43 protein-coding genes and 1 pseudogene are annotated in these 47593 nt (G+C 50.3%); 9 read left to right on the top strand and 35 right to left on the bottom strand.

What is annotated here, in order from left to right; translation table 11 throughout:
• Positions 1–186 precede the first annotated feature (186 nt).
• From H9L42_RS15350 to H9L42_RS15325, 6 genes are read right to left on the bottom strand one after another with little or no spacing between them, the layout of a single operon-like run.
• On the bottom strand, positions 187–888 hold the full coding sequence (locus H9L42_RS15350) for a zf-HC2 domain-containing protein (RefSeq protein WP_187304293.1): 702 nt from the start codon (positions 886–888) through the stop codon (positions 187–189).
• On the bottom strand, positions 881–1369 hold the full coding sequence (locus H9L42_RS15345; RefSeq protein ID WP_187304292.1) for a sigma-70 family RNA polymerase sigma factor: 489 nt from the start codon (positions 1367–1369) through the stop codon (positions 881–883). Before H9L42_RS15345 ends, H9L42_RS15350 begins: the two co-directional genes overlap by 8 nt.
• A gap of 56 nt (positions 1370–1425) precedes the next feature.
• Positions 1426–2886 (bottom strand): dipeptidase PepV, encoded by a 1461-nt coding sequence (gene pepV / locus H9L42_RS15340; RefSeq protein WP_187304291.1) that lies wholly within the window; start codon positions 2884–2886, stop codon positions 1426–1428.
• On the bottom strand, positions 2861–4087 hold the full coding sequence (locus H9L42_RS15335) for a CapA family protein (RefSeq protein ID WP_187304290.1): 1227 nt from the start codon (positions 4085–4087) through the stop codon (positions 2861–2863). Before H9L42_RS15335 ends, pepV begins: the two co-directional genes overlap by 26 nt.
• 25 nt (positions 4088–4112) lie before the next feature.
• Positions 4113–4337, bottom strand: coding sequence for a NifU family protein (locus tag H9L42_RS15330; RefSeq protein WP_187304289.1), 225 nt, complete (start codon positions 4335–4337; stop codon positions 4113–4115).
• A complete protein-coding gene (locus H9L42_RS15325; RefSeq protein WP_187304288.1) occupies positions 4321–5592 on the bottom strand; it encodes an ABC transporter substrate-binding protein in 1272 nt (423 codons plus the stop codon). The genes H9L42_RS15330 and H9L42_RS15325 overlap by 17 nt, the downstream gene beginning before the upstream one ends.
• Before the next feature lie 197 nt (positions 5593–5789).
• On the opposite strand from H9L42_RS15325, the gene H9L42_RS15320 reads away from it, so the two are divergent.
• The gene (locus tag H9L42_RS15320) at positions 5790–6335 is read left to right on the top strand and encodes a rubredoxin-like domain-containing protein (RefSeq protein WP_187304294.1); all 546 of its coding nucleotides are present in this window, start codon (positions 5790–5792) and stop codon (positions 6333–6335) included.
• 67 nt (positions 6336–6402) lie between these two features.
• Positions 6403–7566 carry an iron-containing alcohol dehydrogenase gene (locus H9L42_RS15315; protein WP_187304287.1) on the top strand — a complete coding sequence of 388 codons (1164 nt, stop codon included), beginning with the start codon at positions 6403–6405 and terminating at the stop codon, positions 7564–7566.
• A 251-nt stretch (positions 7567–7817) separates the two neighbouring features.
• Here H9L42_RS15315 and H9L42_RS15310 read toward each other — a convergent pair whose 3' ends face one another.
• From H9L42_RS15310 to tilS, 12 genes are all read right to left on the bottom strand, one after another.
• On the bottom strand, positions 7818–8678 hold the full coding sequence (locus tag H9L42_RS15310) for a DUF4097 family beta strand repeat-containing protein (RefSeq protein ID WP_187304286.1): 861 nt from the start codon (positions 8676–8678) through the stop codon (positions 7818–7820).
• Entirely contained in the window at positions 8671–9300 is a 630-nt protein-coding gene (locus H9L42_RS15305) for a DUF1700 domain-containing protein (protein ID WP_187304285.1), read from the bottom strand. The genes H9L42_RS15310 and H9L42_RS15305 overlap by 8 nt, the downstream gene beginning before the upstream one ends.
• A complete protein-coding gene (locus H9L42_RS15300; protein ID WP_187304284.1) occupies positions 9297–9614 on the bottom strand; it encodes a PadR family transcriptional regulator in 318 nt (105 codons plus the stop codon). The genes H9L42_RS15305 and H9L42_RS15300 overlap by 4 nt, the downstream gene beginning before the upstream one ends.
• Positions 9615–9952: 338 nt before the next feature.
• Positions 9953–10906, bottom strand: coding sequence for a tRNA dihydrouridine synthase DusB (gene dusB, locus H9L42_RS15295; RefSeq protein WP_417891428.1), 954 nt, complete (start codon positions 10904–10906; stop codon positions 9953–9955).
• A complete protein-coding gene (locus H9L42_RS15290; RefSeq protein WP_187304282.1) occupies positions 10906–11697 on the bottom strand; it encodes a type III pantothenate kinase in 792 nt (263 codons plus the stop codon). The genes dusB and H9L42_RS15290 overlap by 1 nt, the downstream gene beginning before the upstream one ends.
• Before the next feature lie 148 nt (positions 11698–11845).
• Positions 11846–12244 (bottom strand): biotin/lipoyl-containing protein, encoded by a 399-nt coding sequence (locus tag H9L42_RS15285; protein WP_187304281.1) that lies wholly within the window; start codon positions 12242–12244, stop codon positions 11846–11848.
• Between the two features lie 33 nt (positions 12245–12277).
• Positions 12278–12697: an OadG family protein gene (locus H9L42_RS15280; protein WP_187304280.1), complete on the bottom strand. Its 420-nt coding sequence runs from the start codon at positions 12695–12697 to the stop codon at positions 12278–12280.
• A 12-nt stretch (positions 12698–12709) separates the two neighbouring features.
• Complete coding sequence (locus H9L42_RS15275) at positions 12710–14251, bottom strand: acyl-CoA carboxylase subunit beta (RefSeq protein ID WP_187304279.1); 1542 nt, start codon at positions 14249–14251, stop codon at positions 12710–12712.
• A gap of 207 nt (positions 14252–14458) precedes the next feature.
• Positions 14459–15703, bottom strand: coding sequence for a serine hydroxymethyltransferase (locus H9L42_RS15270; protein WP_187304278.1), 1245 nt, complete (start codon positions 15701–15703; stop codon positions 14459–14461).
• A gap of 33 nt (positions 15704–15736) precedes the next feature.
• On the bottom strand, positions 15737–17302 hold the full coding sequence (locus H9L42_RS15265) for a PucR family transcriptional regulator (RefSeq protein WP_187304277.1): 1566 nt from the start codon (positions 17300–17302) through the stop codon (positions 15737–15739).
• Entirely contained in the window at positions 17303–19465 is a 2163-nt protein-coding gene (gene ftsH / locus H9L42_RS15260; protein WP_187304276.1) for an ATP-dependent zinc metalloprotease FtsH, read from the bottom strand.
• 74 nt (positions 19466–19539) lie between these two features.
• Positions 19540–20931 carry a tRNA lysidine(34) synthetase TilS gene (gene tilS / locus H9L42_RS15255; protein WP_187304275.1) on the bottom strand — a complete coding sequence of 464 codons (1392 nt, stop codon included), beginning with the start codon at positions 20929–20931 and terminating at the stop codon, positions 19540–19542.
• Between the two features lie 183 nt (positions 20932–21114).
• On the opposite strand from tilS, the gene H9L42_RS15250 reads away from it, so the two are divergent.
• Positions 21115–22212 carry a fibronectin type III domain-containing protein gene (locus tag H9L42_RS15250; protein WP_187304274.1) on the top strand — a complete coding sequence of 366 codons (1098 nt, stop codon included), beginning with the start codon at positions 21115–21117 and terminating at the stop codon, positions 22210–22212.
• Positions 22213–22620: 408 nt separating this feature from the next.
• On the opposite strand, the gene H9L42_RS15245 is transcribed toward H9L42_RS15250, so the two are convergent.
• The 6 genes from H9L42_RS15245 to H9L42_RS15220 all read right to left on the bottom strand — a co-directional run bounded on the left by H9L42_RS15245 (position 22621) and on the right by H9L42_RS15220 (position 28805).
• Positions 22621–24450, bottom strand: coding sequence for a SpoIIE family protein phosphatase (locus H9L42_RS15245; RefSeq protein ID WP_187304273.1), 1830 nt, complete (start codon positions 24448–24450; stop codon positions 22621–22623).
• A 145-nt stretch (positions 24451–24595) separates the two neighbouring features.
• Entirely contained in the window at positions 24596–25417 is an 822-nt protein-coding gene (locus tag H9L42_RS15240; protein WP_187304272.1) for a TatD family hydrolase, read from the bottom strand.
• A 45-nt stretch (positions 25418–25462) separates the two neighbouring features.
• Complete coding sequence (locus tag H9L42_RS15235; protein ID WP_187304271.1) at positions 25463–25618, bottom strand: hypothetical protein; 156 nt, start codon at positions 25616–25618, stop codon at positions 25463–25465.
• 659 nt (positions 25619–26277) lie between these two features.
• The gene (locus H9L42_RS15230; RefSeq protein WP_187304270.1) at positions 26278–28011 is read right to left on the bottom strand and encodes a helix-turn-helix domain-containing protein; all 1734 of its coding nucleotides are present in this window, start codon (positions 28009–28011) and stop codon (positions 26278–26280) included.
• Between the two features lie 63 nt (positions 28012–28074).
• Positions 28075–28593, bottom strand: a complete 519-nt coding sequence (locus tag H9L42_RS15225) for a hypothetical protein (RefSeq protein ID WP_187304269.1) — start codon at positions 28591–28593, stop codon at positions 28075–28077.
• A 17-nt stretch (positions 28594–28610) separates the two neighbouring features.
• The gene (locus H9L42_RS15220; protein ID WP_187304268.1) at positions 28611–28805 is read right to left on the bottom strand and encodes a hypothetical protein; all 195 of its coding nucleotides are present in this window, start codon (positions 28803–28805) and stop codon (positions 28611–28613) included.
• 170 nt (positions 28806–28975) lie between these two features.
• On the opposite strand from H9L42_RS15220, the gene H9L42_RS15215 reads away from it, so the two are divergent.
• The 5 genes from H9L42_RS15215 to H9L42_RS15195 all read left to right on the top strand — a co-directional run bounded on the left by H9L42_RS15215 (position 28976) and on the right by H9L42_RS15195 (position 37703).
• On the top strand, positions 28976–30679 hold the full coding sequence (locus H9L42_RS15215; protein ID WP_187304267.1) for a DUF6273 domain-containing protein: 1704 nt from the start codon (positions 28976–28978) through the stop codon (positions 30677–30679).
• Between the two features lie 102 nt (positions 30680–30781).
• The gene (locus H9L42_RS15210; protein WP_187304266.1) at positions 30782–31528 is read left to right on the top strand and encodes a fibronectin type III domain-containing protein; all 747 of its coding nucleotides are present in this window, start codon (positions 30782–30784) and stop codon (positions 31526–31528) included.
• Between the two features lie 34 nt (positions 31529–31562).
• Positions 31563–32315, top strand: a complete 753-nt coding sequence (locus H9L42_RS15205) for a hypothetical protein (protein ID WP_187304265.1) — start codon at positions 31563–31565, stop codon at positions 32313–32315.
• 90 nt (positions 32316–32405) lie between these two features.
• A complete protein-coding gene (locus tag H9L42_RS15200; protein ID WP_187304264.1) occupies positions 32406–35048 on the top strand; it encodes a leucine-rich repeat protein in 2643 nt (880 codons plus the stop codon).
• A gap of 624 nt (positions 35049–35672) precedes the next feature.
• A complete protein-coding gene (locus H9L42_RS15195) occupies positions 35673–37703 on the top strand; it encodes a GGDEF domain-containing phosphodiesterase (RefSeq protein WP_187304263.1) in 2031 nt (676 codons plus the stop codon).
• On the opposite strand, the gene H9L42_RS15190 is transcribed toward H9L42_RS15195, so the two are convergent.
• Both H9L42_RS15190 and H9L42_RS17095 read right to left on the bottom strand, forming a co-directional pair.
• Entirely contained in the window at positions 37664–38620 is a 957-nt protein-coding gene (locus H9L42_RS15190; RefSeq protein WP_415930460.1) for a transposase, read from the bottom strand. The two genes, H9L42_RS15195 and H9L42_RS15190, sit on opposite strands and share 40 nt — an antisense overlap.
• 74 nt (positions 38621–38694) lie before the next feature.
• Positions 38695–38874: a hypothetical protein gene (locus tag H9L42_RS17095; RefSeq protein WP_243235825.1), complete on the bottom strand. Its 180-nt coding sequence runs from the start codon at positions 38872–38874 to the stop codon at positions 38695–38697.
• Positions 38875–39031: 157 nt separating this feature from the next.
• On the opposite strand from H9L42_RS17095, the gene H9L42_RS15185 reads away from it, so the two are divergent.
• On the top strand, positions 39032–39241 hold the full coding sequence (locus H9L42_RS15185; protein WP_187304295.1) for a hypothetical protein: 210 nt from the start codon (positions 39032–39034) through the stop codon (positions 39239–39241).
• A 170-nt stretch (positions 39242–39411) separates the two neighbouring features.
• Here H9L42_RS15185 and H9L42_RS17385 read toward each other — a convergent pair.
• From H9L42_RS17385 to H9L42_RS15145, 9 genes and pseudogenes are all read right to left on the bottom strand, one after another.
• A pseudogene (locus H9L42_RS17385) lies at positions 39412–39489 on the bottom strand (hypothetical protein); the annotation flags it as partial.
• A complete protein-coding gene (locus tag H9L42_RS15180) occupies positions 39462–40103 on the bottom strand; it encodes a Spy0128 family protein (RefSeq protein ID WP_187304261.1) in 642 nt (213 codons plus the stop codon). The gene H9L42_RS15180 and the pseudogene H9L42_RS17385, both read right to left, overlap by 28 nt.
• A gap of 14 nt (positions 40104–40117) precedes the next feature.
• Positions 40118–40855, bottom strand: a complete 738-nt coding sequence (srtB, locus tag H9L42_RS15175) for a class B sortase (protein ID WP_187304260.1) — start codon at positions 40853–40855, stop codon at positions 40118–40120.
• Between the two features lie 106 nt (positions 40856–40961).
• Positions 40962–42011, bottom strand: a complete 1050-nt coding sequence (locus H9L42_RS15170; protein ID WP_187304259.1) for a DUF7601 domain-containing protein — start codon at positions 42009–42011, stop codon at positions 40962–40964.
• A gap of 74 nt (positions 42012–42085) precedes the next feature.
• A complete protein-coding gene (gene lepB / locus H9L42_RS15165) occupies positions 42086–42643 on the bottom strand; it encodes a signal peptidase I (protein WP_187304258.1) in 558 nt (185 codons plus the stop codon).
• Entirely contained in the window at positions 42636–42965 is a 330-nt protein-coding gene (locus tag H9L42_RS15160; protein WP_187304257.1) for a hypothetical protein, read from the bottom strand. Before H9L42_RS15160 ends, lepB begins: the two co-directional genes overlap by 8 nt.
• A gap of 18 nt (positions 42966–42983) precedes the next feature.
• Complete coding sequence (locus tag H9L42_RS15155) at positions 42984–43184, bottom strand: hypothetical protein (protein ID WP_187304256.1); 201 nt, start codon at positions 43182–43184, stop codon at positions 42984–42986.
• 51 nt (positions 43185–43235) lie between these two features.
• The gene (locus H9L42_RS15150; protein WP_187304255.1) at positions 43236–47279 is read right to left on the bottom strand and encodes a DUF7601 domain-containing protein; all 4044 of its coding nucleotides are present in this window, start codon (positions 47277–47279) and stop codon (positions 43236–43238) included.
• Between the two features lie 71 nt (positions 47280–47350).
• The coding region (locus tag H9L42_RS15145; RefSeq protein WP_187302588.1) for a hypothetical protein at positions 47351–47593 on the bottom strand (243 nt) is incomplete at its 5' end.

The raw sequence follows: 47593 nt of genomic DNA, 5'->3' as shown, positions 1-47593 counted from the left end.
CATCGATATCAGAAATCCCTCCGGAATATGCTTTCTCCAATATTTTGTTGATGAGTTTTTTTGCGATTTGTTGTATAATTGTTTCCATAAGAGACCAGTTCCTTTCGTGAGTTTTTGTGATGAAAACTATTTTATCATTTTGGAACTGTCTCTTTTTAGTTCTCTCTCAAAAATTCCACAATTATTTTACACTATCCCGCCGGATTTTCCATGAGCCTTTTTATACCAGTCTGCCTCCCATAGTAAATAGCGCGGGCTGCCCGGCGTAGCCTGATAGTATGCCGCCACCGTTTTAACTACCTTTTTGTTTCCCTTCTCATCTGCCACATAGCCGACTGTCGTGTCCGGATTCTCTGAAAAGCTCCACATTACGGCATTTTTCAGAGGCTTTCGCTCAAATAACTGTGTCCAAAAAGAGCGGTTGCAGTGGACAATTTCCGCTTCATAAATGCAATTTTTATCTTCTTTCAAAGTAATTGCTTCTGAATACAAACCCGCGTACGATTCTCCGTTAAACGTCAAATTATACAGCGTCGGATCTTTTTTATCCCTCACAACTGACATTTTTAAATCTTCATAGGCAATCGGTTCCTCTATGGTCTGTAAAATCCAGGACCCTGCCATACATCCCCCTGTCACTGCCGCTACAACCAGGGCTAAAATCACATATTTTTTTCGCAGAACCTTCCGTATTTTTTCAAGACCCCGCTTCGCGTCCGCGTGCTCCGCCGGAAACTTAAGGTTTTCCTTCATCTGCTCGAAGGCTTCCCTGCAGGCTTCACATTCTTTGAGATGGGCTTCCACCACTTCCCGGCTTTCCTCACTACAGGCTTCATCAATATACAGGGGCAGCAGATCCTGTACAATATTACAACTCTGTTTATCCATGATTTCCCTCCTTTAGTCGGCTCTGTATTCTCTGCTTTGCCCGATAGTAGGTCACTCGCGCCCAGTTTTCCGACTTGCCGAAAATCAGACCAATTTCTTTATACGGCAATTCTCCAAAAACCCGCATCGAGAAAACTTCCTTATATGGTTCGTCCAGATCATGCAGAGTCCGGTAAATCCGAAGAGTCTCTTCCTTTTTGATAAAGTCTTCTTCTGTATTTTGAGAAGAAGCGGAATCAGGCGGCGGTTCTTCCGTAAACCGCCTGCCCCTTTCCCTCATACGGAAATATTCGTTTTTCGCTATCTGACAAAGCCAGATCCGGATGTCACAGTCACCTCGGAAAGAATCAATCTTCTTAAGCGCTCGAAAAAAGGTTTCCTGGGTCACTTCTTCCGCCACAGACTGACTGCGGCTCAGCGAAAACACATAACAATACACATCTTTAAAATACTGATTGTAGACTTCATCAAAATACTTCACAATTCCACCTCTTCAGTTATATGACCTGCGAGATCGGAAATCATTACAAACAAATTTTAATTTTTTTCTTCAACCTCCTCATTACCGGTTTCCTGCTCCGCGCCCGCCAGACGGTAAATGGCTTCCGCGTAAATCCGCGTCATCTTCATGAGATTCTCAATGGAAACACATTCGTTTTTCTGATGCTCCAGCTCCGGTTGCCCCGGAAATCTCGCGCCAAAAGCGATGACATTTTTCATGGCCCGGGCATAAGTTCCGCCTCCGATCACCAGAGGTTTACTGTCCATATCACCGGTCTGCCGCTTATAAATGTCCATCAGCGTAACGATCATCGGATCATCTGCCGGAATATAAATGGGTTCTTCATGCTTTCCCTTTACAATACCCAGGTTATACTCGTCCGCGGCCGGACGAATCGCCTCATACACAGCTTCCGCGCTGGATGTTACCGGATAGCGCACATTGATTGTCAGTGAAACCGCTTCACTGTCCAGCCGGATCATCCCCACATTTAAAACCAGGCTGCCCGATGGTTCATCAGCAAATCCGCATCCCAGAGAACGACCGTCCAGCTCGAATCCGATCTTGGAATTATAAAAGGCAATGAAGTCATTCACATCATCGCCGGCAAAGTTCAGATGGCCTAGAAATTCCATCATAACCGAAATCGCGTTTACTCCCTGCTCTGGCTTTGCTCCATGGGCGGAAACTCCCTGCGCGGTAATTTCCAAGCTTTTCCCTACCCCTTTGCATTTTAGCCGCACCTGCTTTTCCGCGGAAAACCGCGCGGCTTTTTCCCGAATTTCCTCATAGCCCGCGCCAGAGGAGTCCCGTACAACCGCGCGAGCTGAATCCGCAACCATATTCGCCGCGTTTCCGCCGGTCAGGCTGCGAAGTTCCAGCCCCTTTTCCGAAGCCGGCGCGAATTTTTTCGCCAGATCAAAGACGAGAATTCCTTTTTCTCCGTGGATCGCCGGAAAATCCCCATCCGGCGTAAATCCGTAGTCCGGGGCGGACACTTTAGACAAGTAATGCTCCATGCCCTTCCAGTTGGTCTCTTCATCCAGACCCAGAATCAGCCGTACGCTGTCTTTCAGAGGAACTCCACTGTCTTTAACGGCTTTCATCGCGTAAAACGAAGCGACAACCGGGCCTTTATCATCCATCGTCCCCCTGCCGTAAATCACTCCGTCCTTAATAACTCCTCCATAAGGTTCTTCTTCCCATCCGCTGCCTTCCGGCACCACATCCAGATGGCCGACAATTCCCATAACCCGGTCGCTCTCACCTTTTAGCTCTATATGTCCGCCATAGTTATCCGTGTTTTTAACGGGAAACCCTTCCTTCTTTGCTGTCTCCAGCATATAAGAAAACGCCTTTTGAACGCCTTCCCCAAAAGGCATTTCCCCTTCTGTATCTTCTGCCACACTTTTTATGGCAATCAGCTCCTGCAAAGTCTGCAGGAGCTGCTCTTTATTTTCATCAATGCTCTTATTGATCAAATCCAAGTATTCCATTTGCGTCCTCCAATGCCTGTTCCGCTCTGGAAAGATGTCCGGAAACCTCCAGAGCCTCATTTTCCTCCAAGCCTTCGCTCAGAGGAATAATCTCATAAACCTGTTTCCCTTCCGAATAGTATTTGTCTACCCAGGTCGGAATTCCTCCCATCCGGATCTCTGTAATCCCATCTTTTTCCGACCAGGTAAGATCCACCTGCGCCATCAGGCCCTGCTCTGTATAACGATTCCCCAGAGTTTCCGTCCTCTGATTGGAAATGAAGTTCCCCATGCTGTAGAAAACCGGCACCTTCCTGTCGGATCCCTCAGGCTCCAGATATTCCGCCTGCTGCAGAACGTGGGGATGCGAAGCGAAAATAATATCCGCGCCCATTCCCGCCGTCTTTCGGGCAAGCTTTCTCTGATTTTTATTAGCTTCTTGCTGATATTCCTCGCCCCAGTGATAATATGCGATTACAATCTCCGCCCCTGCCGCTTTCGCCCCTTTGATGGCGTCCTCAATCTTGGGGAGATCCTCCTCCAGCGTATTGAAATTAAAGGAATTGATGTGATCCGCCACTTCATCAGAGACATAGCTGCCATTAATAGAAACGCCGCCCTGTCCGGATCCCGTCTCGTAAGTGAAGGCCACAATCCCGATTTTAACTCCATTAACCTCCTCAATCAGATAACGGGGATCCGATTCCTGCTGCACGCTGCCTACTGTGTCCAGGCCTTTTTTCTGAAGAACCCGCTGGGTCCGCAGAATTCCGGAAATCCCTTTGTCCGCCATATGATTGTTGGCCGTAATTCCCACATCAAAACCCGCCTTTGCCAGAGCCGAGGCCAGGGCGTCCGGCGCGCTAAAAAGAGGAAACCCCGTGTAAGGTTCCCCGGCAAAGGTCGTTTCTACATTACAGAGCGCCAGATCTGCCGCTTCGATGTATGGTTTGACATATTTAAAATTGTTGCTGTAGTTATACCGCCCTCTGGACGCATTGTACTGCGCCGTAGTCTGCGGACTATGAGACATGACGTCCCCCACACACAGAATAGACAGGTCTGTTTCTTTTGGCGCCCGCGGCGTCTCCAATTCCGAAGCGCCCGGTACATTCCTGCCTGCGGAAATCGTCCATGTTAAAAGAACTGCCAGCCCCAGAACAACCAGAGCCAGCAGAATCACAGTCACTGCCGCAGTTTTACTTATCTTATTCTTTCCCATAAATCTGCCGCTTATATTCTCTTGTCTACTGAACCGCTTCCACACCTTTGATTTCCGGATAGCTTTCTGTCAGGATCCGTTCAACAACACCTTTAATTGTCATCTGAGCCCCCGGACATCCCGCACAGTGCCCCTGCAGTCTTACTTTTACAATGTGATCGTCCGTATACTCGACAAACTCAATGTCTCCCCCGTCTCTCTGCAGGAAAGGACGAATCTGCTCTAAACCTTCTTTAATTTTCTGTTCCATTTTCTTTCTCCTCTTTCTTTTTTTCTTGTTTTTTGTTCTTATCTGATTTTTGCTCCGGTTCATCCGGCGCAATGGTACAGATTGATGTTATTTTTTGATTTTCAAATGTATTTATAACAACGGATTTCTTTGGATCTCCGATGTTGTCAAAGGTAATTTCTCCCGACGCCCCCTGGAAGTTCTCTGTCTGAGCCAGCGCTTCCCGGACATCCTCGCCGGTACAGTTTTCTCCGGCCCGCTCGATGGCCTGAATGGCAATCAGATAGGCGTCAAACCCCAGCGCTGTCGCCGCGTCAGCCGATTCTTTTCCGTATTTTTCCTCATAAGCGTCCAGGAACTCCTGAGAAGTTTCCGTTACTGTTTCCTCGTCTGTATACAAGGTAGAAAACACCACGTTATTTGTAATTCCATTCCCCGCAAGATCCCGAAACTCATCGCTTTCCCAAGTGCTGTCTCCCAGGAAAGTCACATTGTCAAGATTCATCTTTTTCGCCTGTTTTAATACATTGACCGCGTCGGTCACATCCCCCGCGAGAAATACCGTATTGACGCCGGAGTCTTTAATGGCCTGAAGCTGGGTGGAAAAGTCCTCCGCCCCGCTTTCAAAAGTCTGATATACCGCAATCGCCTGATCGTCTCCGGTCAATTCCACCATTTTATCTTTGAAGGTGCTGGCCATGGAGACTGCCTGATCATTATTCTCCGGAACCATAATTCCGGATGTTTTTTCATTCCGTTCTTCATAAACATAACGAGCCAGCGCTTCGCCCTGATAGGATTCCACAAAGCATACCCGGAAATAATACGGATGGTTGCTGGTAACCAGCGGATTGGTGTTGGTAATCGCGATCCCCGGAACTTTCGCCTCTTCCAGATAGTGGCTCGCGATCAGCGAATAAATATTTCCATAGCTTCCCAGTACCACCAGCGGCTGTTTTTTCATCAGATCCGCCATCGCGGTTTCCGCGGAATCCATATCGGACTTATTATCCGCGTAAACCAGCTCCACTTTTTTCCCCAGGACTTCCGGATAAAGTTCATTCGCCAGTTCGATCCCTTCCACCTCCAGACGTCCTCCTTCTTCGTCGGAACCGCTCATCGGCTCGTAAACGCCGATCCGGATCGTGTCATCCGCCTGCGAATCTTTATTGATAAACGCTTCTTTAAAATTGTCAAACGTGGTGCATCCCGACAGCGCCAGACAACATACCGCCGCAGTCAGAAGCCCCGCAATCCATCTTCTCGTCATTTTCATACCCTTATCTCTTACTCCTTAAACGCTTCCCCAATGATAATTTCCCCTGTTTATGCTTTTCTTACATAGGAATACAACAAATTATACCCTTTTTTTCAAAAAAGGTAAAGCCTGCAGTAAAAAAAGGTTGTTTTAACCTGGCAAAAGGTGGTATAACTAAAGAAGTGAAAGTAATTAAATTTATTGGGAGGTAGAAAATTATGAAATGGACATGTTCAGTATGCGGTTATACTTATGAAGGACCGGAACCACCAGAGAAATGCCCGCAGTGCGGCGTTCCTGCTGAAAAATTTGTAAAAGCGGAAGAAGGAAAGAAAGAATGGGCGGATCAGCATGTAGTCGGCGTTGCGAAAGGCGTTGATCCGGAAATCATTCAGGGGCTGAGAGACAACTTCACAGGCGAATGTACCGAAGTTGGTATGTATCTGGCTATGGCGAGAGTTGCTCACAGAGAAGGTTATCCGGAAATCGGCCTGTACTGGGAAAAAGCTGCTTGGGAAGAAGCAGAACATGCTGCTAAATTCGCGGAACTTCTGGGAGAAGTTGTTACAGACTCCACAAAGAAGAATCTGGAAATGCGCGTAGACGCTGAAAATGGCGCTTGCGCAGGTAAGAAAGCTCTCGCTAAAATGGCGAAAGATCAGAACCTGGACGCAATCCACGATACGGTTCACGAAATGGCAAAGGACGAAGCTCGTCACGGCTGTGCCTTCGAAGGCCTGCTGAAGAGATACTTTGGCTAAGCGATGAGAAAAGTCAGGATGCAGAGTTTTTCTGCATCCTCTTTTTTATTAAGGAGGAAATTGAATTATGAAAAAGTTTCAATACTATATCCCGACACGCGTATTGTTTGGGCAGGGCGCTCTGGGCGGTCTGCATAAAGCCGGGATCCCCGGAAAGAAAGGGCTGATTGTAATCAGCAGCGGGAAGTCCACAAAAGCCAACGGGTATCTGGCCCGTGTCGAAGAACAGCTGGAACTGGCCGGGTGTGAACATGTTCTTTTTGACAAAATCCTGCCGAATCCGGTGCTGCGTCATGTGGAGGAAGGGGCACAGCTCGCCAAGGAACAGGGATGTGATTTTGTTGTCGGGCTTGGCGGAGGAAGCAGCATGGACGCTGCCAAAGCCATCGCGGTCATGGCGACCAACCCCGGAAACTACTGGGATTACAGCGGAGGAAAAACAGGAAAAAACCTCCCTCTTGCGTGCGATCCCCTGCCGATTATTGAAATCACAACTACCGCCGGCACCGGTTCCGAGGTAGATCCTACAGCGGTGATCACGAAAGAAGATACCAACGAAAAATGCGGACTTGTAAATGAAAAGCTCTATCCCGCAATCTCCGTTGTAGATCCGGATCTGATGATGACGGTTCCGCCGATGCTGACGGCTTACCAGGGGTTTGACGCGCTGTTTCACGCTGTGGAAAGCGTCATCAACAAATACGAAAATCCGATGGGAGAAATGTTTGCCCTGAAAGCGATTGAATATGTTGCCCGCTATCTGCCTGCCGCCGTAAAGGACGGAAGCGACTCCGAAGCGCGCGGTTATGTGGCCCTTGCCAATTCCCTCGCCGCGTATTTTATGCTCTGCACTTCCGAGCATTCGATGGAACACGCCCTCAGCGCGTACCATCCGGATCTGCCCCACGGCGCCGGTCTCATCATGCTCAGTATGGCGTGGCACGGTCATTTTGTAAAAAATCACGCCTGTGATGATCTTTACATCCGAATGGCCAAAGCCATGGGAAAAGAGGATGCTTCCAGGGCCGAAGATTTCCTCGACCTCCTTCATCAGCTTCAGGTCGACTGCGGCGTAGAAAATCTGAAAATGAGCGATTACGGAGTAACAAAGGAAGAACTTCCTTCTCTCGTGGAAAATGCCCGTGAATCCATGGGAAAGCTCTTTTCCATGGACCCCGCGGCTCTTTCAGACGAGGATGTTCTGCGAATTTACGAGGAATCCTACCGCTAATTGTGAAAAAGGAAGCCCGGCGTATGTGCTGAGCTTCCTTTTTTATTTGACTTCATACCGGTTTTGTATCCATCTTTCTAAAATTTATCTAACTGGATACAAAACTTTCCCATTTTCACAGTCGTTTTTTGAAAAAATCGTTTTTTATTGGATTTTTAAGAGCTGAAGATCTTACAAACCCATAACTTTTGTATTCACATGCGGGATTTGAGCGCTTCTGGCTACAAAGCCCCTATGGGTTCCATCTTTCCTTACTGGAAATGAAGCTCTAAGTCTCCCGCGTTGGTCCTTGCGACGAGATGGTTCTTTGCCCCTGGATTTTCAACACGATAGGAACCGTTTGCCTCAAGTCCGTCCACCTCGCAGTCGCCCGCATCCGCATCCGCTTCAATGGTGTAAGTCTCTTTCGAGAGTTGTGTCGAGAACGTACAGTCCCCCATGTCGCAGCTGATATTTGTCGTTCCGGAAAAAGTTCCTGACAGTTCGAGATCCCCGGCGTTCGTCTGGATATCCGCCGCTTTCGTATTCAGCGCGGTTCCGTCCACATCTCCCATATCCGACACAAGCCGGAAGGTGTCTGCCGTAATTTCACTGAGTTCCACGTCTCCCGCGCTAGTCTCAATCTGGACACTCTTCGCCGCCACATTGCCCAGCGTGATGTCCCCCATATCGCTGTCTGCCTTTATCTGGTCAAACTTTGTACCCTGCGGATAATAAATGGTAATATGCTCGTCTTCGCCGCTTCCGTTATAAAAGCTCAGATAGACCTGTTTGCCGTTTTCCGCGGAAGGCTTTATGATCAGCGTCTGATTCTTTACTTCCACGGAAGGCGCACCTCTCCTCTGGGCATAAAGGACTTCCACACGCCAGGAGTTGCTTTCAGCGAATCTGACATCACCTGCGCCTGAGGAAAGATCCACCGAAGAAAAAGGCTGACATTCATAGCTTTGGGACTGCATTTTCTCTGGGCCAAAGGAAATCCACGGCACTTTTTCCTGAATCCGCGCCAGCCCCTGGATCCCCCCTGCCGCCAGTCCCGCGACAGAGAAAATCACTCCGATTCCAACCACAATACCGCAAATCAGCAGAAATACTTTCATTTTCTTACACATCGCTTCCCGCCTCCTTTTCCTTCTTCGTATATCCGGCGCGCAGCTTATAATTCCTGGATTTTCTCATCTGCCTGGCCGCCGCGCGTACCAGAGCCTTTGTTCCAACCGCCGCGCCTACACACAAAAGCGCCATAATTCCGGAAGCCACCAATCCGATACCAATTAAAAAAAGGCTTCCGCTCAAGCTCGCGCCCAGTCCGGCAATTCCTGCCGCGACAAAAGCGATTCCTCCCAGGCAGCAGGCTCCCAGGCTGACAATCAGAGCCACCAGCACAACCAGCGCGCAGAAGAACACAGCAAACGCGCAGATTCCCAGCGCAATGGCTACCGGAAGCGCCACCGGAGCGGCAAAGACTCCCAGCACAACCCATAGAAGGGCGGTAAGTCCTTTTTTTGCGGAACGGGACTTTCCCGGTTCATCCAGCTGCCGTACCGCATAGTCGGCTTTGATCTGTGTGGCGATTTTCGACGGGCTTCTCAGATCTTTGATTGCCTGCTGTTCCCTTTCCGGTCCCGCTTCGTCAAAATATTCGCTGTAGTATTCCATAGCCGCCTGCACTTCCTCTTTGGGAAGCTTTGACAGTTCGGCAGCCAGCTGATTCATAAAGTCCTGTCTGTTCATTCCGTTTCACCCCCGCTTAATAAGGAGTCAATCTGCTCCTTATATTCCTTCCATTCCTTCTTGTAAATTTCAAATTGTTCTTTTCCCTTGTCTGTCACGCTGTAGTACCTTCGGTTCCTCCCCTGATAGGGCTGGTCGTAGGTCCGCAGATATTCATTTTTCTGCAGACGCCGCAGTACCGGATACAAGGTTGATTCCGATATATCCAGCACCTGTTTCATGGACTGGGTAAGCACATATCCGTAGGTATCCCCTTTTGACAGTACCGAAAGTACACACGCTTCCAGCAGGGCCGATTCAATTTTAAAGCCCATAACCACTCCTTCTTTCTTGTATTATATTATTGAACGATTAATGCTATACTCCATATAATATTATTTGTCAAGCTTTATAAGTATCGATTTTTTTCTTGTATTGCCGAATCAAAAGGAGACTGACAGGACTACGCGTAACAAATTAAAATTTTTCGCATTTGTTACTAAATTTCCAAGGCTTTCAGACCGTGAATTCGCTAAATATACCCAGAAATAGGGTAACCACAGGAATAGGGCTCCTGGAATTCCGCATTTTTTATAAACAAATAAAAATTATCGCAAAGTGTTGATAAAAAAAAGAGCCGTGCGCATCGGAATTGCTCAGATACGCCGGCTCCTTAAAGAATCTCTTCAATTGTTCGTTTTAATTCCTCCGCGCTGGTAATCGTATTAATGTTCCTGCGAATCGCCGCGGCGCCATGAACTCCTTTCAGATACCATCCGGCGTGCTTCCGCATTTCCCGGACTGCGGCATACTCGCCCTTTTCCGCGAGCATTCGCTCCAGATGAATCCGCATCATACGGACTTTTTCCTCCAGTGTCGGCGCGGGCGGGACTTCCTCTCCCCGCCAGATGGCCAGCGCGTCCCGAAAAATCCAGGGGTTTCCCAACGCGCCTCTCGCAATCATTACTAAGTCGCACCCGGTCTCCGCCAGCATACGGTTGGCGTCCTCACCGGAAAACACATCTCCGTTTCCGATAACCGGAATGGAAACCGCCTCTTTTACCTTGCGGATCATGTTCCAGTCCGCCTGCCCGGTATAATACTGCTCCCTCGTCCTTCCGTGAACGGCAATCGCCGACGCTCCGGCAGCTTCAATGGCTTTCGCGGTTTCCACCGCGTTGATACTGTCTGCGTCCCATCCGATACGGATTTTCGCTGTCACCGGCTTTTCCGCCGCCTGGACCACAGCATATACCAGATCATAAATAAGCTGGGGATTCTTTAAAAGGGCGGAACCCTCTCCGTTTTTTACAACTTTTGGTACCGGACATCCCATATTAAGATCAATTCCCGCATTGCGGCGCGGTCGCAGTTCTCTCGCCGCGTGAGCCAGAATTTCCGGATCACTGCCGAACAGCTGATAAAAGATCGGCTCTTCTCCCTCCGCGATGTTCAAAAGCCTCTCCGTATTTTTGTCTTTATACCAGAGTCCCTTTCCGCTGATCATTTCCGAATAAACCAGTGCCGCTCCCTGCTCTTTGGCGAGGCTCCTTGTGGACGCGTCTGTGATGCCTGCCAATGGAGCCAGGACAAAAGGATTTTCAAGTTCTATCGTTCCGATCCGGATCATTTTTTCCGCCGATTCTTCCTGTAGATCATTTCCAGGCCTTCCAGGGTAAGCATCTTGTCCACATGATCAATGCAGTCAACCCCATTGTCGATCAGGGTAGCCAGCCCGCCTGTGGCAATTACCTTTACCGGCTCGTCTGTCTCGCTGTACTCCTGGAGTTCCTTCTTCATCTTCCTTACGATGTAGTCTACCATTCCCATATGTCCGTATACCAGTCCTGACTGCATACTCTGAATGGTATTCCTGCAGATCACGCTTCCCGGCTCTTCCAGCTCTACCTTCGGAAGTTTCGCCGTTTTCTCAAACAGGGCTTCGGAAGAAATTTTCAGGCCCGGTCCGATTGTTCCTCCCAGATATTCCGCTTTTTCCGAAACCGCGCAGAAAGTAGTCGCTGTTCCAAAATCAATGATAATCAGCGGGCCCCCATACTTGGCATGAGCGGCCACTGCGTTTACAATCCGATCCGCGCCTACCTGTTTGGGGTTATCATATTTTACAATCAACCCGGTCTTGATCCCCGGACCGATTACGATTGCTCTTTTATTAAAATATTTCATGGACAGGTGCTGAAGGGTGAACAGTACGGAAGGGACTACCGTTGAAATGATAATATCCTCCACATCCTCCATCTTCAGACCTACATACTGGAAAAGCTGGTTGACGACCATGCCGTATTCGTCCGCGCTTTTATTGTTGTCCGTCTCCAGTCTCCAATTCTGTATCAGTGCTCCGTCTTTGAACACTCCCAGTACGATATTCGTATTTCCTACGTCAAATGCCAGTAGCATGGCTGTGTATCTCCTTTGCTCTGCTTTTTTTAGACTCCGCAAGCTATTATACTACACCCTGCGCAATTAATAAAGAAAAATTGTCCTCTAATGGAAAACTGGCGGACATGCTCTGCCCGCCAGTTTTGAGTTTCCGTTTGGCGATTTCCTATTTTAAGGTAACCAGCGCGTCGCCCATATTTACGGACGCGCCCTTCGTTACCAGCACCGCGTCAACCGTGCCTGCTTCCGGAGCCATGATTTCATTTTCCATCTTCATCGCTTCGAGAATGATCAGGACGTCACCTGCATTGACTGCCTGGCCCGGGGTTACTTTGATATCGAAAATAGTTCCCGGCATCGGTGCGCTGATTGTCTGCCCGCCTGCCGCCGCTGCAGGAGCCGGTGCCGGGGCTGCCGGCGCTGGCGCAGGTGCCGCTGGTGTCGGTGCAGGAGCCGCGGCCGCCGGCGCTGCCGGGGCTGGCGCAGGTGCTGAAGGCGCAGCGCCCGCTTCTTCCACTTCTACCGCATATACCGTCCCATTTACCGTTATATTATACTTTTTCATTTCAATTTCCTTCCCTTTCCTGGTAAATTCTTTCTAAAACTTTCTGCTTTCTATACAGTCCGCGCGTCCGGCATCTCCCCATGCCGTCGTTTCACCTGAAATCCTGCGGATTTTGCGCACCACCAGATTATTCGGCGATCCGCCTTCATACGCCGCGATCGCCGCGGCGATCACCGCAATCACATTTTCATCGATAGCGGAATGATCCGTTATATCCGCCGCTGCTGCTGAGGGGGGCGCGGCGGCATCCGTCGTCGTCTGCGGCGCCTTATCTCCTTTTTTCGGACGATAGGTAATCTTTGTCATAAACGCGATACATCCCCATAGCAGGATCAGTACCACAAATGTAATGCCCATGCCCATAACGGTTGTAATTCCCGCTCCCGCCAGTTTGTCTCCAATAGACAGACTTTGCATGGTTTCCGGATTCGCGAATTGTTCCATCAAACTCATCTGCGCCACCTCCTACAGTGGAATATTTCCGTGTTTCTTCGCCGGCAGAGATTCTCTCTTAGTGCTGAGCATATCCAGCCCGCTGATAATCCGCTGTCTTGCCGTAGCCGGCTCAATTACATCATCTACATAACCCATCTCGGCCGCCCGGTACGGGTTATTGAACTGCTCCTCGTATTCAGCTATTTTTTCCTGTTTCTTCGCGGCCGGATCATCTGCCGCTTTGATTTCTTTTTTAAACACAATATTAGCGGCTCCTTCGGCGCCCATTACCGCAATCTGCGCACTCGGCCACGCCATAACCAGATCCGCGCCCAGCTCTTTGTTGCACATTCCGATGTAGGCTCCGCCGTATGCCTTTCTCAAAATCATTGTAATTTTCGGAACTGTGGCCTCGCAGTACGCGTACAGCATTTTAGCTCCGTGGCGGATAATGCCGCCGTATTCCTGATCCGCCCCCGGAAGGAATCCGGGAACATCCTCAATGGTAAGTAGCGGGATATTGAAAGCGTCACACCTTCGGATGAATCTTGCCGCCTTGTCAGAAGCATTGATATCCAGACATCCCGCCCCGAATTTCGGCTGATTGGCGATCACGCCTACCGTCGCTCCGTCCATCCGGATGAAGCAGGTTATCATATTCTTCGCGTAATGAGGCATCACATCGAACAGCTTGCCATCATCCGCCAGTTTTTTGATAATTTCATACATATCGTACGCTTTATTTGGATTTTCCGGAATAATTTCGTTAAATTCCGGAATCATCCGGTTCGGATCATCGTCCGTCGCGTAAACCGGAGCTGTCTCCAGGTTGTTAGAAGGCATGTAGCTGAGAAGCTCCCTCACCTGCATCAGCGTCTCCGTATCATCCTTTCCGATAAAGTGGGCAACTCCGCTGACCGTATTATGTGTCATCGCGCCGCCCAGCTGCTCCGCGGAAATATCTTCACCCGTAACCGTTTTAATTACTTCCGGTCCGGTTATAAACATCTGGCTGGTTTTGTCTACCATAAAGATAAAATCTGTGATAGCAGGTGAGTATACCGCTCCGCCCGCGCAAGGACCCATAATCACAGAAATCTGTGGAATTACGCCCGAAGAAATGGTATTGTTATGAAAAATCTTTCCAAATCCGGAAAGGGCATTTACGCCTTCCTGAATTCTCGCGCCGCCCGAGTCGTTCAACCCTACAATCGGAGCGCCCATCTTCAGCGCCATCCCCTGAACTTTGACGATCTTTTCCGCGTGATATTCGCCCAGCGATCCACCCAGTACGGTGAAATCCTGCGCGTACGCGAATACCAGTCTTCCATCCACGGTTCCGTATCCGGTCACAACGCCGTCTCCGGGAGCCTTCGTGTCCGCCATGTCAAAGTTCGTGCACCTGTGAGATACAAAGACATCCATTTCAACGAAGCTTCCTTCGTCGAAGAGGACATTCAGTCGTTCTCTCGCGGTCATCTTTCCCTTTTTATGCTGCGCGTCAATTCGTTTCTGCCCTCCGCCTAAATTGATTTTTTCTTTCAACTGGCGAAGTTCTTCGAGCTTGTTCATATCTATTTCCTCCTTAACCACTCTGGATGTTTTGCGAAAGGTTTATCCGTGCATTCCGCACCAACCTCACTATATCGTAAATCCATCGGTTTTGCAACCGAATTTCCATTGTATACATTATTCTTACAATTTTGTAACCCTTGTAAAATCAATGGTTTTCGCAAAAGGAGGCTGCCGTCTGAAAACGGAGCCTCCTATCTTTTTCTCTTATTTCTGATATAGTGGATATTTGTCGCAAAGCTCTTTTACAATGGTCTTTGCCTGTTCCATGGACGTGCTGTCATCCGGATTATCCAGAACCAGCGCCATCGCCTCTACCGTTTTTCTCACATCGTCTTCTTTAAATCCTCTGCTGGTCATCGCCGGTGTTCCCAGACGCAGTCCGCTGGTAACAAACGGGCTCTGCGGATCGTTGGGAACTGTATTTTTATTAGTGGTGATATTGGCTTCATCCAACAGATTTTCCGCTTTCTTTCCGGTCAGGTTCTTATTCACCAGATTTACCAGCACCAGATGATTATCGGTTCCGCCGGAAACCAGTTTAAATCCCTTCTCAATCAGGGATTCTGCCAGAACCTGCGCGTTGCGTATTACCTGTTCCTGGTAATCTTTAAATTCCGGCTGGGCCGCTTCTTTAAAGCATACCGCCTTTGCCGCGATCACATGCTCCAGAGGTCCACCCTGCGTACCCGGAAAGATTGCCTTGTCGATGGCTTTGGCGTATTTCTCCTTGCAGAGAATCAAGCCGCCTCTCGGTCCTCTCAGAGTTTTATGGGTAGTGCTGGTCACAATATCCGCGTATTCTACCGGATTCGGATGATGTCCGGTAGCGACAAGCCCCGCGATGTGGGCCATGTCCACCATCAGGATCGCGCCGACCTCATCCGCGATCTCTCTGAATTTATCCGTTTCAATGGTTCTCGGATACGCGGACGCCCCCGCTACAATCAACTTTGGCTTATGCTTTAAAGCCAGTTCCCGTACGTTGTCAAAATCTATTTTTTCTGTCTCCGGGTTGAGCCCGTAAGAGATGAATTTGTAGGACTTTCCGGAAATGTTCACCGGAGATCCATGGGACAGATGGCCGCCGTTAGACAAGTCCATGCCTAAAACCGGATCGCCGTATTCAAGAACTGCCTGATAAACGGCAGTATTGGCGTTCGCTCCGCAGTGGGGCTGCACGTTGGCGTGTTCCGCTCCAAAGAGGGATTTTGCCCGCTCAATGGCCAGCGTTTCCACTTCATCTACAAACTCGCATCCTCCGTAATACCGTTTTCCCGGATATCCTTCGGCGTATTTATTCGTCAGAGCGCTTCCCATAGCCTCCATGATTTCAAAGTTTACGAAGTTTTCCGATGCGATCATTTCAATTTTTGTTTCCTGTCTGCCCATTTCACGCTTAATTGCCGCGCTGATTTCAGGGTCAGCCTTGTCCAGATAATTAAAATACATGTACGTCTCCTTTTCTTTTACAACATAAGCCGCTTAGCTGACAACCCTCTCCAGGCGCTTTAACGCCAACGCGATTGTCAGGCCCGGGATTACGCGATTTCCCGTTATCTCTACACCCAGCACATCGTTGATTCGTTTCAGTCTGTACTGGACCGTATTCGTATGGATTCCCATGAATTCCGCCGTTTTTCCGCTGTTCATGCCGGCGTCCAGCACAAAGGTCTCCAGCGTATCCAACAGCTGTTTTCCTTTGTTTTCTCCCGCGCCTTTAAACGATTCCAGCAGTTCCATGTAGTTCTTTTTTACATAGCCGCCCTGAAGCTGAATATTGATGCAGTTGCTCACGAGGGCCAGCTCATATTTGGTAAATACCCGTTTGTACGGGAATACATTCTGCACAAAGGACCAGCTTTCACTGATCAGGCGGTAGGCGTCGCCCGCGCCTTCGATTCCATCCAATCCCGTCACATGGAAAATGCGGACGGTCTTGTCCGCTTTCAGTTCGTTAAAAAGTTTCACACAGCTTTTTTTGCCGTCAATCTCCACATCGGGTTCATCCTGATCCTTTAAAATCATGCCGTAGGTCTCATCACCTTCGCTGATTTTCATAATCTGCAGCCCTTCCTGCTTTTCAAATTCCGCCAGAACACTCTGATTAATCCCCTTCGCAAAAAACACGCTGAGAATATCCTCACCATCGATCCCCGCTTCGTCTTTCAACGTATAGGCAAGGCTCTTGTTGCCACGCATGAGAGCTTTAATAAATTCCGCTTTGGCGTCCCGCTCCGGCGTATATTTCCACATCCCCATAGCCAGCTCGATAATCTCCGCCAGCTTTGTAATCTCGCCCGCGGAATAGGAATCCTCATTGTCCACAATGAACATAAAATATTTATCATTGTTGATGGTAACCGGCCCCCAATAGGTCAGAACTCCGTTTACATCGATCATCGTGTAGACTTCCGACTGTTTTTCCACCTGGTGCTCTTTACCCATTCGAATCGCCTCGGCGATGGTCGTTTTATGGCGTGTTTCCACCGAAAGGATGGGATTAAAATCCTCACTTAAAAGGATAAGCTGAAAATCGTTGTTAATGGCGGCTTCTCTTACCGCGGACTGGAAGTTGCTGTGTTTTTCAAAGTTTAAAAGATGAAAAATCGTGTTGCTAATCAGCCGATTGCTAAAGTTATCGCTGTAAAGCACCTTCTCCATAATCTGTGTAATCACATGGGAAAAATGCACTTTGCTGTCCGACGGCATGACAATCAACGGAAGACCATACGCATCGGCAGCCTCGATCACAGCCGGATCCAGAGAGCGGACTACCGCGCCCACATAAAAGACTACCAGAGCCGCGTGACCGTCAGACGCTACCTGTTTTACAATCTGACACTGCTTGGAAACATCGTCCCGCACAGAAAAGAACCCGGTCAGAAGCAACTCGCCCCCGTCATCGGCGTATGCCTGTATCTCATTAGGCACCGTCGCTTCCAGGACAGATACGGATTTTACATCATTTTCCATTCCCGCTTCTCCCGCGACAACACGCGCCCCTTTAAACGTGCTTAGCTCCAGACAATCTTTTACTGTAACTTTCATCTATTTTTCCTCTTTATCTTCGTCCTTCTTTTCAGATGGCGCTTTCCCCTTTTCGTCAGGCTTTGCCGCGTCGGAATCCGGTTCTTCTTCCTCCTCATCGGCGAAATAGTCGCCATCGTACTTGGCCAGTTCTTCTTCGCTCGGCATATCGTCATCTTCGTCGTCTTCGGTCATCCCGTTTTCTTCCTGCTTTTCCAGAACCATATTGTTCAGCGCCGCTTCCGCCTCTCTGGCCTCCCGTTCTTCCGCTTCTCTTAAAAGTCTCGCGGATTCCTCAGCCTCAGCCGCGTTCTTTTCCCGGCGCTCGTCTTCTTTCATCTGCACATCCGCAACCAGTTCCTGCGCTGTCATCTTCCCGCTGTAAAGCAGTTCAAACTGCTCGCCGGAAAGGGTTTCAATCTCAAGAAGCGCTTCGGCTACGGTCTGCAGCTTATCCATGTGTTCACTCAGGATAGCCTTTGCTTCTTCAAAGCAGGCTTCCACGATATTCTTCACTTCCTCATCAATTTCGGAAGCGGTTTCTTCCGAGTAGTTCTGCCTGGTAGAAAAATCCTTGCCCAGGAACACCTCATCGGAAGAACTGTAATTTACAGGTCCCAGCTTGTCGCTAAATCCGTATTTTGTCACCATATCCTTGGCGATCTCTGTCGCCCGCATAATATCGTTGCTGGCGCCGGTGCTGATATCGTCCAGGGTCAGCATTTCCGCCACACGACCGCCCAACAGATGGATGATCTGTTCCCGCATAGACGTCTTTGTGCCGTAATATTTATCTTCCTTCGGCAGGATCATGGTAAATCCACCCGCGCGGCCTCTCGGCACAATGGTAATCTGGTGAACCGGATCGGTTTTCGGCAGAGAATGCGCTACAACCGCGTGCCCCGCTTCATGGAACGCGGTCAATCTGCGTTCTTCCTCGCTGATTACCCGGCTCTTCTTTTCCGGTCCTGCAATTACCTTTGTAATCGCTTCTTCAATTTCGTCCATGCGGATCTTCATGCCGTTTCTTCTGGCAGTCAAAAGAGCCGCTTCATTGAGCATATTTTCGATATCCGCCGGGGTAAATCCCGGTGTTCTCCTTGCCAGAACCTTCGGATCCACCTCGTCGGCAAGGGGTTTGTTCCTGGAATGTACCCGGAAAATCTCTTCTCTTCCCTTGATATCCGGAGCGCCGATTACGATCTGGCGGTCAAACCGTCCCGGTCTTAAGAGAGCCGGGTCCAGAATATCCGGCCGATTTGTCGCGGCCAGAATAATAATTCCTGTATTTTCGCCGAACCCGTCCATCTCAACCAGCAGCTGATTCAGAGTCTGTTCTCTTTCATCATGTCCGCCGCCCAGGCCTGCGCCTCTCTTGCGGCCTACCGCGTCGATCTCGTCGATAAAAATAATACACGGCGCGTTCTTCTTCGCCTGTTCAAACAGATCTCTTACACGGGACGCTCCGACGCCGACAAACATTTCCACAAAGTCGGAACCGCTGATTGTAAAGAACGGAACTCCCGCTTCTCCCGCGGTTGCCTTGGAAATATAGGTCTTACCGGTTCCCGGAGGACCTACCAGCAGAATTCCCTTAGGAATCCGCGCTCCCAGGCTGTTATATTTTTTCGGATTGCGGAGAAAATCCACAACCTCGGACAATTCTTCTTTTTCCTCATCCAGCCCGGCAACGTCCTTAAAGGTAACCTTTCTGAGATCGCTGTCCTTCTGAAGCTTTGCCCTGCTCTTACCGAAGGACATGGCCTTGCCGCCTCCACCGCTCTGGTTCATAATGATAAAGAAGAAGAATACCAGCGCTCCGATCATGATCAGCGTCGGCAATAGACTCAGCAGAATAGAATCCCCCTGCGGTTCATCTGTCCTGTAAGTAATTGTCTTCTCATCAATCTGCGGATATACATACTTTTCATTGAACCACTGAAGATCGATTGCGTTGGACGCATACGCGTACACATTTGTATCGTCCTTTAGCGTCGCGCTGATTTTTGTCTCTGTAATATTAATCTCTGAAATCTGATTCTCCGCGGCATATTCTGCCATTCTGGAAAAACTGATTTCTTTTTCTTCTTCGCCGTCTCCACCGCTCTGGTAAAACCAGGCCATTGCCAGTACCAGACCGAATATAATCAAGTAAATGCCTATGTTTTTCGACAACCTTTTCAACTTTTTATCCTCCCCTTGTCGGTTCTCTCTATCTGATTTTTGTTTTATTATCCAAAATTGGGTATGTCATTTTATCACATATCACAAAGAATTTCAAGTAAAAGGGCCTTTTTTGTTGTTTCGTCCAACTTGTATTTTTCATTATATCGGTCCTTTTTTAAAAATCTCCCGCTGCAGGAAATCACCCACAAAATTTCGCTGCCCACCGCCGCAAGGGGAACCTGATCCCGAAGTTCCCTGGGCACCTTCTGATCAACAAAAAAGTCCTGCAGTTTTTTCCTGCCCTGTCTGAGACGGATATAGTCCCCCGCCTGCCGGCGCCTCAGGCAAACCTGCGCCTCCCTGCCATGAACGGCACAGATTTTATCCCAGTCAAAGACAGCGGTTCCCGGTTGATATTCCTCCAGAGGCGCTTTCGTCAGCTGCACGCTCAGCTTTACGGAAGGAAGTCGATCCGGCTGCTGTTTTTTCCGCAAACAACGCACCTGCCCGTACTGAATCTCCATAGCGTAACCCTTTGGAAAATCCAGCGTCTTTGTCCCCTCTTCACTGTCCAGCAGCCGTTCCGCCGCGAAAAGATGGGCCGCTGTGATATCCTGCGTAAGTCCCGCGGCTTCAAAAGCCTTTACAATCACTCTCTGCCGGATCGCGGGATGCATTTCTCTGAGTTTTTCCAGGCTCAGACTCTCCCCGTCCGTTCTGCTGGCATGATAGGCTTTATCCGCGCAATCCCAGAGGAAATCTTTATCCTGCCCCGCAATGCTGCTGAGCCTCACCATCGCTTCCATAATATTAGGGTTAAAATACTCCTCCAAATAAGGGATCAGTTCCAGCCGTATTTTATTCCGGGTATAAATCGGCTGCAGATTGGTGTGATCGATCCGCGGACGCAGGCCATACCCCTCGCAGAAAGCGGCGATCTCCTTTCGCCATACATCCAGCAATGGACGGACAACCAAAAATCCGCCCTCCATCCGAATGTGGGAAATTCCCGCCAGCCCATCCGGTCCGGTTCCCCGCATTAATCTCATCAGCACGGTCTCCGCCTGGTCATCCGCATTCTGGGCAACCGCTATTTTGATCTGCTCCCTGGGAATGCCCTTCTGCGCCAGTTCCTCCCCATACCGGGAAAACGCTTCATACCTCGCCGCCCGGCCGGCCTCTTCCCCGGTCATTTTCTGCTCCTTCATCATTGCGTTGCAATCATATACGAAGGTTCTGCATGGAATCGCCTGTCTTTTACAGAGCTCTTCCACATAGGCCTGATCTTCTTCCGCCGCGCCGGGACGGAACTTATGGTTTACATGAACCGCGTGAAGCGTAATGTCCAGTTCACTGCTAAGCTGCTTCAGAACAAAAAAAAGACACACGGAATCAGGGCCTCCGGAAAGGCCGATGATAACATGGTCTCCCTTTTCCAACATGTGATATTTCAAAATCGTGTTTTTTACTTTGTTTTTTACCATATGGTTATTATATCATATAGACTGTAAAAATTTCTTGAGATTTCGGTGTTTTATACTTTTGTAAAACAAATGTTTTTTGTTACAATACGACGTCTGTTTTTTACATGTCTATGACAATATATTTCTGATAGTGTATTCTATATTTATATCTTAACTATTACTTAATTTTAAGGAGGAAAATTTATGAAACGAAAGCTAAGTATTTTAATTGCCCTGATGATGGCAATCAGCGTCTTTGCCATTCCGACAATGGCCCATGCAGAAACCGGGGAAGAAGGACAGTCTGAAATTGATTACTACCGCATCCGGCTGGTCAATGGGAATTCTCTCCCCAACTCCATCGCGATTGGACAGAAGTTAGATCTTGATGTTGTCGGTTATAATTATGATGATGAGGCAATCAAGGTTTCTCAGAGCGGATGGACTTGGGAAATCGAGCAATATAATGATGAAACTGCAAACGTAGCATCTATCGACAGTAACGGCATATTGACCGCAAAAGCGGAGGGTGCGATTGAAATTTACGCATATTCCAACGACAATTATGCCTACAGTACTACGATATGTATCGGATTCCTTGAAAGTACAGATGGCATCTGGCTCTATTCCAACAAGACCGCCAAAGTTATGGATGGGTATGTCCAGGGAGACAGCAGCATCTATGCGGTTCCGGATAAAGTAATCGTGGATGACTGGTATGGTATTCCAGATGGAACCTATACTGTGACAGCGCTTGCCAAAGACGCAATGCTTTCCGGCACCGTTAAAGCCGCGGTTGTTCCGGACTCTGTAAAATCTTTCGGAGCGCACTGCCTGGGATATGACCTCTATACGAGTACTTCCGGTGTAAAAAGCTATCAGCGCGTAAGCGGCTTTAAGATTTATGGATTTTCTGAAAATCCTGCTTCTGCCGCCTACGCCCGCGCAAATGGATTTACATATGTAAATATCAATAAAACTACAGTTCCGGCAAATGTAGCCAAGGTGGTAAAACCGTCAAAAGTTACAGGCTTAAAAGTAAAAGCGGGAAAGAAAAAAATGACAGTCAGATGGAAACGCAACACAAAAGCCACCGGCTATCAGATTACTTATGCACAAAACAAAAAATTTAAAAAAGGCAAAAAGAACATCACAATTGCCAAAAATAAAACCACCAAAAAGACGATCAAAAAATTAAAAGCAAAGAAAACCTATTATGTAAAAGTAAGAGCTTATAAAAAATCCGGAAGTAAAAAGCTTTACGGTGCGTACAGCAAAGTTAAAAAAGTACGAGTTAAATAAAGTCTTTGAAAAAAGCGGCGTTCACCAGGGGCATGTCAGCACAGGAACGCCGCTTTTTTTACTCCATCCTCACTGCCGCCACGGCGCTGGCAATGTGTCCATTTTCCTGAAAAAGAGGTCCGGATCCTCCGATGACTTCGAATGAGTGTAACAAAAGGCTATTTTTTCGATTTGTTACAATTTTTTCAACGGGTTCCGGCGACGAAAAAACAAAAACAGGCTTTATCAGGGATTTTTTTGGAATTTGCGTCTTTTTGTCCTCTGGAATCCGGTTGTTTTTGTAAACAAATTGTGCAAATGCCGTTTTGTTTCTAACAGCGCGTGAGCCTCAGGAGCAAAAATGGGGATTGGCTGCATATTTCCCGTCCGGACTTGCGGAAAGCGCAGCACAGGGCAGCCCTTTCTTTTTTATTCCATCCTTACCGTCGCCACGGTTAAATCATCTTTTTCCCTCAGTCCATAATTTTCTACCGCCCGGTTCATAATCAGATCGCACATGGTCTGTGGATCTTTGGAGCGGATTCCCATGATGGTCTCCGTCAGCCATTTCATTTCCGCGTCTTCCCGCTTAGAGTCCGTCACGCCGTCTGAAATTAAGATAACCTGATCTCCCGGGCTGAGACTGGTTTCCACGTAATCAATGTGGATTCCTTCTACAATTCCCATGGGGAGCGCGGAAACATTGAGGCTTTCCACCTGCTTGTTTCGCCGCTTGATAAAGGTCGGCGCCGCTCCGATTTTATAGAATTTCATTTTTCCGGTTTTTTGATTGAGAATCCCTAAATCGATGGTAGAAAAGACCTCTTTTTCCGCGTTCAACAGAAGGATTGAATTCAAAATCTTTAAAACCAGCTCCGCGTCCAGACCGGCTTTCAAAAGCTGAATCACGGTTGTCACCGCCAGGCTGCTTTCTGCCGCGGCGGTTCTCCCTTTTCCCATCCCATCGCTTAAAACAATGGCAAAATTTCCATCCGGCAGTTCCTCCCATAAAACGCTGTCTCCGGATACGCCTTGTTCCCCCGCATATCCCGCCCAGGCAGTCTCTGACCGGTACCGTACCGCTGTCTTTACAGGTGCTATATCCGCGGCTTGCCGCGTATGATCTAAAATTCGTGATATGGCTCGAAACTCATAGGACAGGAGCTGTCGATGATTGTCCTGTCCGGCAAACAGCGCGGAAAGATCATCAAAATTTTTTCTGACCTTTTTCAGATACTCTGCCGTTTTTATCGCCGTTTGTCTTTCTCCATACCCTTCCCCATTCAGCAGAGCGCCAAGCGCGGATTCAAATCTGTTCATCCATCTTACCGGCATTAGAACCAGCAGCGCTGCCGCAGCGACCGGAGCATAAAAGGGCACCGACATATTGGCGGAAAGGTCAGGAAGTCCCATCCCGAGAACAGCCGCGCAAAAGCACAGCGATGTCAAAATCCGGCTCTGCCTCTGCAAAAATCCCGCTGTAACGCCTCCCGCCAACAAAAGAAAAACCGCAAGGAACTCCCCATTGCACAGCAACAGAACAAGGCTGCAAGAAACAGCGGAAAGAATCCCGCCTGAAACGCCAAAGAAATATCCCGCAAAAAGAACAGCAGCCATGGCCAAAGGAAACAGCAGCCATGGGATCCCGCTTCCCACAGCCGCTAACATAAAGCCAGAGCAAAAAGAAAAAATCCCCTCCGCCTCAGTTCCTTCTCTCTGATTATTTTCCGCGGATTCTGTCCTCAACATCCCGCACGCACAGCTTCTGTCAAAAACTCCGCATAAAGCAGCTGTAAGCAGACCTTCCAGTACGAGCTGCTGCATAGAAAGCCGATAAAGCATGCCTCCGGCAATATAATAAACGCTGTTTGCGATCACAACAATGCTTCCCGCGATCAAAGCTTTTTGCCATGTCCTGAGAGAAAGTCTTCCCGCGCATAAAAATACCAGCGCGCCTCCGCAAAGCGCGGCCAAATCCCCGACAATCGGAATTCCACTTTTATAATAGCTGCCAACACCAAGCAATAGAAAGGGAAGCAAATATAAATTGAGCGGGTTTCTGGAAAGAAGTACCGTAAGCAGACTGATACCTGCCGGAAACATCTGTCCCATAAAGCAGGCTCTGCTGATAAAAAAACAGGCGGCGGCAAGAACCACAGCCTGTGAAATTCCCAGTTCCCCTCTTTCTGTTCCCTTACCCCGTTCTTTTCTCCTCCGTTTTTCTTTTCCGGAAATCCTTCGTTTTGATGTAAGTTCCATGCTCTCCCCCTTTCTCCATCGCGCGCCGTCGTCATAACATTGCAACAGATTTCTTGTACAAGCCTGGGACTATTATAGACCTTTCCGGAAAGTTCCTTTGTCGAAACCGCGGATCAGAAGTCCTTTTTTTTGTGACAAAATCCGCCTATTCGCGGACATCAAAAAAGCGCATCGCGTTTTCCTTTGTCCGGGCGGCGGTTTCTTCCAAAGTCAGACCTTTAATTTCCGCGACTTTTGCCGCGGTATATTCTACATAGGGAGGAATATTTCGCTTTCCCCGAAACGGCACCGGAGTCAGATAAGGAGAATCCGTTTCCACCAGCAGAACTTCAATGGGCAGCGCTTCTACGACTGCGACCGTCTTTTTATTGTTTTTATAGGTCACCGGACCTGCCACGGAAATAGTCGCGCCCAGCTTTACATACTGCTGTCCCAGTTCTCTGCTGCCGGAGAAACAGTGAAGCAGCACCCGGGCGTCTCCACTCCCATCGTATCTCTGCGGAAACCAGCTTTTCCGTTCTTCTGAAAAAGCACCCTCTTCTCTGAGGATATCCATTACTTCCTGATCCGCTTCCCTGGCGTGGATCACAATAGGCATCTTCTGTTCATTGGCAAGCTGAATCTGTCTGCGGAACCAGTATCTCTGAGCGTCCCGGTCTGAGTAGTCATAGTAAAAATCCAGACCGATTTCCCCGATGGCCCGTACTTTTTCTTCCTGCGCCAATTCTCTCAGTCTGTCCAGTTTTTCTTCATCCATATCCTTGGTATCGTGGGGATGGCAGCCTACCGCCGCGTAGCACCAGGACAGGCGGTTCGCGTGTTTTACCGCAAGCTCCGAGCTTTCCGGATTAAAACCGATGTCCATGACATAGTCCACTTTGGAAGCCTCAATTTTCGCGATCAGAGCCTCCCGTTCTTCCTCGTCAAAGGATTCGTTATTAATATGCGCATGTGAATCAAAGAGCATGATTTTTCCTCCGTATTTTCTTTTGCTTTCATCATACTCCATCTTTTAAGGATTGGCAATACGAAGGTCGCGCTGGGCGGTGTCAAGTTGTTGTGGAGTTTTTGGATCTGTCAACCAAAAACTCCACAACAACTTGACACCGCCAAACACGATATGATATTTGCAATTCCATTTCGTATGTGCTAAAGTATTTTTATCCATTTTTGGATACCTCCTTTGTTACTTCTCTGGTTGGCAGACCAGTTCTATTGTAACAATTGGAGGTCTTTTTTTCCTCACCGCTGGAAGCTCTTTTGAACCACAGGCATAGCCCGTGGTTTTCTTTTTTACAAAAAAGGGGCTGTCGCATTAAGTGATATTTTTCTTAATGCGACAGCCCCTTATTATCCCCATTGCTCAAAACAAAAGCGATTCCAAGCCGATCGCCCTTCCGTCCCGCAGCCGATGAGCAGGGAAGAGATTGTCGGTAAGCGCAGAAACCGGGAACTTTGTCCATTTCGCCTCGCAGATCTGAGAACCGCTAAAAACAGGATTTCCGGTAAAACCGCTCCGTCCAAGTGAAATTACTCTTCCCTGGAAAATCCGATGGAATATAGCGTTCTCTATGAAACGGAACCGATGGGAAAGTCGGAAACGCCGAATGAATCCGGAACGCGGGACGCGCCTTTCTCGACTGTGCGCAGACAAAAGAAAAGGCGGCGGAAGAATCGGAGGTGAAAAAGACGAAAGGAATATGAACAAAACAAGAAGACACAGAAACGGATATGAAAGCGAGAAAGAAACGGAACCGGGCATGAAAAGGGGGAAGGCGCAGCAGCAACAGAGCGAAAATAAAAAACGAGGCAGGGACGCTTATCATTTCACCCCCCCCCCGAATTTTTGCGAAGAAGCATATTTTCAATCGCCCCGAGCAGTTTTGGGTGATGGACGATAAAGTGCGCGGCAGGCGATTTGTTCTTTGAGATCATAGCCCATTTTCCCGCGTGAAGAACAATGTTGATGTTGCGAAACGACCAGGCGTTCTGCGTGCAAAACGAATAATTCGGCTGCCTTCGGGCAAATTCCGCAGAAGCCCGCACATGCGCCTGATATTCCTCCGGGGTATAGGGCAGGCTGTTTTCGTAAAAGATCGCGGAAATCGGGAACAGCGGCGGATGGTCGGAAATTTCCTCCGGAGAAAGTTCCGGGACCGCATCGTGGATTTTGCTGTGGGAAAGAATTTCCTGTATGAACTGTCGCTGATGCGCGGCAAAGCCCAGGATTTCCTCCTGTCTGTCCGAAGAGATGGATCTTGCCTGCAAAAAAGCGCGCAGCATTTCCTCCGGCATCGTATAAAGCGGCGGAGAAGAAAGAACGGAACTTCGGGTTCCGCTTGTTTTCAGATCCGCGAGCAGAAAAACAGACAGCGCCTTTCGATCCGTTTCCTGATAAATATTCATCAGAGGATACGCCTTTTTCAGTAGCGCCTCGGCTCTTTTCCGATAATAAGAAACCTCCTGTCGGTTGCCGGTCAGATGATACCTTCCCTCCTCGTGAGAATCCATCACACATTCCCCGGATAACGCCACAGTACCGGCGGAAAACAAAAGGTGCCCAAAGATCGAATTGCGGTACCCTTTCAGATAAAAAGGCGAAACCAGCCCCGTCATATAAAGGGGAATCCAGGCGGTAAGCCCCATGAACACTTCCTCAAAAGAACGATCCACATGATGGATCATATTCACGTGAAGTCCCTTTTTCAGAGCCATCGCCATACCCTGCATATTCTTTTTCATATATCCGGGAAGAGCCGTCAGATCGGCAACCGGCATATCGCTGTTCATAATCAAAGGATCCTTGCTTTTCGATAAAATGACGGCTTTGAAAAAATCATATTCGCCCTGGTGCATCTGCTCCAGCCCGTAATAATCCCTGGAAATAGGAAGCTGAAACGGGACAGACGGAACTTTCAGCGTATCAAAATGGAGACTGCGCATGTATTCGTTCAGATCAAACTCATCGATGGCTGACAGAAACGAAAGCACAGGGGCAGAATCGGCGGGGCTGTTGTAGAGAAGGTATTGCAGGATCTTTTCCGCATAAACCTTCGGGACAGATAGCTCCTCCGGCGTGCAGGAAAACAAATTCGCCAGGAGGTTCCGATCCTCCGGATCGTTATACCGCAGGGAAACGAACTGCGCCACCTGAGACGCGAACATTTTCGGATCGCCGGGAAGCCGTTTCCCCTTGCGGATACGGGAAATCGAAGACGCATCGTAATTTACGAAATTTGCTAGCTCCCGGGCATTGATATTCAGTAGGGTAAGAAAAGAATCCAGATTGGCAGGCAGCAACTCAAAATTTTCGCTTTTGGAGAGAATGCAGGAATTAAGAGCAGACATCACCTGCTCTTTTTTGATCCTCTGATCGCCTCTTTCTTTTGCGAGCCGCTCAATTCCGGCGGACAATATTTCCAGATGTTCCGAATCAGGCAGACGGCTCCCCGTCCGGTAGCGGCTGAGAGTTGCCGCAGACAGCCCCGAAGTCTCCGCCAGATCCTTTGCCGTACAATCCAGCAGTTCAATATATTCATTTAGCTTTTTTGCAAAATTCATGATGATCTCCTATATCGCTTGCGTCATTTATATCGTTTGCTTTACTTCTGTTTTTTTCTTCCTTTATATATCTCTTACGTCGGTGTCGCTTATCTCTCCTGCGTCCTCTCTACTCCTTGAACTTCCTATAGCTTCTGCGTCATTGCCCGGTAAAGCGGCGCAGCTTGGCGGTAAATCTTTGCGGCGGACACTCCGGCGGAATCCTTCCCCCCACACGCTGATCGCGGAGCCGATTACGCCATCTTTGCTGGAAAGTTTCCGTCCCCGATCCGAATCCCAGACGCACAAATCCCAGTTTTTCTTTAAATCCCGCACCATGTAACGCCGGTTTTCCCCGGTGCAGTTTTTTCTCGATGGAACGAAATACAGGTAATGGGAATTGTAATTGAGCAGTCGAAATCCCGCCTTTTGCAGATCCGCCGCGCCGGCGCGGTACGTTCTGTTCGCCTTGGAAACCCGTTTGTTTTCCGTATCGCCGTCATAACTCCAATAGGCGATTTCCAGATTGGGATTAAACTGCTTTATATTCTTTTTCCGAAACAGATCGTTATAAACGCGAACCGTAAATCCCCGGCGCTCCATGTACCGGGAGATGGTGTTTATGTAAGCGGTTCGCGTTCGGACAGCAGGCGGATATATTTCTTGATCTCCTTTACCGAATAATACCTTCGCGCGCAGTCCAGATTGATCCCGTTTTGGGGCGTCGTCAGAGCGCGGAGCGGTTCCGGGAAGAGACCAGCAAGGAGCAGGAGGGAAATCCCGATGACCAGTATTTGTTTTATGTGTAGTTTCATAATCTTTTAACCCCTTTCTGCCGCAGTCCCCACATGTGTCGGCGCGCGATTTCCGTAAATGGCAATACCTGTTGCGGAAATTCCATTTTATAAATTTTATCACAGTTTATAATAAAAATGTAAGGAAATTATGATTTTGTATGAAAGCTTTTGAGAGGAGTGAGTAATCAATGAGAGCAATTCGAGAAGCGAAAGCATCGATTCGGGTGATAACGGCAGCTCTGTTGCTGACCATGATCGCCTGGCTGGTTCCGGCAAACATCGGAACAGCGGAGGCGGCGTCCGCCACCAATCTGTCGAATCCGCGCATAGACGGTCTGAGGACGACCTGGGACTGCGTGTATTTTGGAACTTATCCGCAGACCTCGGGAGGCGCGGATAAAACGCGGATTAAATGGAGAGTTCTGAACGTAAACGCCCAAAAGACCGAAGCCATACTGCTGGCGGACCAAGTTCTGACCGAGGGAATGGCGTACAACATAAAAGGAGGGGAGGTCTGGGCAAAGACGACGATCCGGAGCTGGCTCAACGGATACGGGAAGAATGAAAACGCTTCGGGTATCGATTATTCCGCAGACAACTTTATGGATATTGCCTTTACTCCGGCAGAGCAGGCGGCGCTGAAAACCGCCACTGTCAGAAACAAGGACGTAACCATTATCCCGACGGAAGGGGAGACCCAGCATTTTCCGGGCGGTCCGACTACCAACGACAAGGTGTACCTGCTGTCCAAGGAAGAAATCGAGAACCCGGATTACGGATTCGCTCCCGGAGGGGGACCAATTTGGGGTCCGGTAAAGACCAGAGACACGACTGCGACGGCGTATGCGAACAGATTCGCGCCGCTGAACCCGGTGGAGGGCTATTGGCTTCGCGGCCGCGGCAATAAGAGCTACAGCGCATGGTCGGTTAAAATTACAAATGGGTATGACGGAGGCTATAATGCCGGGATTGGCGAAGATGCGAGGGTAACGGATTACGGCGCGCGCCCCGTAATCCACCTGGATCTGACAAAGACGGATCTGTGGGACAGCGCGGGGACTATCGGCGCGAATATAGAGGAGTCCTTTGATACTCAGAGCGCGACCGTCATTCAGCTTGATTCCAGGATCACCAAACGTCTTGGAGATGCGCCGTTTTATCTGAACGAGCAGATTAAAAACGGAAACAACCCGACCTACAAATCCGACAACACGAAAGTCGCCGTGATCGACAGCTCCGGCAAGATCACCCTGAAAGGAGCGGGAACAACGAACATTACGGTTACTGTTCCACAGTCCCGGTGGTTCAGCGGCGGCAGCAAGACTGCGGTTCTGACCGTTCAGCCGGGCGCGGCGCCTGTGAAAAAAGCGCAGACCATCACCGCCCGTTCCTACACGAAGACTTACGGAAACAAAGCGTTCAACCTGAACGCGAAGGCGAACGGAGGAGGCAAGCTGACCTACCGTTCCTCCAACTCCAAAGTGGCCGCAGTAAGCTCCTCCGGCAGAGTAACCCTCAAAGCGCCGGGAAGAGCGACGATTACGATCAGCGCGGCGGCAACAGGAGCTTATAACGCGGCGAAAAAGAATATCACCATCACCGTAAAACCCAAAAAGGTGATCGGAACAAAGGCGAAAACCGGAAAACGCAAGATGACGGTAAGCTGGAAGCGGGACAAAAAAGCCACAGGCTACCAGATCACCTACGCCAGGAACAAAAAGTTCACCAAAGGCAAGAAAAACGTAACCATAGGCAAGAACAAAACCACAAAGAGAACGATTAAAAAGCTGAAGAAGAAAACCTATTATGTAAAGGTAAGAGCCTTTAAGAAAGTCGGAAAGACGAAGATCTACGGTTCCTACAGCAAAGCAAGAAAATGCAGGGTAAGATAAGGCGAAAACAGGACGGAGCAAAGAACCCGAACCTGACGAAGCGAAACGAGCCAATCAGACCAAAGCAGCGAAAAGAAACAAAACCAAAGGAAAGAGCATAAAATGAAGAGAAAGGAAAAGCGCGATATGAGAAAAAAAGGCATTGCCATTCTTCTGGCAATCTGTATGGGACTGCTCGCCATACCGGCATCGTCCTTCGCCTATTCGGCGCAGCAGCTTTCCACTCCGACCAATCTCAAGTGGAAGCTGACGGGAGGAAAAGCTGTGGCAACCTGGTCAACCGGAGCCTCCGCCGGTTCGGAAATGTGGTGCGTGGCGTTCCTTTATAAAAACGGAAAATCCATCTCCACCCTGGCGGAGGGATATGCGAAAAAAGGAACCAATCAATGCGATTTCACGGATCTGATCGAAGAACACGGAACCGGGCTGTACTCCTTCCGCGTACAGGCGATTGCCGATCCGGAGGGCGTATGGTGGGGCGACAGCGCAGTCAGCGGACACAGCCAGCTCTACAAGTATACGGCAAAGAAAAGCGGCAGCAAAGCGAAGGCGGTAAAAAAGCCGAAGCGCGTAACCAACGTAAAGGTGAAAAAAGGAAAACGCAAGATGACGGTAAGATGGAAACGGGACAGAAAGGCCGCAGGCTATCAGATCACTTACGCGAGAAACAAAAAGTTCACCAAAGGCAAGAAAAACGTTACGATTACGAGAAACAAGACAACCCGGAAGACGATCAGCAGGCTGAAAAAGAGAACAACGTATTATGTAAAAGTAAGAGCTTACAACAAATCCGGCAAAACAAAAGCGTATGGAAGTTACAGTGTTGTAAAAAAAGTAAAGGTTCGTTAAAAAACAAAACAAAGGAGATGAAAGGAGCGAAAAGATGAAGACAAAAAAGATTATGTCTGTAGCTCTGGCGCTGACGCTGGCGTTGACAGTGGCGTTTGCCACTCCGATTACAGCCGATGCCGCGAGCGTCGGAAAGGTAAAGGGACTCAAGGTTGAGCAGTCCAACAACAGAGTTGTGGTAAAATGGAAGAAAGTGAAGCGGGCTGCCAAATACCAGGTGTACCGCGCCACAAAGCTGAAGGGCAAGTACAAGAGAATCGCCACGACAAAGAAGAGAACTTACAACGATAAAAAGGCGAAGGGGCTGAACTACTACAAAGTGCGCGCAGTCAGAAAGAACGGAAAAAAAGGCAAGTTCAGCGCAGTAAAACGGATTTACAAAGCGAGCGGAAAAATCGTAATGCACGCCAACGGGCTGGGCAGCAAGGTTGTAAAAATCTCGATCAAGAATCCGTCTCCGAGAAACAGCATGTACTTTATGCCGGGTCCCGCCTGCTCGAAGCTGTTTGTCATTGACCGCGCGACAGGGAAGATTGTGAAGAACTACACCGCGTCCTTATCCGACGCCTATGGACGGACGAATGTCTATACTTCGATCGTGCCGAAAAGGCAAACAAAGAATATCCATATCACGGCGATTGGCGGGGACTTCCAATATTTTGACAACAACCGGTACGAATATGCCGCAACCGTGATGTTTACCACATCGAAGACGAGCAAAAGCGTGTATATCATGTCTCTGTTCTCCGGCAGATACGCGGATGCCGAAGTATTCAGATTACAATAACCATTTTTCTTTCAAACAGAGCCCTTAGACGAATAGGATACTGCCTTTTACCGGCGGTATCCTATTTGCGCAAGAACAGGAGGTATTTGTATGAACAGAACCCGAAAATGCGCGGCTCTTCTGATCGCGCTCTGCATGATGCTTACCATGCTCCCTGCGGGAGCGTCGGCGGCGACGGACTCCGGGCAGGACGACAGCGCGCAGTTCGACTACCGCTTTGTAACGGAAAATACGATTGAAATTACCGCTTACAAGGGAAGCCTCGAGCGGCTGATTATCCCGGAAACGCTGGACGGATATACGGTGGTAGGGATCGCGGATATGTCTTTGAAGCAGAGGAACGACAATCCGGTGGCTTATATTGAGGTGCCGGACACGGTTACTTATATCGGAGAGAGAGCTTTTGGAACGGTACGGGACGATTATTCCATCAGCGGACTGGAAACCGTCGTTCTTCCGGAGGGGCTCAAAACCATCGGAGACAGAGCCTTTTATAACTGCGCCTCTCTGAAAACGATCAATATCCCCTCTACAGTCACAAGCATCGGAGACAAGGCGTTCTTTAACTCCGGGCTGGAAAACCTTTCCCTTCCCGGGGAGATTACCGATATTGGAGAGGGCGCGTTTCTGAGAACCGCGTGGCTACAGGAGCAGGTAAACCGGGCAAGAGAGGAAGGAAAGGACTTTATCTTTATTAACGATACGATCTGTTACTTTGTCGGGGAGAAGACGTCCGGACATGTGGAGATTCCGGACGGCGTTCAGCGGGTGGAGGAGGAAATCTTTTACTATGGAGGGTACGGGGTTACTTCCGTTTCTCTTCCCGCCAGCGTAACGGAAATCGGAGACAACGCGTTTTCCTCATGTGGCCATCTTACCGAGGTTACGTTTCGCGGCGACAGCCGTCTAAAGCGGATTGGAAACAATGCGTTCTACTGGTGCAAGACGCTTCCTGCCATTTCTCTTCCGCAGGGATTGGAGGAAATCGGCGAGTATGCCTTTGAAGGCTGCACGGAGCTTGCAGATATTACGTTCCCGGACAGTCTCTACATCGTTCATCGAAACAGCATCGAGGACACGCCCTGGCTGGCGAAGCAAAAGAAAGGGGCGTTGTACCTTGGAAAAGCGTTTCTCTGGAATTTTGAAATGGAAAAGGACGATGAGAAATGGGCGGATCGGAGCAAACTTCCCAAAACCATAAGTCTGAGAGCGGACACCAAGGGCATCGCGGGCGAAGCCTTTTACGGCGACGTTATTTTATCCCAGTTGGGATACCATGCTCCGAATCTGGCGTCTTTTCCGGCAGGTCTTTTGTATATCGGCCCCAATTCGCTGACCGGGTTTGAGAAAATCCCGCAGAAAGTGCCGGACAGCGTTACCTATATCGGCGACGAAGCGGGGCTTTCTGCTTCCCATGCGGGCGACCTGCCCCCGTCGCTTGTTTATCTGGGGAGACGACCCTTTTCCGGATCAATCGGAACGGGAACCCTTACCATAACGATTCCAAAGAGCCTGACCTATATCGGGGATTATGCCTTTGAAGAAATCATGTGGACCTCCTCCGAATCGGGCGGGCTTCGGATTGTCTTTCCGGAAGGCTCGCAGTTGACCTATATGGGGGCTCAGGCGTTTGCCTTTAACCAAATCCTCTCCGTCAGCGGCTGGCCAAAGGCGATCGTTTCCTGGGACGACTACTTCCGTTACTGCATGATGAGCAGTCTTACCCTGCCGGACGAAATTCTGAACGTTTTGCGAATCTCGTGTTGTTACGGGTTCCCGGTTGACCTGAATAAGACGAAGGCGATCGGCGATGTGGGAACGATGGGGCATCTGTCTTTTGATATGGATTACGCCGAATCCACCCTTTCCATGAAAAACGTGGAACGGATTTCCAACTCCTTTATTAGCGGAGACGGTCTGACCTGGCTGGAATTTGGGGAAAACTTTCACTACATGGAGGACGAACTGTTCCTGAACGCAGATGAGCTGAAAGTGATCGTTCTAAACGGAGACGCGCCGACGATCAGCGGCGATCCTTTCGGGAGGAACGTTCCGAAAATCTACAGACCGGAAAACGCCTCCGGTTATGATTCCGACACATGGAAAAGCATGACGGTCGTTTCTCTGAAACCGGGAGAAAAGCCGGATCTCACAGGGCTGATTCCGCCGCCGAAAGGAAAGGGAAACCCGGCAGCAGCCGCCATGGCGCAGACCATCTCCGGCGCAAAGGCATATACAAAGACCTACGGAAACAAATCCTTTTATCTGAACGCGAGAGGGAAAACAAAGCTGACCTATCAATCGGGGAATAAAAAGGTTGCGACGGTCAGCGCGGCGGGGAGGGTTACGCTGAAAGGCCCCGGAAGGACGACGATCACGGTGCGGGCGGCGGCAACCTCCAAATACAAAGGAGCGGTGAAAAAGATTACGCTCACAGTAAAGCCGAAGAAAGCCATTTCACGCAAGGCGGTCTCCAAAAAGGCGCGCACCCTTCAGGTAAGATGGAAGCGGGATAAAAAGGCGACCGGCTACCAGGTGACGATTGCCCGGAATAAGAAATTCAAAAAAGGCAAGAAGACAGTCTTTGTGCGGAAAAACAAAACGACCGCAAAGACCTTTAAAAAACTGAAACGGAAAAAGACGTATTACTGCAAGGTCAGAGCCTACAAGCAGGTTGGAAAGACTAAAATTTACGGCGCATACAGCAAAGCGCGGAAAATAAAAGTAAGATAGCGTTTTCCGCGCGGCGCGTCCCGGCATGCCCGGGTTCTGCGCCGTTCACTTTGTCGGGGTTGTCCTGTCTGTTTTGCGTAACGTGTTCGGTTTGCCTGATTTGTTCGGCAAATCCGGGAACAGCGGATTTCTCCGCTATGCCCGCTTTGCGCGGCTTTCGCAGTTTTTCCGATTTGCCGGGGCACATCCCGGGATTGACAGGTTTGTTCGCTCTGCCTGTCCTGCCTGCTTTGTCCCGACTGCCTGACTTGTTCGGTATGTCCGGGGGTGCCGGGATTTTCCGCTCAATGCCTGTATTCGCCGGTAGCTTGAGAGCGCCGCCGGCAGAGCTTTCCAAAGATACTGTTCGGAAAAGGGGAGGGGCAAGGGGCTGCGCCGATTTTCCGCCAAGGCAATTTCTGCAAAGATTCCGGAGCCTTCGCCAATACAAAAAGATCCCGGGGGGCCGATCATGCGGCAGCTCCGAAGAGACGGCTTCTCCGAGGCTGCGAGGGCTTCCGATTCCCGCTATTCGGTCAAAATATGAGGTTTTTCGACAAATTCTTTGTGTTTTGGGAACAGATGTGATATAGTGAACTGTAAAATGAATTTTTTGTGTGCCGGATTTAATAGGGAGGGCAAGTCATGAGCGGGAAAAAAGGAGCCATCAGAGGTGTGTCGTACAGAGTTTACAGGATTCTGATCCCTCTGGTCTGCGCTCTTCTGATCGCGGGAACCTGTTTTGTAGTGGGAGCGATTATCGCGGGGCTGCATGAAACGCGCCGGACTATTGATTCCGAAACAAATCGCTATATATCCGAGTTATCCCAAAGTGTGGGGCACGCGCTGGAACAAAGACTGGATCGTTCGCTGCGGATCCTGGAATCGGTTTCGCATAGCTGCGATCAGGAAAGCGTGCCGGCTATGGCAGACTCGGAGGGAGAAAAGGGAAAGGAGGAATTGCAGGATCAGGCGGAGCTGCAAAAGCGGGCGGAATTGCTTCAGTTTCAGTTTTTTGCGTATGTTTTCCCGGACGGCACGGCGATTTGTTCCGACGGCGTTTCCCGCAACTTTTCCGGAGAAAAAGGGGTTATGAAAGCGCTCGCCGGAGAGTCGGTGATCGATGTCAAAACCAAAAGAAGGAAAAGCGCTTCCTCCCGGAAGAATCTGCCGCTTTTCGCGGTTCCAATCCGTTCCGGCGAAAAGGACGGGAAAATTATCGGGGCTTTAGCGGCTCCCGCTTCGCAGCAATGGGCGGATCCTTTTTTGCAGGAATATTATTACAGCGGCGACGTTTTTTTCAATGTCATCAAGTCGGACGGAACGAAAGTCTTTATGACCGAAAATGCGTACGTTTCGCAGTTCAACAGACGAGAGGGGTTTGAAGACAGCAACAATCTGTTTGATACGTTGCGTTGGAACGCGGAGATTCTGGGAAAGACGACCATAGAGGAAATCGAAGAAATCACCGCTGCAGGCGGGAACAGCTCGATTCGGTTTCGTTACCCGCAGGACGGGGTTGTAAGAACCGCCCACCTTACGCGTGTGGGCGATACGGATTTGTGCGTATGGATGGTTGCGGCAAATGAGACCATAACCGGAGGTTTCGCTCCTCTGCTGCACAAGGCGTTTTTTCTCGGCGGCGTCATTATCTTGGGCTTTGCCTCTCTGATTCTTGTTCTGCTTTTTTTCTACCGCAGGAATACGCGTATGCTCCTGACGGATCCGATTACCGGCGGTTACAGTCCATATCGTTTTGATCAGGAAGCGGAACGGCTGATTCGCAGCGGAGCGGAAGGGGACTATCTCTTTATCTCAGTCAACATCATTAATTTCAAAGTGTTTAATGACAGTTACGGGTATGATAACAGCAACCGTATTTTAAAGCATGTTCATGATACCATTCGCCGGCATATGGAAGACGGCGAGCGGCTGACTCGTTTCAGCGCAGATGATTTTAACGTTTTGAGCCGCGCGATACCGAAAGAAATGCTTTTACAGCAAATGGAATTTATCGTGAAGGAAATTAACGAATTTAACGAAAGTCTTTCGGAAAAGCAATGGCTGATGTTTCATGTAGGGGTATACCGAATTACCGATACCGACCTGCCGATCGTCTATATCAGAGACAGGGCGAACCTTGCCCGAAAAAAGGCAAAAGGCGACAGGAAACATATGCTCTACTCCTGTAGCTTTTACGAGGACGGCGAGCGGCTTCGTCTGCGCGAGGAAAACGTTCTTCGGAACAAAATGCAGGAGGCGCTGAAAAATCAAGATTTCAAACTGTATTTGCAGCCCAAGGTGGATATTTCCAGCGGCAAAGTCTGCGGGGCGGAGGCTCTGGTTCGCTGGCAGGATAAGGATATGGGGCTGATCTCGCCGGATCGCTTCATTCCGTTGTTTGAGCGGACAGGTTTTATTCGGAAGCTGGATCTCTATATGTTTGAACAGGTCTGTATTCTCGTGAAAAAGTGTCTGGACGACGGGCTGACGCTTCTCCGGATTTCCGTAAATCTTTCCCGGGTTCATTTGGAGGACCCGGAATTTCTGCCGCCTTTTGTGGAAGTGCAGAAAAAACATGACGCTTCGCCGGAATTTTTGGAACTGGAACTGACGGAAACGGTATTTCAGGAGTATCAGGGGAAAATCCAGGAGGCAATCATATGCCCGATTTGAATCAGATAGTAATGGTTCTTGAGTGCCTCATAGTCTTTGCTGTAGGGATGCTCCAGATTGTATCCTTGCCGCTTTTGCGTGTTAAATCCTTCGTTTTCCATCTTCCATCTTCTTCTGCCCAGCTCTGCCGTCTCTTGTGCATTCGTATGCTGCAGCGGCAGATTTGTCAGAAACAGAAAGGCAGGCGCCTCCTTGCTCGCCCTCTTTGGCTCATATTCCAGCACTTGCAGTTTGTTCCCTTCATACTCCACTCCCGTTACAAAATCATACCACCAGCCATCTTCCTTGTTTTCTCTCCGATTCTTCTGGCAGCCCTTCAGGCTCTGGTATTCTTCTCCAATGCTGGGAATGCTCCCTTCTTTGAACCGTAGGATGTATTTCCAGTGGGATTGCTCACACCGCTGAAACCATCCTTTACATGCATACAAACTGTCCGCGCTCAGACAGATGGGCAGTCTCGGGAACTCCTCTTTCAGCCGCTCCATCAATCTCCAACAAGCCTTTCGTTCGCAATCCTGTTTCTCCGCTTCTCCCCCTTCTTCGTTTTCTACAAACTCGCTCAGAAGGCTGACGATCATCCCGGAATGAAGGACCAATTTCGCCTCCAGGACATAATAGTAGTTTTCTCGGTATTCGTTGGCGGTTCCTTTGTTATGAATACAGTACAGGCTCCTTTCATCCAAGGAATTCCGGCTCCGGTACAACTGGGTTCCATCAATTAGAATTTGCCAGTATCTCCCGCGAACTCTTGCCGCTTCAAAGGCGCGGCTTCTCAGTAAATGACGGACTAATTGGGTTTGTACCTTCTGCAAACAGGCCGGTTTCAGACGTTTTAAGTATCGATTCATCGTTTCCCAGTATGGAAGCTCGTTTCCGGCATCTGCTTCTCCGCAAAGCGTCCAGATATTTGCAATCATTTGCTCCGAATTAAATTCTTCACTTGTTTTCCGCATGCTGCTGATGTAGCATAGAGAAGAAAGGATTCGTGTCATTAGAAGCACCGGGGCCGGATAGGTGATATAGCTTTGGTGTCTGGGATCGGGCAGTTGCCGAAGCAGAGAAGCAAGTCCGGGAAAAAATGTTTGAGGATACGAGCCAGTTCCAGGGCAAGGCTGCATTGCTTCAGGTTGTCTCTGGTCTCTTTTCTGGTATGATTCCTTTGTCCTTTCATGGAAAAAACCTCCTTCCTTTTTGGTTGTTGCGAAAAAATGGTTTCTGTTCCATTCTATTTTCTCACAACTTCCCTGGATTGGGAGGTTTTTTTGTGTTTCTTTTGCGAAAAATATTTTTAGCGTCAGGGCTGTCTTTAGACTTGCAGGAGGTATGACATGACTTTTTTTGATGATGGGTACAAGGAAGACAAACATACATCGATCGTTACCTATGTTGTGAATGGCGTTGCCATGACGGAATCGGAATATGCACAAAAAGCAAGGGACAAATACATCAAGAATCCACCGGTTGGCTACTCTTCTAAAGAGATAGCACGAATGTCTGATGAAGATATTCTGGATATGGATTACTTCTTAAATGAATAAGTTACTTTCCTGAGGCTGTTACAGTCTCTATTTCCTATGCATTTCCTCTCCCACTGCACCTTATATGGTGCTTTTTTCATTTCCCTATTTATAATCGATATTTCCTATTAAATAAAAACGCCCGGCCACAAGAAGCTCTCACTTTGTGTGGCCGGACGCAAAATACGTTTTTATTCATCTGATTTGCGCTGCTTCGTGAGGCTCAGCGCCACGAGGACGATCAGGCTGACGGCGCCCAGGCAGATATAGAGCCATAGATGGGAACTGTCACCAGTCTGCGGTCCGTCCGGATCGTTGGGATTATCCGGATCGGTCGACGGTGTTGGCGTTTCCGGATCGTCAGTCGATCCCGGCGGGGCATCGGGTCGTCCAGGTCGTCTGTCGCAGTCGGATACTTGTTTGTGAACACGACCTCCATATTCTTTGCGTCCGGATCGTCAGAATCTTTCACCCTAACCACGCGCTCCACACCCTCGTTCGTAATATACACCTTCATAGTATAGACCGTCTCGTCATAGGTACACTGGCTGTTGCTGCCCTTGACCTGATAAATGGTATAGCTATAAACGCCGAGCTCCGAATAGGAAATGTCGGGAAAGCTTGCCGTTTCACTCCCTGTGATGGTCAGGGTATATTTCCCATCTGCACTGCCCTCCGGCATGGGATAGGAGATCTTGTCCGCTTCCAGCACGATTTGATATTCCTCTGTCGGCGACGGGGCGGTTCCCTCCAGCTTTACTTCCACAGACGGCAGCTCCACTCGTAGCGGCTCCGCCGCCAGCGCCGTCACAGGAAGCCCTACCACGGTCAACACCGCCAGCAGCACGCCTGCAAGGAAGGCCCTGTATCCTTTCTTTTTCATGTTCCGCATTCCTCCTATTCCGCCGCCATGCGGGGCTGCATTGCCGCCAGCACGATCGTTCTTGCATCGGTAAATTCAGACGAGCAGGTGCTCAGCGCCAGCACCAGCGGCGCTTGTGAATTGCGCAGCTCCTCTACCGTTTCCTGCCGGACATACATGGCCGTTTCCTCCGCATAATCCAGCAGACCATCTATATCAGTCCGCCACCGGTCAGGCTCGAAGATATTGTCCTCTGACGCACTCACCAGCAAACAGGCAAAAATTTCAAGATCATAGCCCTTGCCGGGCACAAGCAGCGTTCCCGTCCTGTTCTCCTCAAAGAACGCCTTATCCTTAAACAGATCCAGGTCTCCGAACATGCCGCCGCCTTCCATGTGGTGGCCGTACAGCAGCGAATAGGGGTCGGAGAAATCCGGGGTGTTGCGGGAGTCCAGATAAATGCTCCCCGCCAGCGCAAAGTTCCCGTACACATCCGTGTTGATATAGGTCAGGTTGGTTTCCCCCTGCAAAACGGGGTAGTCGATTTTCGTGTTGTCCACCGTGATCCAGGCACACACATCCGGGTTGATGGCCAAAAGCTCAGCAAAGGTGGAGCCGTCCGGCACATCCTCGGCGGCTGTATAGATCCGATTGTTGTCCCACAGAGTGTATACGGAATAAGCACCGCAGACGCACAGGGCTACCACAACCAAAAAGGCAATGACAGAATTGGCAGCCTTCAAAATCCGATGTCGTATTGTTTTTTCATCCATTCTCCGGCTGCCCTCCTTTCCGTCCGGGGATCCGCCGTTATTGCTGAGGGCGGTTTTCCGCCCTCAGCAGCAGCGGTCTATCGTTTATCGTATGGTATCGCCCTTCTTAGTTTTCGCGGGAAGAGCGCTTTTTCACAAAGAACACCGCCAGGCCCACGCCCACGAAGGCAAGCATCATGATGTAGGGCAGGTTGTCCAGTCCGATGCCCGTGTCAACATTCATCCCCTTGTTGTTGGTGATGGTGACGGTTTCCTCCGCCTCGCTCATACTCTTTGTTTCACCACTATCCGAGTATGTATACACAGGCGCATCGTAGCCCTCGCTCGTCATGTAGGTACCGTCTTCCTCAACCGTATAGGTTACGCCGTAGGGCAGGTTCTCAATGATGATGGTCTCGCCGTTCTTCAGATAGAAGGCCGTGGCCTTGCCTACGGTGATAGTGGATGCGGTACAATCGTTTGTTCCGTTCTCAATCTTCGAGCCACCGGTTACCGTGTAGTTTTGGGCGTAGTTTTTGTTCTGCTCACCGGTCAGGGTGACGGCCACTTTGAAGTACTTGTCTCTGTCGCCCATGTTGCCGGTGACCGTCTTGGTCACCTTCAGTTGGCCGGCGGAGTAGGTCATGTCGATTTCATCAGTTTTGCCATCGGTTCCGGGTGCATTGTAGCCGCCGTTCTGCTCGGCGTGGACGGCGGCAATGCGCAGCTGATCGTTATCGCCTTGCATGACGGTCACGTAGAGCTTGATGTTATTCGTGTGATAGGCCACACCGCCGGATGTGCCGGCAGTAGGCGTAATGGTATATTCATACACGCCAACGGTTTCAAAACCACCAGTACCAACACTCGGCAGCGTGATGGTTAGCTTTGCTTCTCCCCCAGTGCCATTCCCTGCCAGACCTTGAGTCAGTTGCACAGCAGGAATGGTAAGGCTCGGCTGCGTAGTGTTGACTGTGTTTCCCTTGCCGTCCGTCACGCCGTTATTGGTAGCGGTAAACTGCAACGTCTCCTCCGGGGAAATGGTGTTCATGTTTGTGGCCGTATACTTAATGGTGATTTCCACCTGACTCATGTCAGTCTCACCCGCCGCAAACGCCACGGTGCCCATGCTTAACGTCAGAACCAGGACGAGCAGCACCGATAGAAATTTTTTCATAGTGGTTTTCCTCCTAATATTTCATGGATTGCGCCCTTGCGGGTTCGGCAATCCAGCTTCATTTACTCTGCGGGTTATATGCCCTGTCTGCGGAGAATGGTGATGACCTTGGCCTCCACATCCTCCATGGGGATCGGGCCGTGATCCCGGCTGTCCTCTGTTTGGGTCCGGTAGTCGCCCAGGATGAACACATGACCCTCCGGAACGGTATAGGGATAGGTAATCCCCTCCTTTGCGTAGCTGGGGTAGAGGATCTCGCCGCTTTGGACGGTGCCGTTGACCAGCAGCGTTCCGCTGTCGTCCAGCGTGATCACATCCGTTTCCCGTGCAACGACGCGCCCGACGCGGCGCTGGCCGTCCACGGTGTAGACCACCACATCGTCCTTGGCGTAGTCCCCCTGCAGCCGGAAGGCGATTACCAGGTCGCCGTCCTTCACGGCGGGGAACATGCCGTTGCCCTGCGCCTGGGTCAGCAGGAACACCTGGGTAAACATCAGCCAACACACAGCAGCGATGACGATGATCCGCCACAGCAGGCTCCAATACCCTCGCCGCAGGGCGATGGCATCCCGGCGCCGTGCGATTACCTCCGCCGGGGTAGGCAGGCGCTTTCGTTCCTTCTGCCTACTCATCGCCTGTCCATCCTTCGCCGCGGGCTGTTTGCCGCCGCTGCTCGGCAAGCAGTGCGTCGTACCGGATCCGCTCGGCCCGGAGCGCCTCCTCATACAGCCCGTTGAGCTTTTCTATCTTCCGCCACACGTCCGCCTCGTCCACGCCGCCGAAGACCCGGCGCTTAAAGCGGAGCTTCCCAAGATACGCTGCGACGGCCCGCCACGGGGAGGGGGAAGTATCTGCCGCTTTGTGCGGCTCCTGGGGGCCGTCCCTTACCCGATCTTTGCTATGCCTTGCCGAATAGGCTCTTTCCGGGGGTCTGCTGTTTCCATTTATTTTCATAGTATTCCATCACCCCATTCAGTCATCACGCCGCCGGCGCCGGATGATCATCCAGACCACCACGCCAATCACCACCGCAAGAATGGCGATATACGGCAGGCTGTCCAGAACAATGCCGTTATCAATGAGCACATTTTTTGTATTGGTGAAGGTGAGCTCGTCCGTGTACTCCAGCGTGGCCATGCCGGAGACGCTGCCGCCGCTGCCGGAAGAACCCAAGTTCGTTGCCTGCGGCGGTTCCAGCTTCGTAACGGCACCATCTTGTCCCTTTTAGTGCGTCTGAGTCACCGTCTTGGAGTAGGAGGTATCATACCCGTTGGTGTTCGCCTCGGTTTCGCGGATAGTGTAGCCGATGCCGTCGGGCAGGCCGTTGATGACTTTTGCGTTCTCTGTGCCCGACTTGATGCTGAAGTAGCCGACTGAGCCTGTCCCGTCTGTGGTCGGGTTAAAGGAGATGCCGCCAAAGCTCTGGGTATACTGCTCGTTCAGCGTAATCTCAAACTGCCAGGACTTGTCCACATCGCCCATGTTGCCGGTGACTTCTTTTTTTACCGTAATGGGGTTGGCTTCTGCCCGGTGGTTGTGGTAGGTGACGGTGTAAAGGCCCATGGGCGGCATAGCATCATCTCCCTGCGTTGCCACCTTCAGCGGTTCACCCGCAACCTGTGAAAACGGACTGTTCCCGTCTACGGCATCTTCGCCCTCGTCCAGTCCTATAGTCGTTGTATAGTACTGTTTTTCCTCGTCTGTGAGCTTCTCTTCAATGCTCACGGTCGCCCACGTTGGCAGACCGACGACAAATGCCGCCTCGCCCGCCTTGAGCTTTAGTGTAGCCGTTGCGGTAACCTCTGTCGACCCAAGAGCCCCATCTTTAGCTTCCGTAACCGTGAAATCTACGCCATAGTTGAGCGTCTCGCCCACACTCACATTCTTCCCGTCAACCGAGCCGCTAAATATTACCTCGAACTCAAAATAGGCGTCCCGATTGGTAGTGCCGTCCACCGCTTTGTTTATAACGAGCGTAGAAACGTTGCTACCCACATAGGTGTTTGTGATGTCGATCTTCCGATTGTTATTCTCATCATAATTCGCCACGTAAGAAGCGAGGTAGGTACATTTCGAGCTGCATGTTGCCGTCCAACGATATCCCGTTCCAAGCTGACGAACTGTGCCGCCAGGCCCTGTCACCTCCAATGTATCCACATTGATCGTGTTCGGGTCAAGCTCCAGCGTGCGGTAGCGATACTGCTTCGACAGGTCGTACTTCCCGGTGTTTGCATCGTAGACATAGCGCGGCAGGGATTTGAAGGTTTTGATCTCGCTGTCCGCGTCGTTGGTACTGTTCACGGTCAGATTGAAGTAGCCGTTCTCGTTCGTCGTCGCGCCGCCCTCGACTGCCGGGGTTGTAACGGCAAAGGACTCCCATTTTTCCTCATCCTCGCCCACGATCTGCCTTTGCAGCACAACCGCCACCGTGGACGGCCTGTCGTGGTCGGGCTTGCCATCCCAATGCTTCTGCACGCTCACATCCATATCCACGCGGACAAGGTAGATGTTGGCGACATAGTTTTCTCTGGTGACGCTTTCAATCATGTCTGTGGTGTCGTCGCTGAGGATGTATTTGCCGGTGTATTTTTTGCTGCTGTTGGTGCCTTTGCCGTCCAGCACATTCTGGATGCCCTGAGAGAAGCCCGCGTCCTTGTTGCTGTAGTCCAGGTACAGGTCGGTAACGACGGTTGCGCCCTCGGGGACGGCGTGGCGGTGGGTGCTTTCCAAAACGCCGTCCACATAGAAGCGCACCTCGTAATTGATGGCGGCCACCTCGCTGCGGTCAATCCACACGGCGCGGAGGGTGATTACATAGCGGCCGCTGCCCTGATTCTCCGTCAGCCCGAGCGCCTCGGCGTCCTGCCAGAGGAACGCGCCGGACATCTCGCTATCATAGGCCGAGGTCAGCTCCACCTGCGCCGAGGTCTGGTACGTGATGGGGTCTGTTTTGCCCTCCGGGATAAACGCCTCGTCCGAAACCTTGCCTGTCTTGGTGGCCTCATTGTCGTACTCAACCGCCAGCACCTCCCAGTGGGAGAACACGAACTGGCTGGTTGTGTCAACGGGCATCTTGCTGGGCAGCACCACATTGCTGTGCTCCTCGCAGTTGTAGCCGCCGTCGCCACCGATGTCGAGCGTCGGCATGTTCTTGATGTTCTCCGCAATGGGGGCCTCCGTCTCGCTCTCGTCCGCGCCGTTCACGTAGTCAATCGCGCCCGGTAGCGGCACGCCCTCGATGGACAGCAGCACCACGCCGTTAGGGCTGTCACTGTTCATCCAGTTGTTCAGTGACTGCGTCATGCGGAAGTAGTAGTAGCCGTCCCAGCTGGCTGTCCATTCTTCGTAGGAAACGACCTTGAACGGGTCGACAGTTTCACGGAGGTAGCCAGCACTCTGACGGTTAGCGGGCGCGCCGCCGAAGGTTTCAACGGCCTCTCCATTGTCAAATCCCAACCGCATCCACAGGCTTTGCCCGGACACTGTTTGTTGTTCCAGCTCCTGCTGGCTTTTCAGCACGAGGTACTCAATGGCATTGTCCCCGACGCCTTCAACGTTTCCCATTGTGTCGTTTTTCTGAATCAATTTGCCGTTTTTGTTGGTCAGGGTGACATTGGCCTTCGGGTAATAGCCGTCCTCCCGTTTCCAGCGGAAGGGGTTGGTGTAGGCGTTCGGGTCGGTGCTGTTGCGCCGCTGGGCAAGGGTGTTCTGGTGGAGGTCGGCCCAATGCCCGTAGCCGCTGCTCTGGTTCCCCTGTAAGTAATACTGCGGCTCCGCCACGCCGGAGAGCCTGTTCATGGCCATCTCCACGTGCTTGTGGCCGACCATGTTGCCGCCAGTTATTGTGATGTCCTCAAAGCAGTTGCTGACCTCTATTTTGTAGTTTCGATAAGCGTTGGTGCCGTTCGTCCCGCCCCAGCCGGTTATCGTGACCGTGACCACCGTACCCGTAGGCAGGACAGTGGTTTCGCTCGGTAGATCAGCTTCATTTTCAGGCAGCGGGTTCGTCAGCGACGTCATAGGCACGTCGATGGCCGTCTTGTTGATTTCCAGCTGGTCAAGCTCCCAGGTGGTACTGCTAACCGTTCTGCCGCGGAAGTACCAGGCGTAGGTCGCGCCGTTTTCGTTGTAGTCAAACGTGTCTTTGTAGCCCGCTTCATTGTGCGGGTTGTCGTTTACATCGCTTCCATTTGCATCAACAGGCCGTATGCGGTTGTACGCAAACACCTGATGATACCACTCCCAGGCGTCGAAGCTGAACGTGTCAATCTTCTTCCAGCTACACACGACGATGACGTCGCCTATAATATTTTCGGCGGATTGGGTAAGCGTGTACTCCGTGGCCTCCACGTCGTTGGTAAGGTTTATGGGCTTCTGATCGGCGTTCCAGCTACCGTTGTTTGGTTCGCCGTTCTGTGTCCCGCTGTACTGAAACTTCTGCATCGCGCCGAGGGTCTTAGTCCAGCGCTGCGCATCCCCGTCATTCACAACGTCGTCTTTGTTGACGTCGTCATACGTGGCGATGACGCACTCATAGCCGCGAGGCACTTCGACGCTCATCTCCGCGTGCTGGTTGCTGTCAATCCACTGCACGCGATCCGCGCCGAAGACGTCGTCCAGCGTCTTGCCGCCGGGGCCATCGTCGGTGGCCTTGTTGGTTGTCGCATCCTTGAACTGATAGGTGATTTTGTGCTCGCTTACCTTCTCATACTCGACAAGGATTTTCTGCCCCTCGCGCAGGATGGAATAGGCCGTCCTGTCGCCGTGCTCCTTGTCCGTCACGTAGTAGATGTAGGTTTTTCCGTCAACCGCAAGCTCGCCTACGAAGTAGATCTGCGTTCGTCTCCCCGCCGTGTCGAGCACGTAGGAACCCTTATAGGCGATTGTTACCCCATCCTTCTGCAGGGTGTCCGGCAGGACATCCGCCAGCGCACCGGGATTGACATATGCCGAGTTTTGGTCTTTGTTAAACGTTTTCATGTGTTCGACCATGTCCTCGTTCAACCCCGTGTAAGAGCTTCCCACGCTGACAAAGTTGAAATATTTCAGGTCGATCTTCGCGTCCTGCACCACTGACCTCAGGTGCACGCCGTTTTCCTCCAGCGCCATGAGGGTCATACCGCCGTTTTGCAGCTGGTAGAGGATCTCCTCCTCGCTCAGTCGCTCCTCCGCCGACTCGGCGGTGGCATGGCATTCGCATGCGCAGCCTTCAATGGCGCAGCTCTTGCCCTCGCATCCCTCCACCGTGTGGGGTGGTTGCGGTGTCAATGCCTCCATGGCATATGGCGGTGTCAAGTTGTTGTGGAGTTTTTGGTTGACAGATCCAAAATGATTATCATCTAGCTTAGCGGTATGCCTCTGTTCATGCTAAGGCTTCTGATCAGTGTCTGGGTTCCGCTGCTTCCATCGAAAACAGGCTCTCTCCTCTCAAATATGCTGAAATCAATCGCTCCCTCGCAGGCCTCCTCTATGATCCGTTCTGCATATTCACCATAGCTGCCTTTTCCTCTGTCTTTGTCCTTGAAATCCCTCGCTTCTATCTTTCCTCGGTTCTTTATGTATATCCTCTGCTTCGTCAGTTT

Origin of the sequence: Zhenpiania hominis, from assembly GCF_014333425.1 — a bacterium.
In the GTDB taxonomy this organism is placed as follows: domain Bacteria; phylum Bacillota; class Clostridia; order Peptostreptococcales; family Anaerovoracaceae; genus Hominibacterium; species Hominibacterium hominis.
The sequence above is the reverse complement of the archived record's forward strand: the minus strand, read 5'-3'. Positions and strand labels throughout refer to the sequence as shown.

Excerpts from the sequence above, each read along its gene's own strand:
- H9L42_RS15290 (WP_187304282.1), bottom strand. The coding sequence starts at position 11,697 with ATGCTACTGGCATTTGACGTAGGAAATACGAATATCGTACTGGGAGTG.
- H9L42_RS15160 (WP_187304257.1), bottom strand. The coding sequence starts at position 42,965 with ATGAAAATAAATGGAAACAGCAGACCCCCGGAAAGAGCCTATTCGGCA.
- H9L42_RS15270 (WP_187304278.1), bottom strand. The coding sequence starts at position 15,703 with ATGTATTTTAATTATCTGGACAAGGCTGACCCTGAAATCAGCGCGGCA.
- H9L42_RS15275 (WP_187304279.1), bottom strand. The coding sequence starts at position 14,251 with ATGAACAAGCTCGAAGAACTTCGCCAGTTGAAAGAAAAAATCAATTTA.
- pepV (WP_187304291.1), bottom strand. The coding sequence starts at position 2,886 with ATGGAATACTTGGATTTGATCAATAAGAGCATTGATGAAAATAAAGAG.
- H9L42_RS15205 (WP_187304265.1), top strand. The coding sequence starts at position 31,563 with ATGAAGACAAAAAAGATTATGTCTGTAGCTCTGGCGCTGACGCTGGCG.
- H9L42_RS15325 (WP_187304288.1), bottom strand. The coding sequence starts at position 5,592 with ATGAAAATGACGAGAAGATGGATTGCGGGGCTTCTGACTGCGGCGGTA.
- H9L42_RS15220 (WP_187304268.1), bottom strand. The coding sequence starts at position 28,805 with ATGAAACTACACATAAAACAAATACTGGTCATCGGGATTTCCCTCCTG.
- srtB (WP_187304260.1), bottom strand. The coding sequence starts at position 40,855 with ATGGATGAAAAAACAATACGACATCGGATTTTGAAGGCTGCCAATTCT.
- H9L42_RS15180 (WP_187304261.1), bottom strand. The coding sequence starts at position 40,103 with ATGAAAAAGAAAGGATACAGGGCCTTCCTTGCAGGCGTGCTGCTGGCG.
- H9L42_RS15245 (WP_187304273.1), bottom strand. The coding sequence starts at position 24,450 with ATGGAACTTACATCAAAACGAAGGATTTCCGGAAAAGAAAAACGGAGG.
- lepB (WP_187304258.1), bottom strand. The coding sequence starts at position 42,643 with ATGAGTAGGCAGAAGGAACGAAAGCGCCTGCCTACCCCGGCGGAGGTA.
- H9L42_RS15190 (WP_415930460.1), bottom strand. The coding sequence starts at position 38,620 with ATGATTGCAAATATCTGGACGCTTTGCGGAGAAGCAGATGCCGGAAAC.
- H9L42_RS15265 (WP_187304277.1), bottom strand. The coding sequence starts at position 17,302 with ATGAAAGTTACAGTAAAAGATTGTCTGGAGCTAAGCACGTTTAAAGGG.
- H9L42_RS15285 (WP_187304281.1), bottom strand. The coding sequence starts at position 12,244 with ATGAAAAAGTATAATATAACGGTAAATGGGACGGTATATGCGGTAGAA.
- H9L42_RS15305 (WP_187304285.1), bottom strand. The coding sequence starts at position 9,300 with ATGAACAGACAGGACTTTATGAATCAGCTGGCTGCCGAACTGTCAAAG.
- H9L42_RS15315 (WP_187304287.1), top strand. The coding sequence starts at position 6,403 with ATGAAAAAGTTTCAATACTATATCCCGACACGCGTATTGTTTGGGCAG.
- H9L42_RS15350 (WP_187304293.1), bottom strand. The coding sequence starts at position 888 with ATGGATAAACAGAGTTGTAATATTGTACAGGATCTGCTGCCCCTGTAT.
- tilS (WP_187304275.1), bottom strand. The coding sequence starts at position 20,931 with ATGGTAAAAAACAAAGTAAAAAACACGATTTTGAAATATCACATGTTG.
- H9L42_RS15185 (WP_187304295.1), top strand. The coding sequence starts at position 39,032 with ATGACTTTTTTTGATGATGGGTACAAGGAAGACAAACATACATCGATC.
- H9L42_RS15200 (WP_187304264.1), top strand. The coding sequence starts at position 32,406 with ATGAACAGAACCCGAAAATGCGCGGCTCTTCTGATCGCGCTCTGCATG.
- H9L42_RS15210 (WP_187304266.1), top strand. The coding sequence starts at position 30,782 with ATGAAGAGAAAGGAAAAGCGCGATATGAGAAAAAAAGGCATTGCCATT.
- H9L42_RS15170 (WP_187304259.1), bottom strand. The coding sequence starts at position 42,011 with ATGAAAAAATTTCTATCGGTGCTGCTCGTCCTGGTTCTGACGTTAAGC.
- H9L42_RS15235 (WP_187304271.1), bottom strand. The coding sequence starts at position 25,618 with ATGGATAAAAATACTTTAGCACATACGAAATGGAATTGCAAATATCAT.
- H9L42_RS15195 (WP_187304263.1), top strand. The coding sequence starts at position 35,673 with ATGAGCGGGAAAAAAGGAGCCATCAGAGGTGTGTCGTACAGAGTTTAC.
- H9L42_RS15225 (WP_187304269.1), bottom strand. The coding sequence starts at position 28,593 with ATGGAGCGCCGGGGATTTACGGTTCGCGTTTATAACGATCTGTTTCGG.
- H9L42_RS17095 (WP_243235825.1), bottom strand. The coding sequence starts at position 38,874 with ATGAAAGGACAAAGGAATCATACCAGAAAAGAGACCAGAGACAACCTG.
- H9L42_RS15300 (WP_187304284.1), bottom strand. The coding sequence starts at position 9,614 with ATGGGCTTTAAAATTGAATCGGCCCTGCTGGAAGCGTGTGTACTTTCG.
- H9L42_RS15310 (WP_187304286.1), bottom strand. The coding sequence starts at position 8,678 with ATGTGTAAGAAAATGAAAGTATTTCTGCTGATTTGCGGTATTGTGGTT.
- H9L42_RS15335 (WP_187304290.1), bottom strand. The coding sequence starts at position 4,087 with ATGGGAAAGAATAAGATAAGTAAAACTGCGGCAGTGACTGTGATTCTG.
- H9L42_RS15330 (WP_187304289.1), bottom strand. The coding sequence starts at position 4,337 with ATGGAACAGAAAATTAAAGAAGGTTTAGAGCAGATTCGTCCTTTCCTG.
- H9L42_RS15240 (WP_187304272.1), bottom strand. The coding sequence starts at position 25,417 with ATGCTCTTTGATTCACATGCGCATATTAATAACGAATCCTTTGACGAG.
- H9L42_RS15250 (WP_187304274.1), top strand. The coding sequence starts at position 21,115 with ATGAAACGAAAGCTAAGTATTTTAATTGCCCTGATGATGGCAATCAGC.
- H9L42_RS15215 (WP_187304267.1), top strand. The coding sequence starts at position 28,976 with ATGAGAGCAATTCGAGAAGCGAAAGCATCGATTCGGGTGATAACGGCA.
- H9L42_RS15280 (WP_187304280.1), bottom strand. The coding sequence starts at position 12,697 with ATGAGTTTGATGGAACAATTCGCGAATCCGGAAACCATGCAAAGTCTG.
- H9L42_RS15230 (WP_187304270.1), bottom strand. The coding sequence starts at position 28,011 with ATGAATTTTGCAAAAAAGCTAAATGAATATATTGAACTGCTGGATTGT.